At 41.7% G+C, this 44,796-nt stretch carries 34 protein-coding genes and 1 pseudogene; 21 read left to right on the forward strand and 14 right to left on the reverse strand.

Annotated features, from left to right (window positions below):
• Nucleotides 1-180: 180 nt before the first annotated feature.
• Nucleotides 181-621, reverse strand: coding sequence for a hypothetical protein (locus tag UXI14_RS16170; protein WP_335967059.1), 441 nt, complete (start codon nucleotides 619-621; stop codon nucleotides 181-183).
• Between the two features lie 423 nt (nucleotides 622-1,044).
• Between UXI14_RS16170 and UXI14_RS16175 the strand changes: the two genes are divergently transcribed.
• Nucleotides 1,045-2,475 (forward strand): ATP-binding protein, encoded by a 1,431-nt coding sequence (locus tag UXI14_RS16175; RefSeq protein ID WP_335967015.1) that lies wholly within the window; start codon nucleotides 1,045-1,047, stop codon nucleotides 2,473-2,475.
• A gap of 92 nt (nucleotides 2,476-2,567) precedes the next feature.
• On the opposite strand, the pseudogene UXI14_RS16180 reads toward UXI14_RS16175, so the two are convergent.
• The 8 genes and pseudogenes from UXI14_RS16180 to UXI14_RS16215 all read right to left on the reverse strand — a co-directional run.
• A pseudogene (locus UXI14_RS16180) lies at nucleotides 2,568-2,951 on the reverse strand (transposase); the annotation flags it as partial.
• Between the two features lie 155 nt (nucleotides 2,952-3,106).
• Nucleotides 3,107-4,201, reverse strand: a complete 1,095-nt coding sequence (locus UXI14_RS16185; protein ID WP_335967016.1) for a Fic family protein — start codon at nucleotides 4,199-4,201, stop codon at nucleotides 3,107-3,109.
• A 277-nt stretch (nucleotides 4,202-4,478) separates the two neighbouring features.
• Entirely contained in the window at nucleotides 4,479-5,849 is a 1,371-nt protein-coding gene (locus tag UXI14_RS16190) for a DUF4302 domain-containing protein (RefSeq protein ID WP_335967017.1), read from the reverse strand.
• Nucleotides 5,850-5,865: 16 nt separating this feature from the next.
• Nucleotides 5,866-6,711, reverse strand: coding sequence for a putative zinc-binding metallopeptidase (locus UXI14_RS16195; RefSeq protein WP_335967019.1), 846 nt, complete (start codon nucleotides 6,709-6,711; stop codon nucleotides 5,866-5,868).
• Nucleotides 6,712-6,732: 21 nt separating this feature from the next.
• A complete protein-coding gene (locus tag UXI14_RS16200; RefSeq protein ID WP_335967021.1) occupies nucleotides 6,733-8,235 on the reverse strand; it encodes a RagB/SusD family nutrient uptake outer membrane protein in 1,503 nt (500 codons plus the stop codon).
• A gap of 10 nt (nucleotides 8,236-8,245) precedes the next feature.
• Entirely contained in the window at nucleotides 8,246-11,923 is a 3,678-nt protein-coding gene (locus tag UXI14_RS16205) for a SusC/RagA family TonB-linked outer membrane protein (RefSeq protein WP_335967023.1), read from the reverse strand.
• Nucleotides 11,924-12,066: 143 nt separating this feature from the next.
• On the reverse strand, nucleotides 12,067-13,134 hold the full coding sequence (locus UXI14_RS16210; protein ID WP_335967024.1) for a FecR domain-containing protein: 1,068 nt from the start codon (nucleotides 13,132-13,134) through the stop codon (nucleotides 12,067-12,069).
• Between the two features lie 130 nt (nucleotides 13,135-13,264).
• Nucleotides 13,265-13,810 carry a sigma-70 family RNA polymerase sigma factor gene (locus tag UXI14_RS16215; RefSeq protein WP_335967026.1) on the reverse strand — a complete coding sequence of 182 codons (546 nt, stop codon included), beginning with the start codon at nucleotides 13,808-13,810 and terminating at the stop codon, nucleotides 13,265-13,267.
• Between the two features lie 570 nt (nucleotides 13,811-14,380).
• Here UXI14_RS16215 and UXI14_RS16220 point away from each other — a divergent pair.
• Together UXI14_RS16220 and UXI14_RS16225 are read left to right on the forward strand one after the other, a co-directional pair.
• Complete coding sequence (locus tag UXI14_RS16220) at nucleotides 14,381-14,785, forward strand: hypothetical protein (protein WP_335967028.1); 405 nt, start codon at nucleotides 14,381-14,383, stop codon at nucleotides 14,783-14,785.
• A 175-nt stretch (nucleotides 14,786-14,960) separates the two neighbouring features.
• Nucleotides 14,961-15,290 (forward strand): YegP family protein, encoded by a 330-nt coding sequence (locus tag UXI14_RS16225; protein WP_335967030.1) that lies wholly within the window; start codon nucleotides 14,961-14,963, stop codon nucleotides 15,288-15,290.
• A gap of 126 nt (nucleotides 15,291-15,416) precedes the next feature.
• Here the strand turns inward: UXI14_RS16225 and UXI14_RS16230 are convergent, their stop codons facing one another.
• Nucleotides 15,417-17,000, reverse strand: a complete 1,584-nt coding sequence (locus UXI14_RS16230) for a family 43 glycosylhydrolase (RefSeq protein ID WP_335967032.1) — start codon at nucleotides 16,998-17,000, stop codon at nucleotides 15,417-15,419.
• A gap of 11 nt (nucleotides 17,001-17,011) precedes the next feature.
• Here UXI14_RS16230 and UXI14_RS16235 point away from each other — a divergent pair, with 11 nt between their 5' ends.
• Both UXI14_RS16235 and pckA read left to right on the forward strand, forming a co-directional pair.
• Nucleotides 17,012-17,149 (forward strand): hypothetical protein, encoded by a 138-nt coding sequence (locus tag UXI14_RS16235; RefSeq protein WP_335967034.1) that lies wholly within the window; start codon nucleotides 17,012-17,014, stop codon nucleotides 17,147-17,149.
• Between the two features lie 156 nt (nucleotides 17,150-17,305).
• The gene (gene pckA / locus UXI14_RS16240; RefSeq protein WP_335967036.1) at nucleotides 17,306-18,898 is read left to right on the forward strand and encodes a phosphoenolpyruvate carboxykinase (ATP); all 1,593 of its coding nucleotides are present in this window, start codon (nucleotides 17,306-17,308) and stop codon (nucleotides 18,896-18,898) included.
• Nucleotide 18,899: 1 nt separating this feature from the next.
• Here pckA and UXI14_RS16245 read toward each other — a convergent pair whose 3' ends face one another.
• The gene (locus UXI14_RS16245; RefSeq protein WP_335967038.1) at nucleotides 18,900-20,045 is read right to left on the reverse strand and encodes a hypothetical protein; all 1,146 of its coding nucleotides are present in this window, start codon (nucleotides 20,043-20,045) and stop codon (nucleotides 18,900-18,902) included.
• A gap of 157 nt (nucleotides 20,046-20,202) precedes the next feature.
• Here UXI14_RS16245 and UXI14_RS16250 point away from each other — a divergent pair, with 157 nt between their 5' ends.
• From UXI14_RS16250 to UXI14_RS16265, 4 genes are read left to right on the forward strand one after another with little or no spacing between them, the layout of a single operon-like run.
• Nucleotides 20,203-23,145: a TonB-dependent receptor gene (locus tag UXI14_RS16250; RefSeq protein ID WP_335967040.1), complete on the forward strand. Its 2,943-nt coding sequence runs from the start codon at nucleotides 20,203-20,205 to the stop codon at nucleotides 23,143-23,145.
• A gap of 43 nt (nucleotides 23,146-23,188) precedes the next feature.
• On the forward strand, nucleotides 23,189-24,877 hold the full coding sequence (locus UXI14_RS16255) for a RagB/SusD family nutrient uptake outer membrane protein (protein ID WP_335967041.1): 1,689 nt from the start codon (nucleotides 23,189-23,191) through the stop codon (nucleotides 24,875-24,877).
• 30 nt (nucleotides 24,878-24,907) lie between these two features.
• Nucleotides 24,908-25,666, forward strand: coding sequence for a DUF4886 domain-containing protein (locus tag UXI14_RS16260; RefSeq protein ID WP_335967043.1), 759 nt, complete (start codon nucleotides 24,908-24,910; stop codon nucleotides 25,664-25,666).
• A complete protein-coding gene (locus UXI14_RS16265) occupies nucleotides 25,663-27,144 on the forward strand; it encodes a DASS family sodium-coupled anion symporter (protein ID WP_277900107.1) in 1,482 nt (493 codons plus the stop codon). The genes UXI14_RS16260 and UXI14_RS16265 overlap by 4 nt, the downstream gene beginning before the upstream one ends.
• Before the next feature lie 52 nt (nucleotides 27,145-27,196).
• Here the strand turns inward: UXI14_RS16265 and UXI14_RS16270 are convergent, their stop codons facing one another.
• Nucleotides 27,197-27,985 (reverse strand): GIY-YIG nuclease family protein, encoded by a 789-nt coding sequence (locus UXI14_RS16270; protein ID WP_335967058.1) that lies wholly within the window; start codon nucleotides 27,983-27,985, stop codon nucleotides 27,197-27,199.
• 347 nt (nucleotides 27,986-28,332) lie between these two features.
• Here UXI14_RS16270 and UXI14_RS16275 point away from each other — a divergent pair, with 347 nt between their 5' ends.
• From UXI14_RS16275 to UXI14_RS16330, 12 genes are all read left to right on the forward strand, one after another.
• Entirely contained in the window at nucleotides 28,333-30,279 is a 1,947-nt protein-coding gene (locus UXI14_RS16275) for an ATP-binding protein (RefSeq protein ID WP_335967044.1), read from the forward strand.
• Complete coding sequence (locus UXI14_RS16280) at nucleotides 30,276-30,905, forward strand: response regulator transcription factor (RefSeq protein WP_335967046.1); 630 nt, start codon at nucleotides 30,276-30,278, stop codon at nucleotides 30,903-30,905. The genes UXI14_RS16275 and UXI14_RS16280 overlap by 4 nt, the downstream gene beginning before the upstream one ends.
• A gap of 137 nt (nucleotides 30,906-31,042) precedes the next feature.
• Nucleotides 31,043-34,783: an MBG domain-containing protein gene (locus UXI14_RS16285; RefSeq protein WP_335967047.1), complete on the forward strand. Its 3,741-nt coding sequence runs from the start codon at nucleotides 31,043-31,045 to the stop codon at nucleotides 34,781-34,783.
• A 23-nt stretch (nucleotides 34,784-34,806) separates the two neighbouring features.
• Nucleotides 34,807-36,126 carry an OmpA family protein gene (locus UXI14_RS16290; RefSeq protein WP_335967048.1) on the forward strand — a complete coding sequence of 440 codons (1,320 nt, stop codon included), beginning with the start codon at nucleotides 34,807-34,809 and terminating at the stop codon, nucleotides 36,124-36,126.
• Between the two features lie 602 nt (nucleotides 36,127-36,728).
• Nucleotides 36,729-37,016 (forward strand): hypothetical protein, encoded by a 288-nt coding sequence (locus UXI14_RS16295; protein WP_277900113.1) that lies wholly within the window; start codon nucleotides 36,729-36,731, stop codon nucleotides 37,014-37,016.
• Nucleotides 37,016-37,297 (forward strand): hypothetical protein, encoded by a 282-nt coding sequence (locus UXI14_RS16300; RefSeq protein WP_335967049.1) that lies wholly within the window; start codon nucleotides 37,016-37,018, stop codon nucleotides 37,295-37,297. The genes UXI14_RS16295 and UXI14_RS16300 overlap by 1 nt, the downstream gene beginning before the upstream one ends.
• The gene (locus UXI14_RS16305) at nucleotides 37,281-39,680 is read left to right on the forward strand and encodes a TraG family conjugative transposon ATPase (RefSeq protein ID WP_335967050.1); all 2,400 of its coding nucleotides are present in this window, start codon (nucleotides 37,281-37,283) and stop codon (nucleotides 39,678-39,680) included. The genes UXI14_RS16300 and UXI14_RS16305 overlap by 17 nt, the downstream gene beginning before the upstream one ends.
• A gap of 4 nt (nucleotides 39,681-39,684) precedes the next feature.
• Complete coding sequence (locus UXI14_RS16310) at nucleotides 39,685-40,278, forward strand: conjugal transfer protein (protein WP_335967051.1); 594 nt, start codon at nucleotides 39,685-39,687, stop codon at nucleotides 40,276-40,278.
• Nucleotides 40,279-40,281: 3 nt separating this feature from the next.
• Nucleotides 40,282-41,124, forward strand: coding sequence for a hypothetical protein (locus UXI14_RS16315; RefSeq protein ID WP_335967052.1), 843 nt, complete (start codon nucleotides 40,282-40,284; stop codon nucleotides 41,122-41,124).
• A gap of 33 nt (nucleotides 41,125-41,157) precedes the next feature.
• Nucleotides 41,158-41,772, forward strand: a complete 615-nt coding sequence (locus tag UXI14_RS16320) for a conjugal transfer protein TraK (RefSeq protein ID WP_335967053.1) — start codon at nucleotides 41,158-41,160, stop codon at nucleotides 41,770-41,772.
• A 12-nt stretch (nucleotides 41,773-41,784) separates the two neighbouring features.
• Complete coding sequence (gene traM / locus UXI14_RS16325; protein WP_335967054.1) at nucleotides 41,785-42,735, forward strand: conjugative transposon protein TraM; 951 nt, start codon at nucleotides 41,785-41,787, stop codon at nucleotides 42,733-42,735.
• An 11-nt stretch (nucleotides 42,736-42,746) separates the two neighbouring features.
• Nucleotides 42,747-43,574: a DUF4138 domain-containing protein gene (locus UXI14_RS16330; RefSeq protein ID WP_335967055.1), complete on the forward strand. Its 828-nt coding sequence runs from the start codon at nucleotides 42,747-42,749 to the stop codon at nucleotides 43,572-43,574.
• A gap of 183 nt (nucleotides 43,575-43,757) precedes the next feature.
• On the opposite strand, the gene UXI14_RS16335 is transcribed toward UXI14_RS16330, so the two are convergent.
• The gene (locus tag UXI14_RS16335; protein WP_335967056.1) at nucleotides 43,758-44,318 is read right to left on the reverse strand and encodes a helix-turn-helix transcriptional regulator; all 561 of its coding nucleotides are present in this window, start codon (nucleotides 44,316-44,318) and stop codon (nucleotides 43,758-43,760) included.
• 98 nt (nucleotides 44,319-44,416) lie between these two features.
• The gene (locus tag UXI14_RS16340) at nucleotides 44,417-44,668 is read right to left on the reverse strand and encodes a type II toxin-antitoxin system HigB family toxin (protein WP_335967057.1); all 252 of its coding nucleotides are present in this window, start codon (nucleotides 44,666-44,668) and stop codon (nucleotides 44,417-44,419) included.
• Nucleotides 44,669-44,796: the final 128 nt, after the last annotated feature.

Raw genomic sequence — 44,796 nt, forward strand, 5'->3', positions numbered from 1 at the left:
TAATAGATTTAACTTCTCACAAGAGCAATTCACTTGCCTGATCCAATAAAGAACTGTCTAGTTCTTTTAAATAAGCTTTTGTGGTAGCCAAATCTTGATGTCCCATGGATTCACTGATAATGTCTGTGGAAACGCCCTTTTCTCCTGTTTTGTGCGTTGGGACACCCAAGTCAAAATCCCCTAAATTTTCAGATCAAATAGGTGCACTAAGTTTTTTTGATCTTTCGTTTTTAGCACCAATCTCTGATGTGTTTTATTAGAGTAAGGAGTTCGTATTCCTACTTTGTAGATGGTTTTGATAATATCGATTGCTTGTTCCACGCTATAGCTTGTCTGCTTTTCTTTCAAGAGCCTCTCTAATTCTTTATAAACCTTACATGCAGCGAAGGAGATGGATATATGTGCTAGTATCCGTCTTTGTAGTCTATGGTATATTGGTCGTATTTGTAAATCAGATTTTGAGATTCTAAAGGTTCGTTCGATATGCCATAACTGCCCGTACTGCTGAATAGTCTCTTCTTTGCTTAGAGATGCATTGGTTAGGTATCCTTTAAGTCCATCCCATTTCTTATCATCCTCATATTTGTCGTAATTTATGGTAATATTCACATCTCCCTCCATTTTAAGGTATTTGTTATAACCTCGGTTATTAATATTTTTTTTACCAAGTTTACCTGAAGCGATAGCTTTTTCAAGCTTCTCTAATGCGAATTGAACATTTTAGAGAGATGACTTATGGACAGGAGAAAGTGATACATAATATTAATAGTATCAAATCCTGTAATTAAGAAGACTGAAAATCAAATTTTAGACGAAATCTTATTATTTAGGAAAATAAGGATTCATGATATGCTTTACATTAAATACTCTTAAATTATGTACTTTTATTGAAATTTAATGGTGGTTTTGAGACATACTGGCGTTGTAAGTAATTTTGAAATAAACTTCTCGAAATAAAAAATAAAGCTTAATCGAAATTTTATTTATAAATAAAATCAAATAATTGACCTTATTTTGTATATTTGATTAGAAATAAGATTTTTTATGATAAAAGAGATATCTAAAAAGCAAGTTCTAGACAGAATAAGATTTGAAAACCCTTGGTGGGTTGAAGGACACATTGAGGATGATTATAATGAAATGCCTCGCAGATTATATTTTGAACTTTTCAAACCTCTTGTTTATGAAAGAGATATAAGACGAGCGGTAGTTTTAATGGGACCTAGACGTGTAGGTAAAACTGTAATGCTATTCCATCTAGTTGAAGATTTAATTCAAAATGGTGTTAATCCCAAAAAAATTATTTTCATAACAATTGAAAATCCGATTTATAATAACATCCCTTTAGAACAATTATTTTTATATGCTAAAGAAGCTACAGGCATAAAAGACAAAAATGATTGGCATATTATTTATGATGAAATTCAATATTGCCGAGATTGGGAAGTTCATTTAAAATCGTTAGTAGATAGCTATCGTAAAGATAAATTTATTGTATCTGGGTCAGCTGCTGCTGCCTTAAAATTCGCAAGTAATGAAAGTGGAGCTGGTAGATTTACAGACTTTTTATTGCCACCTTTAACATTTAACGAATATATATCGCTTAAAGGACTAGATAGAATAATTACAACAACAAATCTTAAATGGAAAGAGCATATTACTGAATTTTATTCATCATCACATTTAGACGAATTAAATAAACATTTTCTTGATTATATAAATTTTGGTGGTTATCCAGAAGTTATTTTTTCAGAAAAAATTCAAGCTAACCCGGGAAGATATATAAGACAAGACATAGTCGATAAAGTTTTATTAAGAGACTTACCTAGTCTATATGGAATTAGCGATACAAGAGAATTGAATTCATTGTTTACTACAATTGCATATAATAGTGGCGGAGAATTTTCTCTTGAAACATTGAGTAAACAATCTCAAGTGCCTAAAAACACTTTAAAAAAGTATATCGAATACCTGGAAGCAGCTTATCTAATAAAACAAGTAAAGCGAATTGACCAAAGCGGAAAACGATTTAAAAGAGATAATTTTTTCAAAATATATTTAACAAATCCATCTTTAAGAAGTGCATTGTTTTCACCTATAACCGCAACAGATGAAATGATTGGGAATATGGTAGAAACCGCAATATTTGCTCAATGGATGCATCGTGAATGGTTTACGCCTTGGTATGCAAGATGGTCAGGTGGAGAAGTTGATATGGTTGGAATTAGCGATTCAACTTTAAAACCTTTATGGGCATTAGAAATTAAATGGTCTAATCGATATTTTGACAAACCGAATGAACTCAAAAGTTTATATAAATTCTGTACAGAGAGTAATTTAAACTATCCTATAGTAACCACTATAAATAAAGAAGGAGAAAAAGAATATAAAGAATTAAATATTCAGTTTCTTCCATCTTCAGCATACGCCTACACAGTTGGAAAAAACAGTCTAGACAAAAAGAAAAACATATAAAAAACTACTTCAACAATGGTAGCCGTTGCACAACCCTATAATTTTATAAAAACATGATACAAGAACGCCCAATTTAAGGGCGTTTGTTGTTTTTAATAGTTTCCTATCTTGTATATTGAAAGATGATAATATGGGTTTAAAATGTCGTTTATAACCGCCTTAAAACGGTAAAAAACAAGGCGAAGACTTGCCGCCCCACTTTTACTGTGCTTTTCTATGAATTTCAGGTACTTTTTGAGATTATAAGCAATGGCTGATAGCTGCATACACTTATTCGCCTGTTTGATGCCTATGGTATTGATTTTTCTTAAACCCATAAACTGGGTAAGTGTTCCAAAAACGGGCTCTACGGTGCTTTGTCGCTTGGCTTTCATATAACGTCCCTGCGGACTGTTCACCCTAGCGATGTTACGCTCGTACTGGGCGCGGTAATACGTGACGGTGAACTTCTTTTCCTGGGCGCTTTTACCTAAACACGCGCTGCGTAGGTAAGGCTACATAATTCTTTAAGCTTTTCGGATTTTTCTTTTAAACTCAATTTTTTTCTTGCTTGTGGCTAACTTATTTATATCATGACCAAGTTATATTGTTCAACTTTGCTTAGTTCCAAATATAACACTTTTTCTAAAGTTCATTCAATATTCAAATTCAGGTAATATCGTGTACTTTTCCTCTCCCCAGATTTTACAAATGCATTAAGCATTACCATTTTTTGTAAATCCCTCGTAGCAGTAGAAGCCGTGGTTCCGGTTATACGCATATAATTATCAGCACTTAAACCACCTGTAAAACCTTCAACGCCCTCCCTAAAAATTCGGAGCACCACTTTTCTTTGACGTTCATTCATTTCATCATCAAACTTTTGAAAGAAGTGTGTTTTATGAATTAAAAAATCAATCATACGCTGTGTATATGCTTGTGCCTGCAACACCATATCACAGAAATAGGCCAACCATTCCTTAACATCCAAATCATTACTATTCTCATGCAACGCCTTGTAATATGATTTCTTATTTCTCTCAATAGTATGAGAAATAGCTATAAGTGTAGGTCTTTCCAAATACTGTGATAAAATCTTTTCTGACAATGCACGACCAATTCGCCCGTTTCCATCTTCAAACGGGTGTATCGATTCAAAATACAAATGCGCCAGTCCTGCTTTTGTTAAAGGAGGTAAGTTATCAAGCGCATTGAACCACAAAACAAACTGGTTCATCTCCTCTTTTACCTTGGAAGATGGAGGTGCTTCAAAATGGATTAAAGGTCTATTCATAGCACCCGATACGATTTGCATCGGATCTTCATGCGTTCTGTAAGTTCCAATACTCAATAGATCTCTCCGACCATTCATAAGCATTTTATGCCATTCAAATAATTGCTCATGAGTTAAGGGAACTGCATAGTTTTTGTATAAATCCATCATCATTTCTGAAACCCCATGTTCGGCAGGAGAAACCTTGACTTTATCACTCTGTAAACCAAAATGATTCCGGATAGAAGATTGCAGTGAATCTCTATTCAACAACTCTCCTTCTATTTTGGAAGTTTGATAAGCTTCATCACTTAACAAAAGTACTTTCAGTTCATCCTTATTAGCCTCATCAATATGTTTGAGGCTTCCGTATAATTCACCAGCCTTTTCCAAAAATTCGCTCTCATACTTCCGTAACTCTTCTGATTCATATTCAAAATGAGGCCAGCTTTTATGTTGCCAATTCCATGCCATGAGCTAAACATATAAATTTTATAGCTCAATATAAACACAAAAAATGAGCTATAAAAATATTTTTATAGCTCATTTTAATTAGTATGCTCTTTTATAATAAATGAAATACTACAATAATAATTCACTGGCCTTATATGGATACGGTGAATGATATAGTTAAATCATTATTGTGTTGTTGCAAGTTCATAAAAAATAGGCCGTTGTATTAAAACAAACAGCCTATTTAGGCAAAAACAAATAAATTAAATACAATTATGAAAACATCAACAGGACATGATTAAAACCATAGCCCATAAAGCCTTATATTAGGACTTTCTGCACTGGTAAATGTACATGCACTATTGGAATAATTGCTACCACTGGATTTAAAACTTCCTTCACTGGTATAATACAGCCCTTCACTACTTCCAAAGAAGTTTAAAAGCGGCCCTACAAAGGGTTCAAAAAAACTTCCATTACCATTCCCTGGACCTACATATTCCAGGTAATATTTATTGTCCTCTATTTTGGAAGTAAAGTTAAATGCTCCCCAAAAGCCAGAGATATTGGCATACAATGTTACATACCCCTCATCGTTTGGAACGGTATAAAGTTCTACCCTGCCTTCAAAGGTATATTCCGTAGCTGTTGCAAGATTGGTATTTACCTGATCTACCAATTGATAATAACCTGGAGAAGTTAACGGATTACTCCCCCAACCTGGGTTGTATCCAAAACCGTCAAATATCTTACCTATGTCATACACGTCATCGGAAACACTTGCCGGCTGATCGGAAAATCCTAAAACCGCTGTAACCCCCCCGGAAGTATACACAAATTGGTCCTCTTGTTCATCATATTGAAAAGAGTCCATCACTACCCCATCAAGTTCTAATGCGGGGTATAGGTTTAATCCCTCGGGGGTATAAACAACTCCAAAGGACTTATCTATTATGACCTCCTCGGAGTTCATCCCTGACATTGTAACATATCTTAGTAAAGAATTGAATTCATAGGGATAGATTGTCTGTTTATTGTCTTTAGTTATGATAAGGTTCGTAAAAACAGAATCATCAGGGCCTTGTTCTAAATGTTGAGCTATTGCTAAGTTATCGGCAACGATTTCATTCCAATCCTTTTTGGTGGCCTTGGTAAATATGATTTTTTCTGCCTCGACATCTCTTACAGACTTGAAAACAATATCCTCCCCATCTCTTCCATAATAGTAAAACTCTCCGCTTCCCTGATACCCTGTCCCATATAAAGCACCAGGATTTACATTATCCTGTAATCTGTGAATATGATTTTTGGTCACGAATGATAACTTGACAGTGTTCCCCAATTTAATTTCGTATTCACTGGTCATAACATCTGCAGTTCCGGTAGCAATATCCGAGGTCATCGTTACTGTATTATCCGCTTTAAAATCCATTAGTATGGTAAATCCACCATATTTTGCTGCATCCGTAAAATATAACATCTTCCATCCATTCTCAGCTTCTAAAAGTGCACTCTTAAGCTCTTGTTCCCGATTTGACAAACGCTCGGTTACATTGCCTTCGAAGAGTTGTTCCTCTTCCTCGTCCTGACATGAAAAAGCAAAAAGCAATAAAAAACTAATGATTGCTATATTAAATATGCTATTCTGTAATCGTTTTATATTTTTCATTCCCTTACATTTAAAATTAGTTTGTCAATTCTACAAGCTTCTGATAATTCAATGCCTGTAACTCATAAATATCTATATCCCATTCCTTTAAATAGTAGTCTGCTACAATAGCTTCCTTTTGTTTAATAAGGCGTACGGATTCCTCACTCTCTATACTATCCAAAATATCCTGATATTCTTCAGCGGAATAGGTTAAAAGGGCAGACGTCATCTCAGCAAAATCCTCAAAAGAATTCGCTCTGGAATAAGCAGATATAAAACCTTCCTCTCTAGCTTCAAAATCATTATAATCGGTCCAATTCCCTATATACCCCGATGGAGTTACCTTGTCGTAATCAGGGCTAAAGGGCCTGGTTTGATTTAATATATGACAATATTCATGTTGAATCGTATGGAAAAACTCCCGCATGGTTTCTCGATCGTCCAAATCCAAATAATCTACATTAAATAAGGTGATTTTCATTCCGGAATCGGCAATCCCCAAAGTAATGGTCCCCCCTGGGTTAACATTATACCCTCCTACCAATACATATTGTCTAGGGGCTATTTTTTTAATAAAATCACCACCCCCCAATTCATTATAGGAATCGATCCAGATATACTTGACCACCTCCATGAGAGGCTGTATATTTTCAAGTGTTGGAGGGTATAAATACCTGCCGTTATCTATTTCATTATCGTTCCATTTATATAAAACATCTATGTTGTAGGGGTTTATATACTGCTCCCTGATCCATATATCCAATGCTGTTAACGGAGGGGTTTCCGTGTCCAATCTGCTTTCTCCGAGTGACTTTTCAGAATCACACCCCCATAAAAGCATCAATACCAATGTAACTGTTATGCTATATTTAAATTTCATCTCTTTTTCTACTTTTAGTTATTATCGTGGATTGGGTTCCAACCCTAAATTTTGAGCTATCTGAGGTATTTGCAACTGCCTTCTGGGATCGTCTTTAGTTAGCACATGCTGATTGCCTTGATAATCCTCATGGATTATCTCCATCCCCAATCGCTTAGTATCCAGCCAACGTATTCCTTCATGCATGAATTCTCGTTGACGGCATTTCTCAACACACTTAATCAATGGGAGCTTATCGGCATCAATGGTATAAAAAGGATCGTACTCCCCTGCTTCAACGCGGGCACTATAATATGCTGATAGCTCGTCATAGGTAAGTACATCTGTTTCCGGATCGTAACCGCTGATTCTTTTTGACAAAAAGGCATTTAAATCCGCTGCAACGACCTCTTTATTTCCCAACATAATGTTGGCCTCAATGCGATTCAAAAGTGCTTCGTCATGGGTGAACAATACATTCATCGAATATCCATACCCAATGCGGGCATTGAGGTTCGTATACACAAAATGCTCATCATATTTCGTAACAAAGTTTAACCCTGATGTAGTGTAAACACGTATCCTATATAACCATCCTTTATCTGTCGGGTCATCTTGAAAGATCAACCTGCTTAGATTGTCTGTCAGTCCGTATCGACGGTAACCGTAATTTCTTGAATACCATGAAAGCGTCGGAACGATTAACAAATTGGTCGCTTGCGAACTCGAGGCATATTGGATCTCTGTCTCTTCCGGACTCAAACTATTCAAATAGGCCCAGTCCCTTAAATTTGAAGTTGAAGCCCCACCGCGCAATACCTGAGAAGAATATTTGACAACCTCATTCCATTTTCCCAATACCAAATAAAAGCGGGAAGCAAATACTGCAGCTGCTTCTTTGGTAAAATGAAATTTCGGCTCCTCGTAATTGTTTTTTATTAATTTCATTCCTTCCAACAAATCCCTTTCTATCAAATCGTATACTTCTTGAACAGAGATCCTTTTATAATCTTTAATAACCTCTGTTTCGGGTTCGGTAACATATGGCACCCCCAAATCCTGGCCTGCCGTGTCAGGGTTATAGGCTTTTGCCCATAAATTTACCAGCATAAAATGTGCATAGGCCCTAGCTACCAATGCCTCTCCCTTTTGTGGGTTCATTTCAGCACCTCCTCCTAACTCATCGATAGCCCTTAGTGCATAGTTAGCCTGAGCTATTGCCTTATAGCATGCATTCCAGTATTCAATGGGCGTGTCCTGATCTTCTAAATTTGTGTCTTCCCAAAAGTACATGGCCCTGTTGATGTCATCTACCTGATTAAAAACAGGCCCGACATCCATGGCATTATCACTCATACTCTCGGCAATAGAAAAATAAGATGCTCCGGGATATGCCCCCACTAATAATTCGCTTACTTTTTCAGGGGAATCTATTTCAGTCCTATTATCCGGTACCTCATCAAGAAATTCATTACATCCACAAAAGAAAATACCTTGTGCTATCAGTACTGAAACTGCTATTTTATTACTTAATCTCTTAAACATAATCTTATTTTTAAAATCCAACATTCAGGGTTAGTGTAAACTGTCTTACAATAGGGTACGCCACGCCACCAGACCTAAAAAATTCCGGGTCCTGCCCGTTTAACTTGGCATCGGAATAAATTAGAAAAGGATTGGTAGCCTGTAGCCTCATCTTAAATGTTGACATGGATAAATTATCTGTTAGTGATTTAGGAAAGGCATAGGTCAATGCTATATTTTTCATTCGAACAAACGAGCCATCTACAACTCTTTGGGTAGAGTAATTATAAGCGTTATAGGCCCTATATAAATCCTGGGAAGAACCGCCATTATCGTTAAAGGTCTGTAACAAACGATTGTCTATGATACCGGGAATATTGGTGGTATTTTCGTCCCCAGGAATAAGCCATCTATTGTTAAATTCAGAGGGGAAAACATCTAGGTCACTATAACTGGCACTATAATAAGGGGATAAACGTATTTTGTTCCCGGCCTGCATGGTAATTAATGCACTTAATTCCCAGTTTTTATAAGTGAATGTATTGGAAAACCCTCCAGTAATATTGGGTTCCACCGGTCCTTCGTATTTTAAATAATCTAAAATCCCATCCCTTTCCTGGAAATCAACATCTGTAATGGGATCTCGGGGCGAACCATCTGTATATTCCCCTAAATAATAAGTCGGGATCCCTCGGTTGTCCAACCCTTGAAAATCAAAAGAATAAATAGAATTTCGTTGTCTTCCCACAACATTTCCGCCTACATCCCTTACCAGATCAAAAGCATTGGGTTCATTTTGTAACCTGGTAATCTCCTGATCAAAATAAGCAAAATTAATAACCGATGTCCATTTAAAATCCTCCCCGTCAAAAATTTTCCCAAGCAAGCTCACCTCGATTCCTTTGGTACTCATATCAGCATTGTTCGCGAGTTTTATGCCCTCCCCTCCAATTCCGGAAGTTCGAACATAATCAATCAAATCAAAGGATTTCTTTTGATACAAGTCGGTTGTTAATGTAAATTGGTTGTTAAACATTCCCAGATCTACCCCGAGATTGGTTTCATATACCTTCTCCCAGGTTAATTCACTGTTTTCCAATTCTTCAATATTGATCATATTCTCCCTGTCGTCAAACTGGTACCTATTTGTGATTTCATTTCTAAAAACCGCCAATGCATTACTGGCATTCCCCAACCCGGCAATTAAACCGTATCCCATTCTAAGGGAAAGGTTAGATATCGTTTTTGAGTTTTTCATGAAATCTTCGTTTGAAACATTCCATTTACCACTAACATTCCATGTTGGTAACCAACGTGCGCTATTTGACCTTCCCAATTTATTGGACCCCTCGTAATTAGCAGTTGCACTAATTACATAGCGATTGTCAAAACCATAGGTACCCTGAGCAAAAAAGGCAACCCCTCTTTCCCTGTCCTCGGTTTTACCAAAATAATCGTCATTATTATTCACGGTATACTGTATGGCCCTGTAATCTGTGAAGGGAATCCCGCCACTGTTGTACTGATAACCAAAACCTGTAAAAAAAGTATTGGTACGATTGGTCATTCTATACTCCTGCCCCAAGTATAGTTTTAGGTCATGCTTGTTATTATATACTTTTGAAAAATCAAGTGCATTCCTAAAATAAAAGCTCTCCAGGTTATCTTCGGCTAAATTGTAGATTCCGCCATTGGGCAAAACAATCTGCGGAAGCATGTTCGGGTTATCGGGATCCGTGAACAGGAAGATATTCTGATCGGCAACAATCGTTGTTTCATTTGCCCTGTACGCTGCCGCCACATTTGAATCCTCGGTAATATTATGCTCTTTTGTGCTTTTCACATATCTAAAAGATCCTAAAAAACTATAATCCAGATCATCGTTGATCTTTATGTTTAGATCCGCCTGTGTTTTTAGTTCAAGGACATTTAGATCAATAGTATTGTTTTCTATTTCGTTCTGTATGTTAAACGGAGCCCAGTTAAACCTGTAATACTCCAAATTGCCATCATTGTCATAAGGTCGTAATGCTCTACTGGCATTTAACGAATAACTGAAGGGGTTGATATCGAAGTCACGGGTATATTCCCCACTTACCGTATTAACTTCACGATTATAGGTTCCGGGAGCTTCTTGTTTTCTTACCGACCCCTGAACCAATACTCCGGCTGTAATTACATCTGAAATGTAATATGTATTACTTAAATTGGCCGTAAGCCTTTTGATATTATCGGCAATGGTCCATCCCGGGTCTGTGTAATAACCTATGGAAGCATACTGCGTACTGTTCTCTCCTCCTCCTGAAAAACTCAACGTATGATTCTGAGTAGGGTTTATAGTAAACAAATTCTTAAACCAATCGGTATTGGCCATTTCATATTGCTGTAAAAACCTATTTTTGGCCTCAATGGTATTGGCTACTCCAAATTGACCAGTTTCAGGATTATACGTATTAATGGCCCTGTATAATATATTATACACGCCCCCGTACCTGCCTTGTGTACTATTGGACATTGCCAAAAAACCTTTATTTTCAATTTCCTTATAGACCTCCATGGTTTCTTGCGAGTTTAACAAATCGTAATCGCCATAGCTCGGAATGGTCCTGTAAGCAAATTCACCCTGATAGGTAACGGATGTCTTTTGATTTCTCTTCCCTTTTTTTGTAGTAATAATAATTGCCCCGTTTAAGGCCCTGGCACCATATAGTGATAAAGCGGATGCATCTTTTAATATCTCTATGGATTCAATATCGTTGGCATTTAACCCTGCAATTGCAGAACTGATAAGGGTTGCTGAATCCCCCGATACAAGCTGTTCAAATGAAAGGTTAATAATTTCTTCCTGTACAGCACCATCTACAACCCAAAGGGGCTTGGTATCTCCAAAGATTGAAGATCCACCTCTAATGGTAATTTTTGGAGCAGCTCCGAAAGTTCCGGTAACGTTCTGAACATTCACACCGGCAGCACGCCCTTCTAACATCCTCCCCACATCTATGACCCCATCAATTTTTATCTCTTCCCCTTTTAAGGTCTGTGCAGCTCCGGTAAATACTTTTTTAGCGATATTTTGGTATCCGGTAACTACTACATCGTCTAAACTCTGGACATCATAAGTCAATACGACATCTATTTGTGCTTGGTCTTCAACCGGAATCTTTTGTGTTTTCATCCCGATATAGCTAAAGACCAGGGTTTGTCCTTTACGCGCCGTTATTGTGTAGTTTCCTTCAAAATCTGAAGAAACCCCCTTAGCGATTCCTTCGACATAAACATTCACGCCTGCAAGGGGAACCCCGTCAGTATCGGTGATTTTTCCGTAAATGGACGTTTGTTGAATAATTTCCGTGCTTTTAGCAATTACAATTTGTCTGTCAAAAATTTTAAATTTTAGTTTTTGAGAAGTTAGCACTTCACTTAAAATATCTGTTACAGACTTGTTTTTTGCTGTGTATGTAATTGAGGGAGTCTTATTGACGACTGCATCTTCATAAAAAAATATAAAGTCGCTTTTTTGTTGAATCACCTTAAAAAAATCCTCCGCAGAAACATCCTTTACATCGATATCAATTTTTGTCTGGGCATATACATTAATGGCATAAATACTATTAAAACCAAATAATATACATAAAATAAAAGTCTTTAGCATAATCCACAAGAACTTATTTACCTCGTTAAAGAGGTCCTGTGTATATTTTTTATTCATATTTTTGTGTACTTTTTAAATGTTGTTCGCTACAATGTTTAATTAGGTATCCTTGCCGGAAAATGGTGGAGCATTTTCCGGTTTTTCTATTTTTAAGATGTATCGTATTTCATATCGATATAGGTTAGTTAATAAAGATTTTATCAGTTTATTAATAAAGTATTATCTGAACCGAGCGTGTAATCAATGGCCGTGGTTTCTTTTATAATCAGCATAATGTCATGAAGGGAATCTTTAATATCCAGCGAACCTGAAAAAGTTTTAAACATTGAAGATTGGTTGTTGACTTTTACTTTTATATTATAATACCTGGCAATCTTATTAATAATAGATTCTAATTTTTCATTCTTAAAGACCAGCACACCTTCCCTCCATTTCATATAAGGTTCCACATTTTCATGGGTGACCTTTACGGATTTCTTTTCGCTATCATAAGAGGCAATCATCCCGGGCCTTAACTCCGAGGTTATTGTAGTGCCCAATAATGTCGACTTTTCATAAATCGCCTCTACCTTGCCTTTGAGCAATGCAGTATAGGTTTTACTTTCATCAGGGTAACTATAAACATTAAAGACAGTTCCAAGAACTCTAATTTTACCGTTTGTAGTGTGCACATAAAAGGGTTTTTCTTTATTATGAGCGACATCGAAAATCGCTTCTCCTTGCAGGAACACTTCTCTTTTATTTTCCGAAAACCGCAATGGATACGTAAGGACTGTTCCTGCATTCAACCATACTTTAGTTCCATCCGATAATGTCATAAAAGAGTGTTTCCCATATGGAACCTCCAAGGAATTATAGATGGCTTTATTTAAAGGGCCTGTTTGATGTTCCGTATCATAAACAACCTTATTATTAACACGGATTTTATTGGTGGATGCGGACTGAGTATAGGAAACGATCGTGTCTCTGGCAGCTAACTTAATGATATTCTCTTCCCCTATTCGCAATTGAACATCTTGTTGAAAATTATCAATGTTTTTTTCTTTTCTGGCAGAAACATATTTTTCAATAGCAGATTGCTGCATATCGTGCTTGATCAGTAATATAACGCTGGGGATTATCATAAAACCTATCACGGCTGCTGCATAGTATATTACCTTTCTCTGGTTTTTTTTCCGGCTGCGGTACCGGACAATAGAATTATTGATTCTTTTTTTAAGATCATTCTTTTCTTGTGCTGAAATTTGATCTAAACCCTTTATATCCACGTTATTTTCTTATTATTTATTCAACAAAAAGCTGATTTACCCCTGCTTTTTATTAATAAGAGTGTAAAAAGTGTGTGATATAGACAAAAAAAAGATGTTTTTTTTAAATCTATTAAGATTTCAATGCTATCTATATACCGTTGAGTTCGGACCTTAATGTTTTTATGGCCCGATATACTTGGGTACGCGCAGAGGTAACAGATATTCCCATGAGCTGTGAAATCTCATCATAATCCTTGTCATCGTAAAATCTAAAAAATAGAATTTCGCGTTGTTTGGAAGGTAACTTTTGAAGTGCATTGGACAACCTGTGTGATTGTTCTTTGGCAGTTTCACTTTTCAATATCTTGTATTCTTCCGAATCAGTGTAAAGTGTGTGGAAGACATCCTTTGATACATCTTCTTTATTTCGGTAATCGTTTTTGATTAATTTAACCAACTTTCGTTTGAATGAAATTATAAGATAGCCCTCTATATTTGAAACTTCAGATAGGTTCTTTCTATATTTATACAGGTCGAGAAAAAGGTCATGAATGGCATCCTTGACCAAATAGGACTTGCTTGTAAGTTTCATTCCATAAGCATAAAGTTTATCTACATAGAGGTCATAGAGTGTGTTCAATGCCTGAACATCTCCTTCTCTGACCCTATGCCATATTAATTGCTCTTGATTCATTGAAGTGCAGAAGAACCTTATCCTTTATATCTTAAATATATGTTAATGTGTCTGGAAATTTAAGAAAAGTAAATTAAAAATGATAGCGAACGACTAATGTTTTCTATACAGAAATTGTATTTCGGGTTACTTTTGCAAATTCTGCATTAAAGCCCATTGCTTTATAGCATTACATTCATACAAAAGGAATTTGCCAAAGAAGTGATAAAGACCATGGCGGATGGTGTAAATGTGGATTTCGGAAATGAAACCATTAAAGATACTACAATTATTGGGACAAATGCTGAATGCATATTTGACAAACTTATAAAAACAGACAGGATATTTCAGAAATGTAATGGATGCTTTTACGAATGCCAATAATATGTATAAAATCAAATTTGAGATAAAACCTTTAACTAATGTAATGGCTTTAGCAGGTGCAGAAGCTAAAGCCTGTGAACCTAATTCTAATGGTATAGTCATTGTCAGGATTTCTCTAGGGGCTCCCTAGAAAAAGAACAAAAAATAAACCCGCCTCTTAATTCACAGCCTCCGTGAGTTATCTATTTAAGTTCATGGTAACGGAACATGGGGTTTCCACACAATTACTTAAGCGATATAAAAAAGCAATTGGATATATTCTGTAGTCCTGGAGCTTGGATGCGAATGGTTGATACCCCTACCTATCAAGGAGCATTGTTTGCATTGCAACAACAGGAAGACCTGAATATCCATCCAGGAGGTATGACTGCCAAAAAGTATATGGCCATTACTAAAACTTCTAAAGCTACCGCAACGCGTGACTTACAAGATATAGTAGCTAAAGAAGTTTTTACGACCATAGGTGCTGGTAGGGGTGTAAGGAATGGGTTGTATACAAATACTTATCAAATTTTTGTTCGGATCAAGTTCTTCATAATTGGTTTAGGGCTTTCCTTCTTACTATTGGCTATTACATGGCGAAGCTACTTTTTGGGTTCTGTACACTTTTAAAAAGTGCGGGGTTAGGGCGAATTAAAAATAGTATAGCAAGCGTCAAAATTTGATTTTTCATCCATGCGGTACTTGTTGTCTAAATTCTCGAGGAGTTCGATTGTATCCAAAGCCCTTCGATAAAATTCTATAACAAATAAAAATTTCATATCTTAGAAAAAACAAAATTTTAATTATGGGAAAATTTGAAATCAAAACTGACAAAGGCGGAAAGTTCCGGTTTAATTTAAAGGCATCCAACGGACAGGTTATCTTAAGCAGCCAAGGGTATTCCTCAAAGGCGTCTTGTGAAAATGGAATTGAATCGGTTCGTACCAATTCTCAAAACGATGATCATTTTGAACGTTTGGCAGCAATTGACGGCAGTCCTTATTTCAATCTAAAGGCTTCCAACGGCCAGGTAATCGGCACCCGTGAAATGTATTCCGGCAACAGTGCCATGGAGAATGGCATTGCTTCGGTCAAAACAAATGCCCCCAAAGCTGAAGTAGAAGACAACTCATAAAATTATAAAGATTCTCTTTTTACTTATGATCTTATAGATCATCACAGGACAGACTGCCTTATCGGTGGTCTGTTTTTTGTTTGATGTCTCCTGAAAAGGTAAGGTGCTGTCCCTTAATTTTTACCTTTATTTTGTTCGGGTAAAGACCACATCATCTATTTGACAGCTTGCCCCTGGGGCCCCATGGGCATAAAACCCGATGGCTGCCCTACCGTTTCTTACATGGATACCGGTCAGGGAGATCGTTACCCAATCCTTATTTTCATGGGGGACCTCCCTATTATGAAGAAGCCCTCCGCTTTCAACGAACATTTCTAACCGATGAAACCTCCCATTGTTTTTAATGCTTGCTTTTAAATCATACCTGCCGTCTTCCAACATTACATATGGCGTCGATTCAATTACCTGAAATACCTTACGCTTGAAAGGAACGTTGTCGGTCAGGTTCAAGCTTTTCTCTCCGACAACCGATTTACGGTCTTCTTCGCTGTTAAAGTAATTTGACTCCGGGGCATCAGCATCTCCAACCAATAGGGGATTCCCCTGATATACTTTGGTAAACCATCCAGTGATATGTTCCTGTATCGGTTTTACGGGAGATGGGATTTTCCGGCGATCCGCTTCGAGGCTTCCATTCTTAACATAATTGTTATCCTTGGCGACCCACCATTCCCCGGTGGCCTCATTCAATTTCCAGGAACTCAGCGAGTTCAAATATGGGGTGTCCCCGTCAAAGGACATGGGCAACCATTGGTTGTATCCCAATCCATTTCCGGCAAAATTTGCCCATCGGTCACCACAATAAACAACGGTTTCCTGTTTGCTTCCCTTAACGTTTATAAAAAAACCCGTCTGGGTGATATGGGCAAAGTCATCCATACATCCCGGGGTAATGAGCATCTTATCCTCAGGGGTGTACGGCCCGTAGATTTTATCTGAAACCAAATAATAGGCATAGGAGGAGTCCCATCCATACAGGTTGGATGCGTAAACATAGTACTTCCCCTTATATTTAAACATACAGTTCCCTTCCCGACCTTTCCCGCTATAAACCTGATGGCAGTCCAGCAGGCCCACTTTCCCGTTTTTAACACCTATCTCGGATATGTATATTTTATGCCGTCCCTCCCCATAGGAGTATACCAGATACGATTTACCCGTGTCATCATCGGTAAACACGGTCTGATCTCCGGTATTCGGAGTTCCGATCATCTGTGTCATGTCCAGCTTTTGGTGCCAGGTAAATGTACCGGTAGGCGTTTCGCCCAATGCGACCAAAACACCCTTGTTGTGCTGGACGAACAAAGCGTATTTTTCAAGGTCGGCAATATAGGCCACTCCAAGCCTTCCCATCCACTTCGTATCAGGGTCCTGCCTGTTGATTGCATCCCGATCGATGCTGTTGTTTTCAAAAGTCCAATTTACCAAATCCGTCGAACTATAGCAGCTTATCGCTACCAGGCTATCGGTGGAATGTGTAACCGCAGGGTCCTTACGGTAGTACTCGGCTTCTTTGTAATGGGCCCCGTACCAATAATATTTTTCAACCTTGGTCTCTGGATCGGGAAACCTAAAAACACCGCCCCCCTGACTGTAAATTGGCCTTCCGCTAATTGTATTCCAAAATTGGTCATTCTTTATGGTGTTTCCCTGGGCGGACAAAAGTGTTTGGGCAAGGAAAAAGGTCAAAAATACTGCTGTTTTTTTCATTTGTGGTACCAATGGAAGGGATTATTCACTATGCAAAAGCGCTGTTAAAGGACAAATTTAAGGCCCCGTACCTGAAAATGCATCCTGTACTGCCCCGGTTTGGGTCATGGACGGAAACAGGGAAAGCTTCGGTCAGGGCTGCTTTATAAAAGGGCGCTCCGGCGGCCTTGTCCATGGGAGCTTGCTAAATATCAGTAAAAAACAATAAAATTTAATAAAGTACTGACTTTTAGGTTTTTAGTTGTTAAACTTGTTTGATTTTAGAGACAAACCATATGGAACAGCACGCCATTAAAACACCTGTTATGACAGCCAAAATTAAAGAAAGCCTGAACCTTGACCTGGGGATAAACGCGAACCTTATCCATTATCAGTGGTCCCCCGAAACCCTTCAAAAGCAGACCATCTTACTAAACATGGGCCGAGAGACCGAAAACGGGATCCTTGCGGTACATACCGGTAAATTCACGGGAAGGTCCCCTGAGGACAGGTATATCGTAGTTGATGCCCTAACCCGGAAAACCGTAGATTGGGGGGCAGTCAATCTGCCCTTTGATCAAAAATCCTTTGATATGCTATACCGGGAAGTGACCGCCTATTTGCAAGATACTGTTTATGTGAGGGATGCGCAGGTATGTGCAGGGGAAAACTATAAAATGAACATCCGTGTAATTACGGAATATCCTTGGTCCAATTTATTTGCCTATAATATGTTCTTAAGACCGGAAGCGCAGGAACTCGACACCTTCAAACCGGAATGGACCGTCATAAATGCGCCTGGGTACAAGGCCACTCCCGGGGAGCATAAAACCAAGAATACAAACTTTACCATTATTAATTTTTCAAAAAGGATCATCTTAATCGGGGGGACCGGATATACCGGGGAAATTAAGAAGGGCGTCTTTTCGGCCCTCAATTTTTTGCTGCCGGTGAAAGAAGGCGTTTTCCCGATGCATTGTGCAGCAAATGTCGGAAAAAATGGTGAAACAGCACTTTTTTTCGGGCTCTCCGGTACGGGAAAGACCACGCTCTCGGCCGATGTGAACCGCAAGCTGATCGGCGATGATGAACACGGCTGGTCCAAAGAAGGGGTCTTTAACTTTGAAGGGGGGTGCTATGCAAAAGTCATCGGCCTCTCCCCTGAAAAAGAACCGGAAATTTTTGATGCCATCAAAAAAGGGGCGCTGCTGGAGAATGTCTCGCTCATGCCCAACGGAAGCGTTGATTACACGGATGCTTCCATCACCCAAAATACAAGGGTCAGTTACCCGATCCATTTTCTGCGCAACATTCAGCAGCCTTCCACTGGAACAGCCCCAAAACATATTTTTCTTTTGACCGCAGATGCTTTTGGGGTCTTACCCCCCATTGCCAAATTAAACCAGGATCAGGCAGCTTATTATTTCATTTCCGGTTACACGGCCAAAGTTGCGGGAACCGAAAAGGGCATCACCGAACCGGTTCCTTCATTTTCAGCTTGTTTCGGAGCCCCTTTCCTACCATTAAGCCCCGTGAAATATACGGCTATGCTATTGGAAAAGTTAAAGCAGGATAAGGTATCGGTATGGCTGGTAAACACAGGGTGGATCGGAGGCTCATATGGAGTAGGGGAACGCATCCCGTTAAAGTATACAAGAGCAATGATAAATGCCGTTCTCAAGGGGGAACTTAAAATGTCGGACCAGGGACGCTATACCGTACACCCTACTTTTAAGCTAGCAATGCCCAAAAAGTGCGGTGCCGTCCCCGAGGGTATCTTAAACCCTGTCAGAAACTGGAAGGATAAGGGTGCTTATCACAAAACTGAAAAAAAACTCGCCGATGCCTTTCAACGAAACTTTGAGAAATATAAAGGGCTGGTCAGCGAATCGATATATAAATCAGGGCCTTTCATCTAATTTACCTGCAATAGTTGTTGATGTATTGATCTTCAAGAACATAATTTTTGGTATATCCCACCAGAAACCGACCGGTACTGAACTGACAATCAAAACTTAAAATATCCCCTTCCTCAATGAGGTTAAAATCTTCTTTGGGAGCGGTAGCGGGATTGCACATAACAGGTTTGGAAAAATCCTCCAAACGGTTCCTGGCAATGGCATTGATCTCCGTTTTTAATTCATTGAGCAGTTCTTTGGACTCCAATTGTGATATTACTGCATTCTCCGGTAAAAATTCAATGTCGCGCCCTATGGTTTTTCCCGTACGTTGTATGCTCGTACTGTCAAGGTGAAACGCTGTTTTAAAAAACGTATGTACATACGCCAGCTTTACAAAGTTCGGATCTTCCTCCAATACGGCCTCGTTATATGCCGGTCGGACGGCTGTCTTGGAACCCTTTACCAAAAAAGAATCGATGGGGAACTCTCGTATATCATACCATATTTCATGCTTTTGATATTCGTACCCTTCAAAGAGTTCACCGCTTGTAGCGGTCTTATCGCTGCAGGTAGCATACATGGTGGCTTGTTTGGCCACATAATGGAAGCCGTTTCTTTCCCGAAAGAAGGGGATTTTATACTCCTTATCTAGCTCCCATCTGCCCTGGTACTTATAGCAGGGAAAATAACAGTCTTCCGGGAGCTCTTTCAACGTGATATAGGGGCGTATGTAATTATTTTCAAAACTCCATTTTAACATCTCATAGCGGGATGTCGAAGGCATGGTCCGTTGCTGCCCCTCTTGCATACTTCTCAGTAAAAAAAGGGCCATAAGGGCAATGATACCGGTAGCCACGCCTATAAAGGCCCATTTTTTCCACAGGGCCATCCCGGGATGTGACCGACTGTTTTGAATCTTATCAATTTTTTGCTGTAAGGAATTTACCTTTAAAAGCCGTTCTACATTGGCCAGTGCCCGTTGCAATTCCCCCTCCGAGGCCGTGTTGTTTATCAATCTTGAAAATTGAGAATCGCTGTAAAATAGGTCTCTTGCAATCTTAGAATTACTGGTAGACTGGAACCTGTTATTTTCCGGACTGAAGGGCCCGTAATAAATCTCCAGTTTCGAAATAAAGGTTTTATGAAGTTCGGTTTGGTTATTCATTCTACAATAAAAATTGATAAAAATTGATAAAAATTAGTAAAGTGATAATTTTTTTAATTAAAAATTATATAATTGTCAAAATTTACATTAAAAAATTGATTATTTGTCTTTTTTGATTTTGTAAATGTATAAAAACAACTTTAAAAAACTAACTGAAATGAAAGCCGACTTAAAGAAAGTAATTCTAGGAATTGTATTTTTCAGTGCCCAATTGACCTTTGCCCAAAGCACTGTTAAAGGAAAAATCACGGATGCTTCCCAAGTACCTATTCCCGGGGTCACCATTATGGAAGCGGGAACGGATAACGGAACGGTTTCCGATTTTGATGGGACCTATTCCCTGGCAACGGACTCCGACAATGCCGTTTTAATCTTTAGTTATATCGGTTTTAAGACACAAGAAATCCCCGTCCGGGGTCAGGATACCATGGATGTAACCCTTGAAGAGAACCGGGAAATACTTGATGAAGTAGTCGTAGTAGGGTATGGTAAGATGAAAAAAAGTGATTTGACGGGAGCGGTCTCCTCTGTTGATGCGGAACAATTAGAGCGCTTTCCCAAAACAAATGCTGCCGAAGCACTTCAGGGACAGGTGTCGGGATTGAACATCCGCGTTAATGCCAGTGATGCCGAAGGCTCCGGAACAAGTATCCAGATCAGGGGTCAAAACTCCATTTCAGCATCCAATTCACCCCTGATCATTTTGGATGGTATTCCCTATTACGGAAATCTTTCCGAGATCAACCCGGTGGACATTCAGTCCATGGACGTACTCAAAGATGCCTCCTCCACGGCCATTTACGGTTCCCGAGGGGCGAACGGTGTTATCCTGATTACCACCAAAAAGGGGAAAACAGGAAAGCCGATGATTACCTATGACACCTATTACCGTTTGGATGCCGTGGGCTATTATCCAGCGATGATGGACGGTCGGCGCTTCGGTGATGCCAAGGTAACCTACGGAGAGCCCCTGACCAATATCGAGCAGAAAAATTACGATGCCGGACATACTACCGATTGGATGGATATCGCTACGAGAACGGGAGCATCCGTACAACATAACCTATCGGTCCGGGGGGCTTCCGAAAAAATCAACTATTATATATCTGCAGGAATCAACGACAACACGGGAATTGTGGTTGGGGACGATTTTAAAAGAGTCAGCCTAAGGACCAATATCGAAACTGAGATTGCCGATTGGATTACCTTTGGAACCACTACCCAGCTTGGTTTTTACGACCGGGACGGTATATCGGCTGATGTCGATAAAGCCTTTAATTCTAACCCTTTGGGAGATGCTTATAATGAGGATGGGTCCTACACGCTAGATTCCTGGGAAGATGCCTTTTGGGCAGCAAACCCCATGGCAGATACCGCTGCCGATAACAACAATGATACCTGGAGGATCATTACCAATAATTATTTCGATATCAAAATTCCCTTTGTAGCGGGACTTTCCTATAAACTGAACGTTGGTTACAATTACAGCCACCGGCAATACGAACGTTATTACGGGATGGATACCAGGACCGGCAACAAGGTCAACGGGGAACTCTATAACTCGTACCAGTATGACAAAGATTGGGTCGTTGAGAACATTATCAGCTACAACCGGACCTTTGGCAAGCACTCCCTGTTTTTGACCGGCCTTTACAGTACCCAAGAAAATTCATATCAGTTCAATACGCTTACCGGACGTGGGTTTCCCAATGATCTTTTGGGATATTACCAACCATCCAATGCGAGTTCCTTATCGGGAGATGCCAACTATACCCAAAGGAATTATGTGTCTCAAATGTTTAGAAGCAATTATACCTTTGATGACCGTTACCTGCTGACTTTTACCGTCCGACGGGACGGCTATTCCGGCTTTGGAAAGGATAATAAGTTTGGGGTGTTTCCTTCCTTTGCCTTTGGATGGAACCTGGCCAATGAAGGTTTTATTAAAAATTCGGAAAAACTCGGTTTTATATCCCAGCTTAAACTAAGGCTCTCATACGGGGAGAACGGAAATGAAGCGATTGCCCCTTACAGTTCGTTGGCCCCACTCTACCCAAAGGCCAACCTGGATGAAAATCATCAAACGGCTGTCGGGTACTACCCGGAAAAACTAGGAAATCCAGAGCTGAGTTGGGAAACCACGCGTTCCTTTAATATTGGAACGGATTTTTCGCTCTGGAAAAACAGGGTGTCGGGAAACGTGGACGTGTATTTCTCCAAGACCACCGATTTATTGTTAAACAGGACCATTCCCGCACTCAACGGCACCGACCAAATTACCGAAAATGTGGGGGAAACCAAAAACCAGGGGGTCGATATAACCCTCAACACCATTAATATTGCCAAAACGGATTTTACGTGGAGAACCAATGTTGTCTTTTCCAGGTACAAAACGGAAATTGTAAATGTCGGGTTGACCGATGACAACGGAAATTACATTGATGATGTTGCCAGCAGGTGGTTTATAGGACAGCCCATAAATGTCAATTACGATTATCTCATTGACGGGGTATGGCAGGTAGCGGATTTTAATGACCCCGCTATTCCCGATAGTATGAAAGAAGGATACCGTCCGGGAGACATGAAATACAAGGATGTGGACGGGGACGGAGATGTGGACGCCAGCGATCAAACCATTATCGGAAGTGCCGTTCCTACTTTCTCGGCAGGGCTCACCAACATTATATCCTATAAAAACTTCAGCTTCAGTTTCTTTTTAAACGGCATCTTCGGTATTGACAGAAGGAATCCGGTCCTGAACAACTTCATCCCTCAACTGGAAAATGTTTATGATATTGTCGATTATTGGCGGGAGGACAACACCAATACCATTTACCCGAAGAATACCCCCGGATCCAATAAGTACGACACGGATTATTTTGATAGTGCAACTTTTGTACGGTTGCAGGATATTACCCTTAGCTATAATTTTGAAAAGGACTTAATGGACAAAATGGGATTGAACAGCCTGCAGGTATATATCGATTTAAAGAATGTACATACCTGGACGGATTGGATAGGCGTCGACCCGGAGCATGTCTCCAATCAGGGAAACCCAATGCCCAAAAGCTATTTAATAGGCCTAAAGGTAAGCCTGTAGTTCAAAAAGGGATATACGTATACTAACTGTAAAGAAATAAAAAATGAAAACATCAAAATATTTAATGATATTCTTTCTCCTGAGCTTGTGCAGTGCGTGCGATGAGGATGAATTTTTAACCGAAGAACCAAGAGATGATATTTATGCGGATCAGCTGTATTCGGATTACAACGGGTTTCAAATGGCATTAAACGCCTCTTATGCCATGGTCCGGGAAGAATTTGCCACCACTGCCAACACCTCCCTCGGCGCACAGGTATATATGCTTTCGGGAACCGATATTGCATGGAGTCCCAATACGAGCGGTTCCGATTCGGATTGGTTAAACTGGAGCACGGACCTGGCTCCTGATAACGATGCGATAGAAGACATCTTTATGTGGCTCTACAGGGAGATCAATTCGGTGAACAAAATTATTGCCAGGGCATCAAATCCCGAGGTTGACTGGCAGGGAAACAACGCTTCGGAAAACGAGGCTAAAAAGAACGAGGTCATAGCGCATGCACGCCTGTTAAGGGCTTGGGCATACAGGCACCTGACCTATCTCTATGGGGATGTGCCCTTGAGCTTGGACGAAATTGACGGGGCCAATTACAAAACGGATTGGGTAAGGGCCCCGGTAGCGGAGGTAAGGGCCCAAATGATCGAAGACCTGAGCTTTGCCGGGGAATACCTGCCCTGGAAGTACCCGAACCCGGGCAGGGCCAATAAAGCGGTGGCCCTGCACTATTTGGCGGAAACCTATTGCGCGGCCCAAGACTATGAAAAAGCAGTTGCCGCAGCGGAAAATGTAATAAAAAATTCCGGCTATGCCCTGGTAAGAAATCGATTTGGAAGAAATGCTTCCAATCCCGGCAACCTATTTATCGATATGTTCCGAGAGCCTTTTTATGCCAATGGCAATACAGAAACCTTATGGGGGTTTTTAAATATTGAACAGGATGTAAACCCCGAAGGCAATTTCAACAACCGTATAAGAGATCAATATTACTCCTATTACAGCAATGCTACCCCAGTAAAGGATTACATGAAAGACAACAACGTCCCTACCGATGACCAGTTAATGGTATATGAATACAATGGAGGGAAAGGCGCCCAACGGGCCGCCATTACAGAATGGGCGTATGGTTTGTACGAAGAGCAGGATATGCGGACAGATGCATATACCATGGCAAAATACATTGTCTTTCCCAATATGGAAAACCCTTCCCAAATAGACACCCTGTTGTACACACATACCACTACTTTTGATGATGAGTTCTATCAAACCGAAAAGGAGGAAGGTACCGGGGGAGCCAGTGCGGAGTGGCCTTATACCCGAAAATGGGATTATGTAAATCCATCGGACCCCAAGGGGGTAAATTCCTATAATGATTTTATTTATATCCGATTGGCTGAAACCTATTTGATATATGCCGAAGCGCAATTGGGAAATGGACAACCCGAAGCCGCCAAGGAGACCTTAAATGTTTTACGCAGGCGCTCCAACGCCTCTGAATATACGGGCACGGTCGATATTGATTTTATACTGGATGAAAGAGCTCGGGAGCTATTCGGAGAGGTGGCCAGACGGCATGCACTGGTCAGAACGGGCAAATTCCTGGAAAGGGCCAGGAAACACAATAGATTTATGTATTTTCACTTAAAGGATTACCATAAGCTATGGCCGATCCCCCAATCGGTTATCGATTCGAACACCGGCTCGGTAATGGCGCAGAACACCGGCTATTAAAAAACAATCGTAAACAATAACACATAAAAAATGAAACATCTAAAAATATTCCTTCTACTGTTCATAACGGCTCCCCTATGGCTCACTGCTCAAAAAGCCATGCCGAAAAAGGTCCTCATGGTAGGAAACAGTTTTACGTACTTTTGGAACATGCCGCAAATGGTAAATGCCATGGCCGCGGAAGACGGCTACCCCATGGAAGTTCACCAATCTACCATAGGAGGGGCAACCTGGGAAGAACATTACAATGAAAAAAGAGGCTCGCAGACACGCCTTTTGTTAAAAAGCAAACCATGGGATTACGTCATCTTACAGGACCATAGTTTGAGTACCATCGAAGCCCCCGGGCGATTTGACGAATATGGAAAAAAGTTGGCCGGGGCCGTGGTCAAAGCAGGGGCCAAACCCTATTTAATGATGACATGGGCTTATTTATCGAACCCGTTAATGCAGGACGTTATTTCAAATAAATACAATGCATTGGCCCATGAATTAAATACGGAGGCCATTCCGGTGGGGGACATTTTTATGAAAGCCCGAAAATTACGTCCGGACCTCAATTTTTATTTTGATGACAAACACCCCTCGTCCATCGGTTCCTATCTAATAGGCTTAATCATGTATAAAGCTTTGACGGGCAATTCGGTAAAAGACGTTCCGGACCGATTGTTGTCAAAAGACCAGCGCGGAGAACAGGTCATTTTATCTTTTATTCACCATGAAACAGGAGTGTTTTTACGGCAACTTGTCGAGGAAACCGAGTTTACAACCAAGCTTATTCAAGAATGATCTCCCAAAGACGTATCGTTTTTTTGATTTTAGGCCCGCTGATATTCTTTTCGCTTCAGTGTATGCGTACCCCTGAAGGGATGTCGGAAAGTGCCTTTGATATGCTGGCCATCACTTTATGGATGGCCGTTTGGTGGATAACGGAAGTCATCCCGATCGGAGTGACGGCCCTACTGCCCATTATCTTATTTCCGATAACCGGAGCGGTGGATATTTCAACAACGACCGCTTCCTTCGGACACAAATATATTTTTCTGTATATGGGAGGGTTTATGTTGGCAATTGCCATTGAAAAGTGGAATTTACATAAACGCATTGCGCTCCACATTATAAAACTCATAGGGGTAAATGTCACGCGAATCATATTGGGTTTTATGGTAGCCACTGCTTTTTTATCCATGTGGATTTCAAATACGGCTACTTCAGTGATGATGCTGCCCATTGGAATGTCCATCGTATCCCAGTTGAAAGACAATCCCCTGACCGAAGAAAATGAGAATCTAATTTTCGGCAAGGCCTTGATGCTTTCAATTGCCTACAGTGCTTCCATAGGCGGCGTGGCTACATTAATCGGAACCCCGCCAAATCTTGTATTTGCTGGCTTTATAGAGGAGACTTATCATATTGAAATTTCGTTTATGACATGGATGAAAATAGGCTTCCCGATCTCCGTGGTGCTTTTAATAATCGGATGGTATTACCTCACACATCATGCCTTTACCTTCAAACAGAAAAAATTTCCCGGTGGTAAAGAAGAGATTCAACGATTGCTCCATGAGCTGGGACCGATGAAACCGGAAGAGAAGACCGTCCTGGGCCTTTTTATTCTTACTGCTTTTTGTTGGATCACCCGGTCTTTTCTGTTACAGCATATCATCTCAAACATCGATGATACAATAATAGCAATCACCGCCGGCCTCCTGCTGTTTATATTACCTACCACCAGGAAAGGGCATCCCATCATTACATGGAAAGAAGCCGTTAAAATGCCCTGGGGGATTATTTTACTCTTTGGCGGTGGCATGGCATTGGCTTCCGGTTTTGAAATTACCGGCTTGGCGACATGGTTCGGAAGCCAGGTAAAGCTTTTAAACGGTTTACCCTTGTTGGCGCTCATTCTTGTAATAATCACAGCTGTTAATTTTATTACGGAGGTAACTTCCAATTTAGCAACTACCGCCATGCTATTACCCATACTGGCACCTGTAGCCCTGTCTCTGGAGATTAATCCTTACGTTTTAATGGTTGCCACTACCCTCGCTGCTTCTTGTGCATTTATGCTCCCGGTAGCGACTCCTCCAAATGCCGTTGTGTTCGGTTCGGGATATTTAAAAATCCCCGATATGATAAAAACGGGCCTATGGATGAACGTAATTTCTATTTTAATCTTAACCCTGACGGTTTATTTTCTTTTGCCACTGATCTGGGGGTTCGACCCCAAAGACGTCCAGCATTTTATGAGGTTAATAGCTCCATAATCATACAATCCGGTTAGCTTCCTTTAAGAGACTGTTCTATAAGGGCGGTCTCTTAAAGGGGTACCCTTTGAAGGTAGTTTTGCAAGATTCGTTGAATATCCCTATTGTCATCATAAGCCTTTATGTAAGGCAATCGGGCGTCTATAGGGGTGCCTTTAGGGCAAAATCCAAACCCTTTGTAGGCTCCATTTTCAATGTAAACCAGTCCGGTTTCATTATCATTTCTCCCTTGGAGCTCAACCAGTTTGGTCAGTTTTTCTAAATTGGCATTCTTTAAAAAGTCCTCAACCCGGCTGTTGTAGGAATTTACCGGCTCAACGGACATACAGGCACCGTAACATTCCTTTACCTGGTATTGAAAGCAATAGTTTTTGGTTTTATACAACCCATTTATTTTTTGGCAGAGCTTGTGTTTCCCTGTAATTCGAAAGAGGGTGTTTTTTGCTTCTGTCAATGAAGAAAATACAGTAATGGCATTGGTTTCCGGCTTTATTTTGTCAATCATAAGCGCCTTATAGCCAGAACGTTCATGGAGAAAAAGACCATATTGATTTATTTTACGGCGTTGCGAACGGTTATAGATCGGATGGTATTCTTTGATGAGATGGGATTCGTAAAGTAAAGAAATAAGTTCACTGCCCATACCTTCATAGCAAATTCTTTTGGTAAAGAACTGTAGCTTTTGTGATTTTCTGTCTTTGCCGGAGAAATGCTGCTGTACCCGTTTCTGTATATTGATACTCTTACCGATATAGATAAGTTGACCGCTCCGGTCATAAAAGAAATAAACGCCGGGCAGTGTCGGTAATTCCGATATTTGTGATACTTGTTTGATAAAAATATAGCCTTTTTAAATCAATCTAAATGATGATGCAATAATAAGCGTCCCATAAAGCCAAATGGCTTAAATATGTAAAAATAATATTAACTTTAAACATTTCTGTGGTGGAAAGCGTAGATTCAATCCATAAACTGATGATGGAACACTAAAAATAAGACTGTTTTGTTAATTTTACGGACAGACGACGCCCAGGTTAATAGCATATTACAAACTTTCAATCAATAATGGATACATCAGATCGTAAAGAGTTCGTAGCCAAGAAGAGGAACTGTCTGCAAATTTTTAGGAAAAAACCCTTCTTTATTTGGTTGATTTTATGTGTTTCATGTTATGCCCACAAAAGTGTCGTGCCGAGTCAAGTACCTATAGAACAATTTCGGTTAAGCGTTGAAGAAATTAAATCCGGAAAAGTTATAGATAATGAAGGCGATGCCCGAAGCTTTGAGGAATATCTGTCAATCGCCAAGAAAAATGAAGATTGGGAAGCTGCGATTGTTATACAAAATGCTCTGGCTAATTATGATATCTATTACAGAATGAATCATAAAGCTGTCTATGATTCATTAAAAAATTTCAAGCAACATCTTCCAAAGATCCATAATATTCAACAAGTTGCCAAGTATTACATCGCCTATGCAGAGGCAGCAACATACCTCCAGAAATACCATGCCTCGTTGGAAATCCTTGAACAGGCCATGTCCCATTTGGAGCCAAAAAGAGATTCGGTCATCAGTGCGTATGCTTATATATATTTAAAGGCCGGTGAAAATAGCTCTAAAATAAATAGCTTGATAGCGAGTGTTACCTATTTTAAAAAAGCTTCTGAGATTTTTCTACAACAAAAGGACACCATTTCTTTTCTATGGTCTCAAAATGGCTTAAGCAGATTGTTGGGGAATAATGGATTGTTTAATGAAGCTGATGAGGCACGAACCCCTATTTTTTTATGGAGCGATAAAATTGATGAAGTAGAGGTGGTTGTAATGGCACATATAACGGCCGCTATTGAAGCAACCACGCAACATCAATCCGATAAAGAACTTTACCATGTCAGGCAAGCACTTTTACTGAAGGATCAAATGACTTCGAATGCAAAAAATATTATAGCAATCCTAACGAGTGCTTGTGCCACCTATGTATTTGCCCGTCAAAACTTATTGGATGAATCTGACCACCATTTAAAAAAGATGATCGCTTTGATGGAAGGGGAACAGGGAAGTACTTTTTTAAAAACCTATTATTCGCTTGCCCGGGCCCAAAATGCTTTTGCGCATAAAGATTATAAAAATTCAAATGGCTATCTGTTGGCCGTGCTTGAAAATGTGAAACAATCCAAGGAACCTGAAAACATTTTGGCTTTTGAATATTTATTGGCACAAAACTATCAAGAAACAGGGGACTTGGGAAGTTCGTTGATGCATTATAAAAATTATATAAAATTAAAGGACTCCATAGAAAAAAGCACCTCCAGAAAGCGTTTTGCATATGTTCAAAGCCAATTTGAAATGCAAAAAAAGGATTTAGAAATTTCGGAACAAAAACAATACATCTCGCTGTTAGGAGCTAAAAACAAACTCAAATCACAATGGATACTTATAGGCGGTATTTGCTTGGTGAGCATATTTTCAGTGATTTATTTATTGCGGTCGCGAGCATTTCAAAAGCACAATCAAAGACTTCAAAAGGCGTTTTACGAAAACATGCTCCTGTCAATCGAAAAAGAGCGTGAGCGTATCGCTGGTGATTTGCATGACAGTATAGGACAGAACCTGCTGATCATTAAAAATAAGTTCTTAAGTAAAGATGAAAATGAAGATGTATCTATTGTAGACAATACCATAAAGGGCATTAGGGATATCTCCCAAGACCTTCACCCGTATAAGTTTGAAAAAATCGGGTTAATACAATCACTGAAAGACACCATTAAAGTATTACAGGAGAACACCGTAATCTTTTTCTCCGAACAAATTGATCAAAAAGAAAACATAGGACGTAACTTATGTAAAGAAAAGCACTTACATGTTTTTAGGATTCTTCAAGAAGCACTTAATAACGTCATAAAGCACTCTGAAGCAAAAGCTTGTTCCCTGGTAGTGAATGCCGAGGTTGACGCTATTAATTTTATTGTAAAAGACAACGGGAAGGGGTTTGTGTCCCCTAAAAAGACGGATGTAAATAATTCGTTAGGAATGAGAACCATGCGAGGGAGGGCCATGGCCATTGGGGCATCTTTTAAGATAACCAGTATTGTCAATGAAGGTACGATAGTGCATTTAAAAATTCCAAAAAAATGAGTAACGGTTTATCCTTTATTTTAGCAGATGACCATCCACTTATATTAGAAGGGAATGCTGCTTTTTTGAGTAAAAACGGATTTTTAATAAAAGGAGTTGCCACCAATGGGAATGATGCATTTAATCAAATCCTGAAGGAGCAGCCGGATTTTGCGATCCTGGACATGGATATGCCTGTTCTAAATGGTATTGAAGTTGCCCGCGCGTTAAAGGGGAAACAGTTCCACATAAAAATAATAATACTATCCCTGCACAAGAATGAAGATATTTTAAGGAACATTGGTCTTTGCATCGATGGCTACATCCTTAAAGAAGATGCATTATCTGAATTGTTGACATGTATCGATGTGCTTTTATCACATAAGAATTATGTTAGTTCTACGATCAAAAATGCCAGCTTGTATGACCCTAAAAACGAGGAAATAAAGAATCTAACAGTGTCAGAAGTAAAAATACTCAGACTGATTGCAAAAAACATGACTTCACAAGAAATCGCAGACAGTTTATTCCTTTCCAAACGAACGGTGGAAAAACACCGCAGCAATGTAGTTAAAAAATTACATTTGGATAGCAGTCCTCACGCTTTAGTCTTATGGGTACAAAAAAACATTGACAGCTTGTTATAATTTTAAAATGAATAATACGTAGTGGTACTTATTTCTTGCTCATGGATCTTGTCGTAGTTTTGTGATTGTTATCTGAAGAAACTATTCGCAGAACGTTTTTTCTTAATTATTAACGGAACTAACCTAAACTACTGATTATGACAATTTTTGTCTACTCGATAACCTTGATTACAGGAAATCGAAAGTTCTTATCCTTCGTGTTATTTGCCTGCTTTACATGGAATGCAATAGCGCAAACCACTTATGATTTTTCTACCCCACCTGTATTATCAAGTGAAGGAGGTACGTGGGTTGATAAAGCTGTTTTTACTATAAATGGCGTTGAATACTCTATTAGCAATGGTATTAATGGAGATCTGACTGCTCCGGCTACCGGAGGGAAAAACAATTCAGCATGTTTAAGAAAACAAGGAGCAAGTACAGAAACCTTACTATTCAAACGGGTAGATAACCAACCATTCTATTTTTATGGTTTTTGGTTGAAGGGGGAGGGAATAAATTCATACGATGGATCGGGAGGAATATCCCTTCCGCCATTTTATATAATCAACTATCATAAAGCCGGGGGTGGGACAGAAACCTATACCGACAATACCCCGATGAGTTCTGGGGCATATACTGTTTATCAGAATGAAATAACTCAGCATATTGAAGTAACCAGTATAAGCATCAACCTGCAGGCTAATAGTGATTTTTGGATCGATGATATAAGCGTATCCTCCGACGATGACCTGCCACCGCTAATAGCTTCTACCACTAAAGGCAATGTAGGGTGCAATGGAGATAATTCAGGGAGTGCTTCCGTAGTGGTAGTAAGCGGAGATCCACCCTATACATATGCCTGGAGTCCTTCCGGGGGCACCGGAAGTCTTGCTACAGGGCTTTCTGCAGGAACATACACATGTACAATTACAGATAATAGTGATCGGTCCATAGTGAAAAACTTCACAATAACAGAACCTACGGTACTGAGCGGTAGTATTACAAAAACCGATCCTACTACGGAATTTGTCAATGACGGAACGGCAAGCGTTACAGCAACCGGAGGCGTACCCCCCTATAGCTATTATTGGTCTCCTTCCGGAGGAACTGCTCCTACGGCTACCGGTCTTGCAGGGGGGACATATACCTGTACCATAACAGATAATAACGGTTGTACTACCATGGAGAATATAACGTTGATTACTCCCGATAATACCCCACCCTCCGGATATTCGGTTTCCATGGATTTATTGGGAGAATCGCTGATCAACAGTATCAATGAATCACTCATTGAGTTTTCGGGCTCGGGGCTGGAGGTGGGCGCCACCTTGCACTATTCCTTTGAAAGTGATGCAGGGGGCAGTATGGTATCAGGTACCCGTACGGTCACTTCCGCTAACCAGCAGTTTGATAACGGTGGCGCAGGGTTTGACCTCTCCGGTCTGGCCGATGGCCATATTACCTTGACGGCATACCTGAGCGATCCGGCAGGAAACCACGGGGCCGATGCCGTTGCTACGGGCACCAAAGACGCTGAGGCCCCTTCCGGATATTCTTCGGCCTGGGACGATGCCCTGGTCAACGCCACGGAAGCGGCAGTTACTTCGTTCACCATTTCCGGCGCGGAAGTGGGCTCGACGCTAAATTATGTCATTTCCTCCAGCGGGGACGGGAATACGGCGACTATTACCGGTAACAAATTGGTTGGTAGCTCAGAAGAAACGTTGACCGTGGACCTCAGCAGTTTGATGGACGGCCACTTGACGGTCACCGCTTCCCTTACCGATGACAGCGGGAATACGGGAAATGTTGTCACCGACAATTCGGCCGTCCTGGACCAGACCGCACCAAATGGCTATAGTGTATCGATAGACCAGGACCCCATCGATAGATCCAATCAACCTGCCATAGGCTATACCTTTGCAGGGGCCGAAGCGGGGGCCACCTATAATTATACGTTCTCCAGTGGCGGGGGCGGCACGGCCGTTACCGGAACCGGAGCCATCAGCACGGCTACCGCCCAAATTACGGGGATTGACCTTTCCGGACTGGAAGATGGGACGGTCACCCTTTCCGTAACCTTGGAGGATCCTGCAGGAAATGTGGGCTCTCCGGTGACGGATACCAGTACAAAGGACACCAATGAAGCCCCTTCGGTGAACAACCTTTCTATAGTTGGGCCGCTTACGGTAGGAGAGGCCTTGACGGCCGGCTACACCTTCAGTGACCCCGACGGGGATACGGAAAGCGGGACGGCATATAAGTGGTACCGTGCCGATGATAGTTCCGGAAGCGGGAAAACGGCAATTGCAGGGGCGGTTTCCGGCCAATATGCGCTGCAGAATGAAGACAGGGGAAAATACATCAGCTTTGGGGTCACCCCCAATGACGGGATTGACCTGGGCGCGACCGCAGAGAGCGCGCCGGAGGGCCCGGTAAAGGTGGACCAGGCCATTGCCTTCGGGGCCATTGCCCCCAAGACGTATGGAGCTGTACCGTTCACCCTGGGCGAACTACAGACAGACGAAGGTTTGACCGTAACCTATACGGCAGACGACCCGTCGATAGTCGGCATCAGCGGCAATCAGGCCACCGTCCTCAAAGCGGGGGCCACAGTAATTACCGCGGCCCAGAACGGGGACGAAACGACCAATGTTGCAGTACCGGTACACCGAACATTAACGGTGAACCCGGCAACCCTGACGGTAGCAGCAGAAGGCAAGTCCAAGGTTTACGGCGAAGCCGACCCAACGTTGACGGTAAGCTATTCGGGCTTTGTGAGCGATGATGATGAGGCGGACCTTGGCGGCAGCCTGACGGTAGCCCGTGCCACAGGCGAAGATGCGGGGACTTATGCGATCACGGCCAGTGGTAAGACTTCAGTAAATTATACGATCAATTACACTACAGGTGAACTTGTGATCACGCCGGCCACTTTGACCGTTTCGGCCAATGCCGGTCAGATGAAGGTTTATGGGGCGCCCGACCCTGAGCTGGCCTATACAGTTGACGGCCTTGTAAACAACGATACCGAAAACGTCTTAACGGGGGCCCTGTCGAGGGCCCCGGGAGAAGGAGCGGGAAGCTATCCGATCGATCTGGGGGATTTAAGCGCAGGGGACAATTACGACATTGCCTTTGAAACTTCTGAATTCGTAATAGCCAAAGCCGCTCAGGAGATAACCTGGGACCAGGAATTGAACTTCAGCTGTGACAGCGGTCCTGAAATCGCCCTGACCGCAACGGCCAGTAGCGGACTACCTGTAACCTATACGGTACGGGACCCGTCCATTGCAGGGGTCATGGCGGGTGTTTTACATAAAAAGCTATCGGGGAGCACCTTGGCCATGGCACATCAACCGGGCGATGAGAACCATCTCCCGGCCACTTCTGTGGAAAAACGGGTGCTTATAAGCCAGGCCGGTCTTATCCGCCGGCATTGGGGCGATGTCCTGGTATTTGACAACAGCAGCGGGGACTTTGTGGGTTACCAGTGGTATAAGGACGGTATGGCCGTCCCGGGTGCCACCGGGCAGTATTATCATGAGAACGGCCCTTTGGACGGCAGCTATCGCGTAACGGCAACCACGGAAGGCGGAGCGGTCATCACCTCTTGTTCGCTGGAACTGTCGGGAGAAGAATTCACTAAAAAAGTCAGCATTCTGCCCAATCCCGTAGCGGCGAACGCAGCATTTGTCCTGGAGAGCGATTTTGAAGGGTCGCTATTGAACGGGGCCACCGTCAGTATCATCGACCTCAATGGAAGGGCCCTGCAAACGCTCCCGGCGACCGGTAACCGGACAAGGCTTGGCGCGCCCCCGCAATCGGGAATATATGTGGTATCGCTAAGCCTGCCCAATGGCGAGAGAAGGACAGTAAACCTTTTGGTAAGATAAAACAGCAAATCAATCAGCAACCGATGAAAATAAAATTATTAACAGGCCTGTTACTGATAGGGGTACTATTAGGACAGGCCCAGGAAATAACGTTCAAATTAAATGGGGGACTATCAGGGATCTTTTATGAGAGCCCCGTGGGCGATGGATCCTTGGGTCTTGGAGGGGGTATTGGTTTTGGATATACCTATTTTTTAAACGATCATTGGGGCATCCAGACCGGGATAGAAGCACAATATAACAGTAATACCTTTGAGCTGGACGATGGTCGGCAAGTCTCCTCCAATGAGATAGACGATCAGGAGTCGGCTTTTGAGTACAGGGTAAGCGCCGTAAGTTATAAAGAAGAGCAGCACTTTTATTCTTTTGCCGTTCCGTTGCTGTTGCAGTACAGGGGAAATATCTCGTCAAAAACAGGATTTTATATAGGTCTTGGGGGAAAGGTATTGTTCCCGACCGGACAGAAAATAAAGGCCAGTGCGCAGACATTGTCCCTGAGCGGTTACTATCCCGATCTGGACCTGGAGATAAACGACCTTCCGGTGCATGGGTTCGGTACTGTCAACAACTGGGAAGACGATACCAGTGTATCGCTAAGAACATCGGTGTTATTGAGCGTAGAGGGAGGCCTGACATTCAAATTAAAGGGACACTTGCAATTGTATACCGGTATTTATGCGGATTACGGCCTTACGGACCTGCAGGATGATAAGCAGCCTCAAAATATAGTGGGTTATAGCCCGGAAGGTATTGAAGAGGTGCCGGCCAATGGTGCGATGTCCGCGCAAGGGATTGTAGAGAAGAGTAATTACCTCTCGGCAGGAATTCAATTAAAGCTAGGATTTAAGCTCGGTAAAAACAATGAATTCCAAGAGAAAGAGCAGGAGGAGGTTATAGCGGAAGGGCCTGTGGAAAAACAGCAGACTGAACCAGTGGTAGTTGCGGAAAAAGAGAAAGAGGCAATACCAAAGGAGCCGACATTAAGTGCTACAGAACTTGCCTATATAGAAGAACCATTGATCTTCGGCAATATCGACCGGACGGACATACCCGAAGCATTGACAGGACGGTTGGACACCATTGCCGGGATGTTGAACAAAGGGGAGCCCGTACAGCTCCAGATCACAGGTTATACGTGCAATGTGGGAAGTGAACCCTTAAATGAAAGTATCGGGATGGAAAGGGCGGAGGCGGTGGCCTCTTATTTAGAGGCACAAGGGGTGTCCAGGGACCGGATGGAGTTGATATCAAAAGGGGAATCGGAGCCTTTGCTGCCCAACACTTCTGCTGAAAACAGGGAGAAGAACAGAAGGGTTTCCATCGATGTGATTTCGGAAGAATAAAAGGGACAGTGTCTTTTAAAAAGGCAATTAATGAAGCACCACAGTCCCCTCAGATGGTTTGCTATTAAAAATGGTTCCGGTGATGGTAGATACAGTGTAGAACCGGTCATATATAACCCTCTTCTAATAGCCATAAGATCTTTGCTTTTGAGTAACTCACTAATCTTATCATTTTGGGCTCTTATAATTGCTAAGCAACTGTAAAATTAAATGTCTGGATATAGGGGGCTTCCGCATACAATTCTATCATTATTCTAAAGTTCATTATGTAATTATTTTATAAGATAATCGGAAATTGTCCGATTATGTGCTTTATTTATTACATCTTAATCCATGCATAAAGGGTCTGCATACATAGTTTTAATTCCCTCCCGTCCTATAAACTTGACGTTTTTTCCCTCCGCCATCATTCTGAGTTCTTCACTTATCAACACTCCCTTATTGGTTTCTCATATGATTTGCAAAGAATACCCCTTAAAAGGACATAAACGGCAGCAACGCATATGTTATCCTCAAATTACTGATGTTCAGTAATTTGAATCGATATATACAGTAGCTTTCACATATCAAAAAACAGACGTAGAATTTAAACAAGTTTTGTTATGCGAAAATTACAATTATCTATAAGTGCATTTTTGGGAGCTTCAAAAATCCTCTTTGCACAGATTGGCGGCATCGAAGATTCGGTAGCCAATATCTCCGATACCATCCGGACAATTTTTCCCATGACTTTAGGGGTCATCTTTTTAGTGGGCTTCTTGTTCAACGCCGGACATTTCTTCGGGGAGAACGCCGACCTGAAGAGAGGGATTACCCGGGTATTGGTCTTTGTCCTGATAGCCGGGGCCGTGGTCGGGATCTTTACCTATCTCATCGGAATCGTGGTCTGATGAAACAGTTCGCCGTCTATAGAAATATCCGAAAGGGTGCTGTCATCATGGGGCTGTCCATCTCCCTGTTCGCCCTTATGATGGCTTCGGTCATCGGGTCGCTCTTGGTCATTATATTTTCCTTTAAGCTTTGGATTATCATAAGCCTTTTTCTCTTTAATGGAGCGCTGTATGCAGGGCTGTTAAACAGTGCATGCCTTTCGTTCACGCTTCGATCACGACTGCCCCGGACCATTTCCAATAAAAAATCAAACTTTTTAAACAATGAAGATCAATTTTAACACATACCATCCCATTCTGGACATACAGGGCCATACAGTCTTTGCCGCCAACGGCAATCTGGTACTGTGCTATAAAGCGTCACTTCCCGAGGTATATTCCCTATCGGAATCCGATTTTGAAAAACTCCATGGGACCTGGTTTCAGGGATTAAAGGCCCTGCCTGTGGGAACGGTAATCCATAAACAGGAATGGTACCGAAAAAAGAACTACCAGGGAGCAGAACTCCCCCGAAAACATTTTTTACAAAAAGCCACCTATCGTCATTTTAAAGACCGGGAATACCTATCCCATGAGAGTTATCTGTTTTTTACCTGTCCGATGCCCCTTAAAGCCGTCTCGGCCAATCCCTTTCGAAAACTTGGAAAGGGGTCCTACAGAAAAACCGATGAAAAAATCCGGGAGTTCACCCGGGCGGTTTCCGATGCCGTGGCCTATATCAATAACAGCCGACAGCTATACTTATCGCCCATGTCTTGTGAGCTTGTAAAAGAACTTACAAAGGGTTATTTCAACGGGTTTCAAAGGGAGGTGGATACCGATGTGCTGTTGGGAGGGCAGGCAATTCAGGCCGGCGATCAGTATGTGGACGTACTGGCGGTCACCCATGAGGGCTGTTTTGGGGAAGGGGTACAGAGCAGTAAGGCAAACCCCAAGTATACCTCGGATACCTTTGAGTTTCATCAGGGTTTTATCGACGGGCTCGGACTGGATATAAAAGCGGATCATATCATCAACCATATCCTGTATATCGATGACAGGCACCAATGGCGCAGGTTATTGGACAAGCGGGTGGAGGAACTGCGCAAAAGTGCTCGTTTCGGTTCCCGGAACAAAGTGACCCTTGACAAGGTCGGGCAGGTCCTGGAAAGGCTCAATACCGATGAAAGTGCCCGGATTGTTCGCGGGCACCTGAACGTCCTTTTTTGGAGCCCGGAAGCCGGGCGGCTCAATAACATTTCTTCAAAAGTAAAGGCCGTTTTTAAGGAACTGGATATCATGCCCTATGCCCCTAAGGGCGAAGACCGGAAAAGCTATTTTCTGAATTCATTTTTTACCCACAGTTCCAATTTCTCAAATGCCGACCTGTATGTGACGGACTTAAAGCACGCCCTTTGCCTATGGGTCAATACCACCAATTACCGGTCCGATAAGAAAGGGATTGTCTTTAATGACCGGCAGTTTAACATCCCGGTAAAAAAAGATGTCTGGGACAGGGATAAAAAACGTATCAAGGCACGCAACTTTGCCATCTTTGCCCCCACCGGGGAAGGAAAATCCTTTTTGGCCAATCACATCCTCCGGCAATATTTTGAGGACGGTGTCCGATTGGTCATCATTGACTTGGGCGGTTCCTATACGAAGTTTGCCAAACTCTATCCCGATGACCACCTCCTGTTGCGCTACCAAGAAGGGAAAAGCCTCGGCATCAATCCTTTTTACCTGGCCTCGGAGAGCGACCTGACCCCGGAGCGCCTGGAGGACCTAATGGTCTTTCTTTCCGAGCTGATGGCCGGTGACGCCCCTTTTTCCAAGGGTAAAGAAGTCGCTTTAAAAAAAGTGCTGCTGTATTACTACAGAAAGGTGCGTAAGGGGCATTCCCTGAATTCCCTGTACGGATTTGTGAGTGCAAGAAAAGAAAGTATTTTAAAAGCGCTGGCTATCAGGGAAACCGACTTTAGCCCCTATGCCTTTTTGCACATCCTCTCGGAATATGTAAAGGGAGGGCTGTACGGTTTTCTCTTTGGTACGGAAGAAGACCGGAGTTTCCGTCTGGAGGACAAACGGCTCATCGTTTTTGAACTGGACGAGATCCGGGACAACAAGGAGATACTCTCGGTGATGCTCAAACTCATAAAGACCGCGGTGCAGCGTACCATCTGGCGGAACCGGTCCGAACGGGGCATCATCCTCTTCGATGAATTTGCCAAGCAATTGAAGTTCAAAAACGTATTGGAGAGCGTGGCGTTTTATTACCAGGCCATCCGGAAGCAGAACGGTGCCATCGGGATCATCCTGCAATCCATCAACCAACTGCCACAGAACAGTGCCTCGGCCAGCATTTTGGAGAATACGCAGGTAATCTACAGCCTGCGCAATGAAAAGGGGTATGACGCACTGGTACAACGGCTCCAGCTCTCCGGTCATGACCATGATCAACTCGCCTCGCTCCGGAACAACTTTACGGGAGCACGGACATACACCGAGGTCTTTATCAAAATTGGCAAACAGGGCAATGTATTCCGGTTGGAAGTACCCCCGGAGGTCTACGCCGCCTATCTGACCGACGGGAAAGAAAGCGAACACATCCTGCAATTGTATAAGCGGTCGGGCTGTATGGAAAAGGCCATCCGGATATTTGTAAAACAACATCAAAAAACATGAGACTATGAAAACAAAACAGAAAATACGGTTATATATAATAGCCTTATGGACCATAACTTTTTTATGCCTGCCTGCACGTGCTACGTGCCAGGGGATGCCGGTGTATGACAATACCAACTTTATCAGCCTGGCCAAACAGCTTATCGAATCCGGAAAGCAGACCTCCCAGATGATCCGGACCGTGGAATTTTTAAAACAGCAAAAGGAAAACCTGGAAAAGGTCAATTCGGTGATACGGCAACTCCGGGCGCTCAAGGAACTGACGGCAAACAACCAGCGCCTTTTTGAAATGGTACGGTCCGACCTGCAAGAGGTCTTGCGCTCCCCTTATATCAAAGCGGATGAAACAGGGCGGATATCGGATTCCTTTGATGCCATCATGGTAAACGCCGTGGAAAGCCTGGAATACGTAGAACAGATCCTATCCAGTAACCTGCTGAAGATGACCGATGCGGACCGGGTACGGCTCTTGACGGAAAAAGAACAACGGTCCAAGGAGATGGTGGCCGAGATTGAAAATAAGCTGCGAAGGTACCATGAGATCATTTCCTTCCGGAAGATGCAGGCCGTTATCAATGGCAGAAATGCAAATTATTAGAATATGTCGGTTTTTACATTAAATATCGGGCTGGAATATGTGGACGCTGTTTTTCAGGTGATAAAAAACAGTGACTTTTCCCAATATACCATTACCGGGGTCAAATCGCTGGCGGTGCTTTTGTTCTTGGTCAATATCCTGAAGAAATACCATGAAGGGGTGGCAGATCGTGATGGTTATACCTGGGGGCTTTCCCCGGGGGAGCTGATCAAAAATTTCGCTGTGGTGCTGCTGGTGATCTTCTCCACACAAATACTCGGTTTTTTTGATGGGGTTTTGGTAGCGGTAGAAAGCAGTTACAGGGATACGGCCCCAGCGCTCCTTCCCTTGCAGTTACAGGATGTGGAGATCGAGCGGGAAGTGGGCGCTATGGAGGCCGCCAAAAAGGCATTGGCCCTACTCTATGAATCCCTGGTGACCCCGCTCTATGGCATGAAGCTCCTGGCCTTTATCCTAGCCGTTTTCTTGTGGTTGATGGACCTGTTTATCTATCCGCTGTTTTTGACAGAGCGCTATTTTCTTTTGGGGATCATGCAGGCTTTCTTTCCACTGGTGATCAGTTTGGCGGTTTTTGAAAAATTCCGGGGGCTCGCCTATAATTATTTTAAGCTCTATACCGGCGTGTACATGCTGGTACCGGCCTTTTTCCTGGTCAATGTCTTTGTCAACAACCTCTATCGGGAAATCAGCGGGAATTTCTGGAATGACCTTTTTGGAACTGATTGGGGGTCTGAATTTTTTGCGCCGCTGATCGAACTGGCCACTGTGGGCTTTATCGTGCTCATCAAATTTAAACTGTACAAGAGGGCGACCTCCTTTGTCTTTAGACTGTTTACAGGAAACTAAGTAACAAACCATACAAATTACAAGACTTCTCAGATGAAACTAAAAACACCTTATAAGAACATTTACCGGGTACTGGGGCAAAACCGGCTCCTTGTGCTTGCTTCTATAATTGGGAGTGTGATTACCTCGGTAGTCTCCCTGCTACTGGTCATCAGACTCCATAAAGAAACCCTTCGAAATGCCTTTGTGATTGGCCGTCATGGGGATGTGATCCCCTTAAAGGTAGCCACGGAACGGGAGAGCCTAAAGGTGGAGGCGCTGGCGCACCTGGATCGTTTTCACCGTTGCTTTTATGGACTGGATGCCGGGAGTTATAAAGCACAACTTAAAAAAGCCCTCTGGTTGGGGGACAGCTCGGTGGATGAAGTCTACCGCCAAAAAAAAGTTGAAGGGGTCTATAACCGGTTGCTGCAATATGCCCTTTTGCAAAAAGTAACCGATGTACAGCCCAAAGTCCATCTTGACAAGAAGCCCTTTGTATTTGAAACGCAAGTGTACTTTGAAATCAAAAGAGGCGGGGTGACCGACCGGTACAAGCTGGTGACCAGCGGGAAACTTATCCGTATTGCACGGAATTTTCCGCACAACCCGCATGGGCTTTTGATAACGGATTTCTATGAAAACAGCCTGCAAAAATTAAACCCTTAAACTTTTAAGATTATGGAATGGACAAAAGACAAAAAGAAACTGATCTTTATGGGAATGGTGCTCTTTGCCCTCCTATTTATCGGGGCCTATGGAATCCTGACTTTTGGAGGGGGCAAAGAGCCCTTTTTAGAGAAGGGAACGGTAACGGTTCCCGAACTGGAAAAAGATACAGAAACATATAAATCCCGTTTGGAAGCCGTAGATGCCCTGGAAGATGAGCGGGAGACCACGGTGCCGAGTGTATACCCGGAAAAGTATCTCGACAGCTCGGGATATTACAACAAAAACCTGTCGGACATGGAAAAGAAACGGATCATGGACAGTGTGTACGAGTTGGGAAAACAGCGGTATCAAAAACTGCATTCATACCGGAGCCCAACTTCAAAAGCAGTGACTAACAGCGCTGTTAAAAAGCGGGAGCAATCCAAAAAGGAACAGATGAAAGAAAGAGCGGCCCGAATCAAGGAACTGGCACTGGCGCATCAACTGTTTTTTGCCTCCAACCCTAAAACAACCCCGGCCTTATCGGTAGCCGGAAAACAAACGGCCGCTATTCCCGTAACCGTTAAGGGGACACAACGCGTTAAGGCACACGAGCGTTTGGCGTTAAAACTTGAAAAAGCGGTTACCATAGGCAGAAGGCACTTTAAACGGCACACCCCGGTGTACGGGATGGTATCCTTTAAGCCCAACCGGACCTTATTGCGTATTGATAATATCACGGGCATTCCAATAGCAATGACGGCCTATGACCTGCAGGACGGCGGGGAAGGCATCTATATCAAGAACAGTTTTCGGGAACAGGCCCGAAAGGAAGTCTTGGGCGATGTGGTGGAAGATATAAACATAGCCGGGTTGCCCCAGGTAAACGGGATCAAACGGATTTTTCAAAGAAACAACCGAAAGGTAAAGGTCACAGTCCATGACAACTACCATTTACTGTTAAAACCAACTGATCATTAAAAAAAGAAACGATGAAAACACCCATATGTACAGGAATACTGATGCTCACTTTTTTGGCCCATGCACAAACTCAGACGGAGGTATTGGATACCTTATACGGAAATGACAAAAAGGTGGTGGCGGTATTTTTTCCCGCCCCCATAAGACAGGCCATTGTAGGCGGTGAACATTTTACGTTTAACTACAACAGGGAGTCCGGGCAGTATTTTGGACTGTTGCAAGCGCTACCGGGACCCCCCGGAAACCTTTTGGCCATTACCACCAAGGGAAACGTATATACCTATATTATAAAATATACGGAAAGCCTTCCCCGGTTGAATTATTTCTTGGATAAAAAAGAGCGTATCGGCCGGGAAAAACCGGAAGTTAAAAAGCCTGTTTCAGCATCCAGACCCGATTCTTTAACAAAGGTGTACTACACTAAATTTTCAAGGTTTTTAGTAAAGCAAAAGTCGGAGAGACTGGCCATGAAAAGGAAAAATAAACTTGCATTAAAAATCCACAAGCTGCTTTATGAAAACGATGAAATGTTTCTGGTGATGGCCCTTATCAATAAATCCAGGATAGATTATGAGGTAGATGCGGTAAGGATAGCAAGCGTGGTCGGTAATAAAAAACGGAAATCTTCCTATCAAGAGGTGCCCATACAACCTATTTTTTCATGGCAGGCACCTACCATTATACAAAAAGGAGCTATCAAAAAATTTGTGTTCGTACTTCCCAAGTATGTTTTTACGGGGAATGAACGCTTAAGGGTTTCTGTGGAGGAACGAAACGGGAGCAGATCGATGCAGGTAACATTAAGACACCCCCATATAAGCCTATTAACTATTCCATAAATAAGTTGAGCTTGTATTTTATGCGGAGCAAGTTATATGGTATTGAATGATTGATAATCCTGACGGAATTATCAACGATTCAACACCCCAAAAACAACATTATGAGGTAGAAAAAAAATAAATATTAACTTTGGAGAATTGGGCTAGTGCTTTTCATAGGAGCCATTATTGGCAGTAGTAATTTTACGCTAATGCTAAATCGTCTTTACTTAATTTCAGTTTTGGATTATCCAATTTTTTAATCGTTGTTCTAATTTTTACTCTATCAGATTGTGGCAGAAAAGTTGGAACCAAATCGGTTAAATCAATTTTTAAAATTCTATTGATAACAATCAAATCTTTTAAGGAAAAAGGACTTACTCCGTTTATCAGTTCAGACATATAAGATTTGCTTTGGTGTCCCAAAACTTTCCCAAAGTCTTGTTGTGTTAGATTTAAATTCTTTAATTTTTTTCGGATAAGCTCTTTTCTTCGCTGGATAAATAACCGTTCTTTTTCGGCTATCAATTCCGCAACATCGCTTTCTCGTAGTTTTTTGTCAGAAATATTAGAATCAACACTCCAATTTTTATTTTCGTACTGCTCAATTAAATCTCTTAATTTTTTTCGTACAGATTTGAATTTCGGATTTTCCTTTGCAAGAACACGCAATTTTCTGTCCGCAATCATTGCTCTTTCAAAATCGAGTTCATTTCGGATTTTCCCATTTTCAATTAGTTCTGATATGTCGAATTGTGTTTTCATAATCTTATTTTTTAAATCCAATCATTAGACTTTAACCACTTTTTAATAGTATTTCTGTTGTTTTTAAAGGTCGTTTCATATTCTTGGTGTGTTCCAACTCAAACAGCAGTAGCTTCGTTGTCATCAAACTCAATTAAAATCATTGTTCTGTGAATATTGATGTTAAAAAAATAAAACCCATCGCTATGAACGTTGTCTGCATCTTTTCTTGTCTTATTCAGTTCAGTTTGATTCTTCCAATTATTATCGTTAATATCCTTAATCAGTTGGTCGATAGCTTTGGTCAAAGGAATATTTCCTCTGTTCTTTCTTTTAAGCTTTTCTAATATTTTCTTGTTGGTCAGTCTCATATGCTATTGCAAATATATAAAAAGTTCGGATTAAAACAGAACTTTTTATATTTTCTTTTATTACTGCCAACGTCAGTCTGTCTCAAAACTACCGATTAGATTTTAAAAATAGTTGGATTTGGTGTGTA

Origin of the sequence: Galbibacter sp. PAP.153 (assembly GCF_037029175.1) — a bacterium.
In the GTDB taxonomy this organism is placed as follows: domain Bacteria; phylum Bacteroidota; class Bacteroidia; order Flavobacteriales; family Flavobacteriaceae; genus Galbibacter; species Galbibacter pacificus.

Bases quoted from the DNA above. Each gene is read 5' to 3' on its own strand.
- UXI14_RS16170 (WP_335967059.1), bottom strand. From the start codon at position 621: ATGGAGGGAGATGTGAATATTACCATAAATTACGACAAATATGAGGAT.
- UXI14_RS16175 (WP_335967015.1), top strand. From the start codon at position 1,045: ATGATAAAAGAGATATCTAAAAAGCAAGTTCTAGACAGAATAAGATTT.
- UXI14_RS16185 (WP_335967016.1), bottom strand. From the start codon at position 4,201: ATGGCATGGAATTGGCAACATAAAAGCTGGCCTCATTTTGAATATGAA.
- UXI14_RS16190 (WP_335967017.1), bottom strand. From the start codon at position 5,849: ATGAAAAATATAAAACGATTACAGAATAGCATATTTAATATAGCAATC.
- UXI14_RS16195 (WP_335967019.1), bottom strand. From the start codon at position 6,711: ATGAAATTTAAATATAGCATAACAGTTACATTGGTATTGATGCTTTTA.
- UXI14_RS16200 (WP_335967021.1), bottom strand. From the start codon at position 8,235: ATGTTTAAGAGATTAAGTAATAAAATAGCAGTTTCAGTACTGATAGCA.
- UXI14_RS16205 (WP_335967023.1), bottom strand. From the start codon at position 11,923: ATGAATAAAAAATATACACAGGACCTCTTTAACGAGGTAAATAAGTTC.
- UXI14_RS16215 (WP_335967026.1), bottom strand. From the start codon at position 13,810: ATGAATCAAGAGCAATTAATATGGCATAGGGTCAGAGAAGGAGATGTT.
- UXI14_RS16220 (WP_335967028.1), top strand. From the start codon at position 14,381: ATGGGGTTTCCACACAATTACTTAAGCGATATAAAAAAGCAATTGGAT.
- UXI14_RS16225 (WP_335967030.1), top strand. From the start codon at position 14,961: ATGGGAAAATTTGAAATCAAAACTGACAAAGGCGGAAAGTTCCGGTTT.
- UXI14_RS16230 (WP_335967032.1), bottom strand. From the start codon at position 17,000: ATGAAAAAAACAGCAGTATTTTTGACCTTTTTCCTTGCCCAAACACTT.
- UXI14_RS16235 (WP_335967034.1), top strand. From the start codon at position 17,012: ATGGAAGGGATTATTCACTATGCAAAAGCGCTGTTAAAGGACAAATTT.
- pckA (WP_335967036.1), top strand. From the start codon at position 17,306: ATGACAGCCAAAATTAAAGAAAGCCTGAACCTTGACCTGGGGATAAAC.
- UXI14_RS16245 (WP_335967038.1), bottom strand. From the start codon at position 20,045: ATGAATAACCAAACCGAACTTCATAAAACCTTTATTTCGAAACTGGAG.
- UXI14_RS16250 (WP_335967040.1), top strand. From the start codon at position 20,203: ATGAAAGCCGACTTAAAGAAAGTAATTCTAGGAATTGTATTTTTCAGT.
- UXI14_RS16255 (WP_335967041.1), top strand. From the start codon at position 23,189: ATGAAAACATCAAAATATTTAATGATATTCTTTCTCCTGAGCTTGTGC.
- UXI14_RS16260 (WP_335967043.1), top strand. From the start codon at position 24,908: ATGAAACATCTAAAAATATTCCTTCTACTGTTCATAACGGCTCCCCTA.
- UXI14_RS16265 (WP_277900107.1), top strand. From the start codon at position 25,663: ATGATCTCCCAAAGACGTATCGTTTTTTTGATTTTAGGCCCGCTGATA.
- UXI14_RS16280 (WP_335967046.1), top strand. From the start codon at position 30,276: ATGAGTAACGGTTTATCCTTTATTTTAGCAGATGACCATCCACTTATA.
- UXI14_RS16285 (WP_335967047.1), top strand. From the start codon at position 31,043: ATGACAATTTTTGTCTACTCGATAACCTTGATTACAGGAAATCGAAAG.
- UXI14_RS16290 (WP_335967048.1), top strand. From the start codon at position 34,807: ATGAAAATAAAATTATTAACAGGCCTGTTACTGATAGGGGTACTATTA.
- UXI14_RS16295 (WP_277900113.1), top strand. From the start codon at position 36,729: ATGCGAAAATTACAATTATCTATAAGTGCATTTTTGGGAGCTTCAAAA.
- UXI14_RS16300 (WP_335967049.1), top strand. From the start codon at position 37,016: ATGAAACAGTTCGCCGTCTATAGAAATATCCGAAAGGGTGCTGTCATC.
- UXI14_RS16305 (WP_335967050.1), top strand. From the start codon at position 37,281: ATGAAGATCAATTTTAACACATACCATCCCATTCTGGACATACAGGGC.
- UXI14_RS16310 (WP_335967051.1), top strand. From the start codon at position 39,685: ATGAAAACAAAACAGAAAATACGGTTATATATAATAGCCTTATGGACC.
- UXI14_RS16315 (WP_335967052.1), top strand. From the start codon at position 40,282: ATGTCGGTTTTTACATTAAATATCGGGCTGGAATATGTGGACGCTGTT.
- UXI14_RS16320 (WP_335967053.1), top strand. From the start codon at position 41,158: ATGAAACTAAAAACACCTTATAAGAACATTTACCGGGTACTGGGGCAA.
- traM (WP_335967054.1), top strand. From the start codon at position 41,785: ATGGAATGGACAAAAGACAAAAAGAAACTGATCTTTATGGGAATGGTG.
- UXI14_RS16330 (WP_335967055.1), top strand. From the start codon at position 42,747: ATGAAAACACCCATATGTACAGGAATACTGATGCTCACTTTTTTGGCC.
- UXI14_RS16335 (WP_335967056.1), bottom strand. From the start codon at position 44,318: ATGAAAACACAATTCGACATATCAGAACTAATTGAAAATGGGAAAATC.
- UXI14_RS16340 (WP_335967057.1), bottom strand. From the start codon at position 44,668: ATGAGACTGACCAACAAGAAAATATTAGAAAAGCTTAAAAGAAAGAAC.